Consider the following 43035-nt stretch of genomic DNA (forward strand, 5'->3'; position numbering starts at 1 on the left):
CTCGCCGCGTCGTGCCCGGTCATGGTCGGAGCAGGAGACCGCGTACGTGGCCAGCCGCCACCACGAAGGGGCTGACGCCGAGACGATCGCCCGCGACCTGGGGAGGACGGGTAACAGCATCCGGTACAAGCTGCATGCTCTGGGCCTGGCCCCATTCCCTGGCCCGACTACCAGCCGGCCGCCGACGCCGCCGCGAACGCCGGCCTACAGAATGGAAGACCTCCGCGCCGTCCATCCCAACTCACACATGCCGTGGACGCCCGAGGAGGATAAGCGGCTCGCCCAACGCGCCGCGGAGGGCGCGGACACCTCGGAGCTGATGAAAGAGCACGGCCGCAACCAGGCAGCGATCACCAGCCGCCTGGCACGACTGGCGGCCACCGGGCAACCCAGCTCCCCGGCTAACTGAGACTGCGTCCGCCACTCGCCCGGGAGTGCCGGCGGCGGGCACTTGATCGGGTTGAACGCTGGCAAAGGTCTGTTCGGGAAGCAGCTGTCCGGCGGTTGGCTCACGGAGGACGGCCGTCTGTTTACAGTTGACGCGGCGTCGGCCTAGGTGCCAGATGGCGCAACGATCGCCTGAACATCGACAAATCCACAACGCCTTCGAAAAGACGTAGTTCCAGCGCGTCAAGGTCGTGGTTCACTAACGGGAACCAGCGTCCCCGGCATAATGGGGCCCTCGCGACCGCCGGCCGGCGGCGGGCACGTTCTAGGGCCAGGTCCGGTGACCTTCTACGCGTTGCTCGACGACGGGACCAAATCGACGCTACTCGCGACCTGGCCCACCGGACGCGGCCACCAAGCCACGACGGTCTGCCCGATCGCTGCCGGCCTTGGTGAGCTCGCCACCCAACTGTGTGATGCACTGACCCAGCTGTCGCAGGCGATGTGGCACACATACACCGACCAAGAGTCGACCGGCGACCCCAACCAGCAGATGCGACAGCAGGAACGCGGCGACGGCATGTCCCATGTCGTGGAGGCGCTGACCAACCCCAACCTTCCCGACGACGAGGGTGCCCTGCTCATCTCTTACGACCCCGTCATGGAGTGGGCCCACACCAGCGGACGTGTCCTGCACACCATCGCCGACCCCGCCGTCACCGCGGCCGTCACCACCGACGTGACCCACGAAATCACTGCCGTACAGCGCGCAGGACTAGGAGACATCACCGGCCGAGCCATTCAAGCCGTCGCGCTCAACCACATCGACCCCTCCCCCGTCCAGGTCGCTGCCGCCGACCGTCTCCTACACGAGCAACCCCTCGGCACGCCCCAACTGTGGACGGCCATCGACCCGGCGGCCTCCTGCGTCGCCGCCGCGCACTGGCTCACCGCTGCCGCCGAGGTCACCGCCGACAAGGCCGACCTCGATGCCACCAGCGTGTTCAGCTACGCCGACGACATCGAGGCCGTCTCCGTCGAGGTGCCCACCATGATCGTGCGCGCCATCCTTGAGCAGGACACACCACGCGACATCGTGACCGAGCTACTCGCCGACGCGAACATCGTCGCCGCCGGCCGGCACCCCGACCCGGTAGGCCTGCCCGCACTCGTCGATGCCGCCCGTGACCAGGTTCAACGGCTTAAGCCACGCGACCGCGACATCGCCCTCGCCGGCCTACTAGAGCCGCTCACTCCGCTGGACCCTCGCCGCCCCAGCCGCGATCTACTCGAACACCTCCTTGACGGCATCCGCGCCTGCCTCGTGGTCTACACCAACGAGATTGACGAACACGGCCCGCCCGCCGAGCCGTCCGGCTTAGTGCTGAAGCAGTTCCGAGACGCGGTACGCCAGCGGGCTGCCCTCACCCACCATCGCGTGCACGCCTGAGCCTCGCCGCCGGGATGAACATAGTCGGCCTGCCAAACGGCACTGCGGCGCCGGCCGCCGATCCGACCCTTGCCTGCGGGTCGCCGCGTGGATGACGTCGTTGAGGCGCCTCCCACCGACCTCGCCTCAGCGTTCGCGTCGACGCGCGAGGCGGAGCTGGCGAATCGCGCCTCTGGCCCGCGTACCGCACCAATCCCGCTCGAACACCTACCGCCCACCGACCGTCGCGACGGTCGGTGCCACCAACAGTTCGGCGCGGCCGTCAGCGACCACGGGTAGCCAACTGCGCGGGTGCGCCGGGCGACGAACTAGCGATTCAACACCGGAGCACAGCGCCCTCCGGCGGTGCTTTCGTGGACCCTAGGTCCATCGCCTGACGCCGGCTCCGACGCCGCCGACATCAGCTGATCCACCTCGGAGTTACTGGGCAAACATTGCCAGCGACCGAGACCCCATTTCGTCAAAGCCGCAGGGGAGGTTACTGTTTTAGTACACATGCTGCAGAATTAGGAAGGACGAGGCGGTGGCTAAGCGAGTCATTCACCAGCTGGTCGACGACCTGGACGGCGGAAGCGCCGACGAAACCGTCAAGTTCGCCCTCGACGGCGTTCAGTACGAGATCGACCTGTCGGCCGCAAATGCCGCGAAGCTGCGCGACGTGTTCTCGCCGTACACGGCCAACGGCCTCAAGGTGGGACGAGGCGGCGTCGCGCGGTCCGCACGAGGCAGCCACAGCGCGGCGGGTGTGGGCAGGTTACGTGGTGGCCGTACGGGCGGAGTCACGAATCGGGATCAGAACAAGGCGATCAGAGACTGGGCCAAGAGGGTCGGCAAGGAAATTTCGGATCGAGGCCGGATCCCCCGAGAAATTGTCGCCGAGTATGACGCGACGGCCGGACGCTGATCACCTATTCGACGCTGCATTTACGTCGGGATAGAAGGCACCGGCACGTCCACCGGTGGGGCGCGGCGGTGCCTAACCTCGCTGCCCGCCCGCCTCACCTTGCTGCACAACGTGCCGCTTGATTCGCGGCCACATCGGCTTCTAAGGCGGCGTGCCACCTTGCTGTTCGCGCCACCGCCCTGCGGAGTCGGCGCGCAAGAGACGATCGATCATCGCCGCCGCCTCCTCCTTTGAATCGTACGTCCAGCGCAGCACTTGCCCGGTCTCGCTGTCTCCAGTACGAGCCACCACCTTCCATCGCGTCTGACGGATCAGCCACACATCGCGCCGGGTCAGGCGTCCCCAGACGCCGTTCCACCACCGCCTCACTACCTCCTCCGTCACCACCGGATCGTACATGCGTTCGATGAGCAGGTTGCGACTGCAGCGGTCGGCGGGAGAGTACGGGACGCTTGACCGGCACCGAACGTAGGCTCAGCGCCCGAGCCGGGTACGAACACACACGCGATTGCGGTGTGCGAGCACCTACCGCCGGGTCGGTAGCCGCCGGGCGCGTGTCTGCCGACAGCGGCCAAAACGCTCGGCTTCCGACAGGCGCTGTCTAAGGGTCTGCCAGGCCAAGCCGGAGTGCACGGAGCGCAGCGCCGCCAAGCCGGCTCGCGCGAGTCCGCGCCGTTGGTAACGGGGCAGCGTAAGGGCTGTTCGGACCATCCGAGGCGGCAGCGCCGGCAGATCCGGACTGCGACCGCCATGGCGGCTCAGGGTCGATTGGCGCCGATGCTACCCAGGAGTTGCGTGGCGTGCCGTCGGCTGGTGAGGGTCACGTACTGGGCGTGCTGCCCGTGCTCGCGGATGACGGCGGCGATGCGCGGCCTCATCTTCTTGCGGTAGCCAATGATGTATCGGATGAACGAGAGTGTGATGCGGTCGTAGACGCCGTCAGGGTGCTGGCCGCCGCAGTAGCGCCAGCGGCGCTGGACGATGCCCCAGAGACAAGTCCAGGCGGGCGCGTCGAGGAAGATGACCGTGTCTGCTCGATTCACCCGGATGTACAGGGTGGAGGCATGATTGCCGTCGATGATCCATCGGTCGGCCGCGGCCAGCCGGCGCTGAATGGCGGCGAATTCGTCCTTGGTTTTTCCATTCCAGTTTTCGTCGTAGTAGATGGCGTCGAGGTTGATGACCGGGAGATCGAGCAGGGCAGCGAGGCGGTGAGTCAGGACAGTTTTCCCGGCCCCACCACAGCCGATGATGGCAATGCGGTTCATAGCCGGCGACGGTAGCGGCGGCGGGAGGGCCGCAGGCGGAGACAGGCCGTCATGCGCGCGCTCTGGTTTCTCGCGCGGCGAGGACGCCACCAACCAGCAGTTCCCCGCCGGCTTGGGCAGATGAGACCGCAATCGGCTGACGCCCATGGGGCGGCGCTGCTCGCACGGGGGAACGAGCAGCGCCGTCCCATCGACGATACGTCACCTCCCGAACCATCGCTGCCCCCAATGAAGCGACCAGGCCTGCATGAAGACCCCGACGACCCCCAGGACCCCGGCTTCTGCGGCAGGCGGCTAGGCCTGTCGGCAGACCACCACCAGCATGCGTCACGCCCGCCGGGCTCCGACAGATTGGGCCTTTCCCGGATGGCTCTGGCCATCCGCTCCCTGAGCTGCGTCCTGCGCCGGTGGTCCGTTCCCGTGACGGTCGTCGACGGACTGCTACCATCGGAACCTCTTCGGCCCCACACCGCATTCGCGGCGTGGTGTTGGGAGCGTTGGTTGTTTCACGCGGCCGGGGGGTTGCCACTTCGTTCGTTCGCGGACGTTGTTCCCCCGGTCGTTCCAGCCGCTGGCCACTCGCGGGCAGGAACAGACATGGAGATCCGCTACATCGGTGGCCGCCCACACACCGACATTGCTGGCGCAGCCGAGCTGACCCGGCGGTCCGAGGCGACCGTCCGACTCAAGACATCACCGAAGCAGCGAGAGCAGGGTTCCGGCTGGCCAGCGCCGGTTAAGCAGGACAAGAAGTCATGGTTTCCCGTCGACGAGCTGGAAAACGTCCGGGACATCCTCCTGCCGCGAATCGTCGAGGCGGGTCAAGCACGCGTTCACTGCGTCGACCTCGTCGGCGATCCAGAGGCACTGATCTCCGCGACCGAGTTTCGGAAGATTCTCGGCATCAGCCAAGGGACATGGGACTACTACGTCGGCCTCAGCAGAGCGGCGTGGGACCGCGGCGAGGATGGCTACCTTCCCCGGTTTGACGTCGAAGAGCCGGCCCCTGCACAGGGAATGATCCGATACTGGAAACGCCACCGAGTGCAGGCGTGGATCAACAGTAGGACGGGGAAGGTTCAGCGCCCCGAGGGGTACGGAGCAAGCCAGTCCCCAGGGCCGGGCGCAACGGCGTCCGCCCCTACTTCCGGCTACTAGCCCCGGACGCAGCCCTCGTCGTCTCTGCGTCTCGAATCGGCCTCCGGCCGATGGCCTCCCGCCGGGTCAGCGTCCCGCCGCTGAACCGCGGCGCCTCGCCGGCGAGGCAGGCTCCGGGATGAGTCAGGGCAGCGTCGATTCTTCCCGGCGGCCTGCCCCAAGGGACAACCATGTTCGGGGGTGAGTCGCAAACCCACACCCCGGGCTTGCGACTCACCCCCGAACATGGTGGATCGAAGATCAGGCCGCCGGGAAGAATCTTCAACCTCGCGCACGGATGCGCGAAACGCGCCCCAAGAGACCGACCCGAATAGCACGGACTCCGGTAATCATGTATCATTAAATACATTGGTTGTGGAAACCCACACCACCGAATTTAGCCAACAACAAGGTGACCCATGCAGCTCGTGCACGTCCAGTTTCCACGCCGCCAACCCGAGGTGCATCGCAACGACTGCACAAAGCCCCGCACTCAGCGTTATCGGCGACCGACCATCATTCAGAACACCTACGACGTCGCCACTCGCCGCGACCTCATCCTTGCCCTCCACCCGGAGACGGAGCCCACAAACTGGCACCAACACCTCGACTCCCTTGACCTCACCTGCTGGTGCATGTGCGTCATACGAAGCGAGCCCTACACGAAAGCACAGTTGATGACGCTGGGTCGCCACAGCCTCCATAACGGCGTGTCTGAGGCGTTACGCGATCTCACGCTCAGTCAAATCCGTAACAGCGAACTGGCGGACCTCGCCGCAGAGGCCAACGACACCGCGCTCATCGGTGTTCTTGAGACCATCCAGGCGGCAACCGCCACTCTGCGATACGCGCAGCTGCAACTCATTCCGGATCACCCGCGCCCCCTCCCGCCATCCGCCACCACCGGGCCAACCGGGCACAACGACCCCGCCACCCAGAATCCCATTCGAGAGAACGGCCCCAACTAGACACAAAGGACCGCGTCATGTATCATTAAATACATGAGGGAGGGGCGGCAACCCCCGACCGAATACCAACGATTCCCGACCGAAGGAAATCACCGTGAGTGGAACGCTCCACACCATTCCCCTGACCGCCCGACACGCCAGCCTGGCAGATCTGACCGCCATCCTCAACGCCCAGCACAGCCACAAGCTCGACATCGTAGCCGGCACCGGAATGCTGCGCGCCGAAGCCGGCCATCTTCGCATCACGGGCGCAGAGCCGATCCTCACCGACACCGGCGTCACTCCCGCCGATGGGCGGTACCTGCCTACCGAAATCGGCGACGCTGGAATCGGCGAAAAGCTCGGCATCCCGACCGCCTACCTGCGCAAGACTCGCGCCCAGGCCCTGCACCTCTACGACGCCAACGTCAACGGCTGGCTTGATCTCCAGCACGGGAAGCGATACCTCGCCCGCTGCCTTTCAGACGGCAACGGCGGCGGAATCCTGCGCGCCTTCCTCAGCGACGGGTACAAGATCATTGACCACCTCGACGTGCTGATGTCGGTGTTGTCCGGCATCCGCGAGTCCGGGTTGCGGGTGGAACTCGCGTGCGACCTGAGCGAGCGACGCATGGTCGTCCGGGTCCACTCCGAGGCCATCAAGTCCCTCGCCCCCACCCTGCTGCGCAACTACCGCAGTCCCTTCACCGGAGCAACCGGCGCAGACAACCCGACCGTTTTCGCGGGAATCGTCTTTGCCAACAGCGAAACCGGCTCCGGTGCCATGAGTGTTACCCCTCGCATGGTCGTGGAGGTCTGCGACAACGGCGTCACCATCACCAAGGACGCGCTGCGCTCCGTGCACCTGGGCGCGAAGATGGACGAGGGCACGATCCGGTGGAGCAACGACACCCACGAGGCAAACCTCAGTCTCATCGGCAAGCAGGCCCGCGACGCGGTACGCCGCTTTCTCGACGTCCGTTACGTCCGTCGCAAGATCGAGGAGCTTGAAGAGAAGGCGGGTCGGCGGATTCCCGACCCCGACACCACCATTCGGGTTGTTGGGCAGCGGCTGCGGTTCACCGAGGATGAGCAGCGGCTGATTCTGAACCACTTCATCGACGGCGGGGATCGCACCGCCGGAGGAATGCTGCACGCGGTCACCAGCGCGGCGCAGACGCTCAGCGACCCCGACGCCGCGTTCGACATGGAAAGCGTCGGCGTACGCGCCATGGAGATCGCGGCCACGGTCTGACCGGCCTCGCCGGGTGCCGCTCCGCCGGCACCCGGCCCCCCGGCCGAGCCAGCTCATCGCCGGCTCGTCCGTCACCTCGGGTCCGCACCCGTACGCGAGTGCTCCGCGTGCCGCCTCGCGATGTCCTTCCACCCTTGATGGAGCAACCATGCCTATGTTCATCGGGCTACCTCACGGTGTGTCGCTACCCCGCAACCTGCGCGAGCCCGACGCTCGGCACCTCGTATCCGTTCTCGCCCGCACCTTCCATTGGACCGGCCCCCTGTTCGGCCGCATCGAGGTTGAGGAATACCTGAAAGCCCAGGCCGACGACCCGGCCAGCCTCCCTAGCCCGGCGCTGAGCGAGGACGACTGGCAGCGCGTACAGGCGACTGCCGCGTGGAGGAGCCTTCCCGCCGCTGCCCACCGTGCGATCGCCACGGCGGACATCATCGGTCGCGCCCTTCGGCAAGCGGGCCGGTGCTGCGCTGACTGCGACATCCTCATCTCCGGTCCGCCGACCGCCAACTGGGGCCTATGCCCGATCTGCTTGAACCGCGCGGAGATCACCGATCTGCAGTGTCGCCCCTGCCCGGCAGGCGACGGCGCGAGCCCGCACCGCTGGGATGACGGCACATGCGCTGGATGCACGATGCCGTCCCCGCCCAGCCGCCCGCACCTCACAGCCCTGCCTACAGCGGCCTGACGGATCGAACACCGTTCCTTGACAACTCCACAGCGCACGGCGCGCAGCCCGCCACCGCCGCTACCGACAACAACCCCGCAAGCCCCGGCGCGCTCTGGACGGCAACCCCAGACGCGACCGGACAACCAACACACCCACAGCCCGAAGGGAGCACGAACCGTGCTTACGGAAACCGCACCCGCACAGCAGCTCGACCCGCCGGTTGAGACCGAGGCCCCGAACAGCCCCCAAGACGCCGTATCCCTGACCGAAGCCGACGGAGCAACCGCTACCGACGCAGGCGTCGAGGACACCGACGAGGCCCAGGAAGCCCCCGCCCTACCCGGCCGGCACCGCATGGTCCGGGTCAAGAACATCCAGCCGAACCCCGGCAACGCCCGCGACGATGCGCAGGCCCTGCCCGGCATCGTGCAGAACCTGCACCAGGACGGCGTTCGCGGCCTCCTCTCACCTCTCATCGTCGTCCCGCTCGGACCGGACGAGAACGGCCCGTATCTGATCATCGACGGCGAGCAGCGTTACCGGTCCGCCGTCGAGGCCGACCAGGAGTGGATCCAGGTCATTGTTCGCGAGGACCTGGCCGCCAACCGCGAGCAGATCATCAGCATGCTTCGGCAGGTTCACCGTACGGAACTCACCGCAACTCAGCAGGCGAGAGCCATCGAACAACTCGCCCTCGACGGCATGAGCGACAAGGACATCGCCGAGCGCACCGGCTACCAACCGGAGCACATCAAGGCCGGTCGGCAACTCGCCACCCTGGACAAGCGCACCGCCGAGCGCACGCAGACCCTCGGCCTGGACCTCACTCAGGTCGCCGCACTCGCGGAGTTCGCCGACGAACCCAACCGCGTCGAAAGACTGCTAGAGGAGGCCGAAGAAGGCCCATTCGCGTTCGCCCGTGCGGTAGAGCACTATCGCGGCGCCCGCGCCGCCATCGCCGCAGAGGCGGCCCGCCGCGCCGAACTCGCCACCGCCGGGGTGACGCTGCTGTCCGAACACCCTCGGTACAACGACCCCAAGATCAAGGAGGTTACCGACCTGCGCGACGCCGAGGGCAACCGCGTCGACGCCGAGGCGCACAGCGACTGCCCGGGGCACGCTGTTCGGCTGTTCCTCGCCTACGGCGACCGGCTGTCGGAGACGAGCTACTGCACCGACTGGCGCAAGTACGGCCATGCTCTTCCCGCCCACGCTGTCACCTCCACTCGCAGCGGTCCCATGACCGAGGAGGAGAAGGCGGAACGGCGGCTGGTCATCGGGAACAACAAGGCCATGGAGATCGCCAACAAGGTCCGCCGCGAATGGCTGGCCACGTTCCTGACCGCCAAGACCCCTCCCAAGGGCACGGCGAAGCTGATCGCGGACATGCTGGCCGACTCCGGTTACATCCTTTCCACCTGGGTCAACGGCGGCCGGAAAATGCTCGACGACCTTCTGTCGCCGGGCAAGGCCAAGCGTCCCGGCACCAAGCGCGTTCCCGCCCGGGGCGTCAGCGACGGCCGCTACTCCGTCATCTCTCTCGCGGCCATCGCCGCCGCCAATGAAAGCGGCATCACCCGATCCTCGTGGCGGGCACCCGACCCGGCGGTCGCCAAGTGGTTGCAGTGGTGCGTCGCGAACGGCTTCCAGGTCGGCGAGGTCGAACAGCTCATCATCGACGGCGTCGCTAACCGCACGAAGCAGCGCGCCGGCCTCAGTGTGGTCGCCGCCCCAGAGCCCGACGAACTGCTGATCGGAGGCGACGCCGACACCATCGACACCACCACCAGCGCGGACGGACCGGACGAAGGGCCGACCCGCGCCCTCCGAGACGACAGCGACCAGCCCTCGGGGTCCGAGCTGGAAAGCTCGCTCGCCGCATAAGCCTGCCGGTCGGGGGTCATACCAGGCCCCCGACCGGCACGGCCACCACCACCGCAACGGCCGCGCCGACACCCCTGGTCGTTCGTCGCGTCACCGAGCACCGCCAAACCTGACGCGCGGTGACGGAGCCGGGGCGCATCGAGCGCCCCGGCTCCGACGAGGGGCGCTCACGCGCCGCCCCCTCGCCTCCCCCGGCTCGGCGCTCACCCGCCGTCCGACCGGCACGCAATGACCGCGTCACCACAGGCCACGCTCCGAACGGACCACCATGCCCTCAAGAACTCCACCCTCCCTCCCTGGATCGGGCAGCTCTGCCGACCGCCTGCACGTTGTCCAATACTCCGGAGGCATCGCAAGCTGGGCCGCCGCGCAACGTGTCGCCGCCAAACACGGCACCGACCGACTGGTCTTACTCTTCGCTGACGTCCTCACCGAAGACCCTGACCTGTATCGCTGGCTGGACGACAGCAGCGCTCAACTCGGTGTTCCCATCACGCGCGTTGCTGACGGCCGCACCCCCTGGCAGCTCTTCCGCGATGTGCGTTACCTCGGCAACAGCCGCGTCGCGCCCTGCACTCTCGCCCTCAAAATCCGCCCGTGCCGGCAGTGGCTCGACACTCACGCAGACCCCGACTCCACCACCCTGCACATCGGACTCGACGCCTCACCCCGCGACCGGCGCCGCTCACCCGCCATCGCCGCCGGCTGGAAACCCTGGTCGACCCACTTCCCCTTGCTGGATCCGCCGCACCTCAACAAAGACGACCTGCTCGCCTGGGCCCGGCGACTCGGGCTACGCCCACCGCGGCTGTACGACCTCGGGCTACCGCACAACAACTGCGGCGGAGCCTGCGTCCGGGCCGGCAAAAGCCACTGGGCGCGGCTACTGCAGGTCCTCCCCGCCCACTACGCCGCCGCCGAAGCGGCCGAGGCCCAACTACGCGAACAGCTCGGCGATGTCGCCATCCTCACCGAGCAGCACCAACGGCAACGCCACCGACTCCCCCTCTCCGAGCTGCGCCACCGCCTCACCGCCAACCAACCGTCACGACCGACCCAGACACCGCCAGATTCAGAGCTCAAAGCGGCAGTTATTGACGCTTCGGGCCCTGAAACAAGTACGCTGGTGAGCGTCCCGGCGATTGGAGCTTGACCGCGCCATGCTCTTGCGTTTCCGCACGACCAACTTCGCCTCCCTGCGCGACGAGGCGGAAATCAGTCTGATCTCCGCCAACGAGCACCCGGACGTCGCCACCCGGCCGGTACCGCGCGAACAACTGCGCGCGCTTCCAGCCGCCGGAATCTTCGGCCCCAACGCTTCCGGAAAATCCAACGTGATCAACGCCCTGGGATTCGCCCAAGACGCTGTCCGGCTCTCTCACCAACGCTGGCTGCCGGACGAGCCGATCCCAGGCCGTCAGCCGTTCCGACTCGACCGCGACAGCGCGGCCCGACCCAGTGAGTTCGTCTTCGACCTTGTACTCGACGACGTGCGATACGAGTACGGCTTCTCGCTCGACGATGTGGCCGTCAGGCGAGAGTGGCTTTACGCGTTTCCCAAGGGACGGCGTCAGGTGTACGCAGAACGCGACGCGGACCAGATGCGCTTCGGCAACAACCTCAGCGGCCCGAGGGAATCGATCGCGCGCGCGACGCGACCTAACAGCCTCTTCATCTCTGCCGCTGCAGCCAGCCATCCGCAACTGGGAAGAATCTACCGCTGGTTTACCCACGGTCAGACGGCCACGGCCGGGCTACGGCACGACCCGCCGGCACCGAAGGCCCTTCCCGACAAATGGATGATCGCCCTGCTCCGCTTCGCCGATCTAGGCATCATCGGAGCCGACATCCCTGCGGCAAACTCGGTGAACGACGCACCGACTGAGACCCCACCCAGCGACGGCTTCCGGACGACAGCACCCGGTCCTACGGTGGAACTACTCCACGCGGCTGCGACGGACACGGGACAGGTCAGCCTTCCCTGGCGGTCCGAGTCCAGTGGCACCAAGAGCCTTTACAGCCTGCTGCAGCTCATCGGCCAAGCCCTCGCCACCGGCGGGCTACTGGCCGTCGACAACCTCGGTCGCGAACTGCACCCCCTGCTCACCGCTGAAATAGTCGGCCTCTTCCATAGCGCCGACACCAATCCTCATGGTGCGCAGATCATCTTCACCACACACGACATCGGGCTACTCGGCCGACACCAGAACATACGACTCGCCAGGGATCAGGTCTGGCTGACCGAGAAAGACCAGGCAGGCGCAACCCGGCTCTACCCGCTGACGGAGTTCAGAGTGCGCAACGCCTTGGACGATGTCGCAGGCAGGTACCTCAAAGGCCGGTACGGAGCGGTCCCCTTCTTTGACAAGGAACGCCTACTCGGGCCAAACCCCGCCGGGCGGTCGGATTGATGCGCAACGTACCCACCCAAGCGGGGAACCCCCCACGCACCAGGACCAGCCTGCCATAACGACGACAACCCCTCCGACGCCCCGCAGCTACTTCCGATCGCCGCCAAACCAGCCCTGGGCTCCGGTCCGCGCCGGTACAGACCGTTGCTCCCGCAGACACCGGCCGACCCGGCCACTCGCTCCGCTCGCAACCAGCCGCATCGGCCTGCCAGCTCCGCCGTCCGCCCCATCGGTCGCTGACCATCGGGCAAAGCCACCGCACCCCAACCGCCGCCCGCACGTAGACAACACCCCAGAAAGCGGGTATAGTAATGGTTGTTCCGGTGGGAAGGCGAACCCCTCCCGGAACCCACACACCTGCCTCAAGGAGTCAGACATGCCGCCCACTCCCCTCACCGACCGCCTACGCACGGCGGGACGCCACCTGCCGCTGTGTGGTCACTGGCAGTGCGCCGCAACGCCGCCCCAGCCACTCGACGCACGGGCAGACGTGGTGTTGATCCGCGACTGCGCCGGCCGACAGCACCTGTTCCGCGACGGCACCGACCACGGCCTCGTCCTCAACGCCGATGGCGACCAATGGTCGCTGACCCGCGAGCGGTACGCCCACGTCACGTCGGCCGACGGCGAGCGCTGGGAACTGGTGGCCGAGCCGATGCCCGTGTGCGTCGGGGGCTGGAACGCGCTGCAACGCGAGTATGCGGCGCGGCACCTGCCGAGCGGGCGGACCATCGCGCGCTGGGACACCCAGTACGGGCTACTCGCCCGGACCGCCCGCCGCTACCTTCGCCTCGCCGCCCGTAGGCCGTCGCGCCAGTAACGCCCGCCGGTCGGCCACCACCGGACCGCGCGACACCACCACTCGCACCGCCGTACGTCAGCGGGCATGGCAACGGCCGGGGGGTTAGTTTGGCGAACTCCCCCCGGCCGCCTGGTGCCGACGCCACACAGGCCCCCAAAGGCCCATACGCCGAGCACGTGCCGCCCATCCTACGACACCCGCCACCGCCCACCGGAGCAGAAAAGTGATCAAAGTTCGTGTCGGGCGGCTCGCGCAGCCCCTGCGGCCACCCAACGAACCGATACGGCATCATCGGCGCATGGCCACCCGCAATCCCGACGACAGCAGCCGCGTAGGCCGCGCCGAGGCCGCAGCGATGCTCGGCATCTCCCTCAGCCACCTGGACAAGCTCTACGGCGAGCGGGCCACCAACGGCTTTCCCGAACGCGTCGACGGCACCAAATGGCTCGCCGAGAACATCACCTCCTACCAGCTGCCCCGAGATAGGGCCCGACGCGCCGCGAGCGCCGCCGTAGACCGCAGCGGCGATCCCGACGAGCTCGTGAACAGCACCACCGTCGCTCACATGCTGGGCTACCAAAGCGCCGATTCACTGCAAGGACAAAACCGAATCTGGCCGCTCCTGCTTGAGCGCGTCGACGACGAATCCCTCACCCCAACCGGCCGTAAGCGCCGGCGTTGGAAGCGCCGCACGGTGTGGGACATCGCCGACAGCCGCACCGGGCAAGGCGCACCCCACACCGGACGGCCCCGCGCCACACCCCAGGGCCACCCAGACCGCTCCGGCGACCCCAACGAACTCGTCGGCGCCCCCGAGGCCGCACGCGTCCTGGGATACAACAGCCCGAACGCCCTGCCCAACGACGTGCTTCGCCAAGCCGACGAAGACAACGTCGGGCCCAGGGGCCGGCACCGCCGCAGGTGGAAGCGCGCGACGCTGTGGGCGATCCTCGATCAAGCAGAGCAGCGCCGGTAGCTCTCCCCGGAACTCGAATCCGGCAACACCCACGCCACTCGTGCGGTGCTGCCGGGTTTCAGGCCCGGTCCTAGCGGACCGGAAACCGGAAGCGGCCTACGGCCGCACTGCCCAAACCCCTTCTCCTTCGGTGGGGGCCGAACAGGCTAGCGACGTGCTCGCTCCGGTCAAGTCCGGCCGCGGCTCACAAAACATCATGCACACCCCGCATGATCTTTTCCTCGAAACCCCGCGCCCGAACTTGACCTCCACTGCGCGCGCCACGGGTCGAGTGAACTCGCCCCCACCGCCGGAAGAAGTGGGGGGGACGCGCCACGACCGCACCTCGCGCGCTGGTCGGCGTACCCGCCGGCAACCACCCCGCAAGATCATCAAAATCTGATGTCCGAACAGGCCAAACAGGGTAGTCACGGCACCCAAGACCGGGTAGAGTAATAGTTGTTCGGAGGGGACGGCGAACCCCCACCGCACACCACACAAACCCCCAACCCAAGGAGACGCATGGGTATCCATGACCGCCCCCAGCCGATGGCCAACAAGTACGGTTGCAGAATCTGCGGCCGATCCCTGACGGCTGTTACCACCAGGGACGAGGTGTTTTTCCTCCACCCCGGCCGCAGCTTCGAGGACCACGATCCGGACCCCGTCCCGCTGGCGCAACTTGCCAACTGGCAGCCCGTGTGTGACTTCTGCTCGGCACCCCATCCTGTAGCAACCTTCGCCTTCGAAAACGTCGACCTAGCGGTCTCAACCGACCGCGCCGACGCGCAGTTGCACAACTTCGGCAACAAGTGGGACGCGTGCGAGACGTGCGCGCGGCTAGTTGAGAAGCGGAACCCCGAAGGTCTCACCCAACGCGCCTACAAGCGCTTTAGCCGCCGAGACGGAACCATTTCGGTGCAAGTCCTGCGCACCATGCACCGGGCGTTGTTCACCGCCACGCCCATCACGCCCGCCCGGCAGCCGATAACAGCGGCCAACAGCACCACCCATCGCGGCAGCGTCGGCACTGCCGACAGCGCCGACGCGGTCCCCACTCCCGAAGTTCGATCACTCCGCCCGCAGATGCTGCCGAAGGTGCGAGACAGGCTCGTACGCTTTTGGCGCAACACTGGCCCGAAGCACCTACTTGACGCGCTTGCCAGAGGCGAGACGTACAAGGTCCCCGGACACATGCTGCCTGGCGCTCCCCTGGACGCGCCAGCCGTCATCGTCGACCGCCACAATCCGGAGCTGCTGCGGCAGCATTGCGCCCTCATGGCCAACCACGTCGAAAACGCGCGCATCTTCTGGATCGACCCCGACTTCACCGCCCTGGCCGCGCACGCTGCGCGCGACCTACCCGACGTTCGCATTGAGCAGGTCGAGATGCCTGCCCCTGACGGACTGCTTATCTGGCACACGCCCGTATACCAGCCGATTGAGCCGATCAGCGGCATGGTGGTGCCGGTCGTCGCCGCGCAATGGGGTCCGGTTCCCGGTGGTGTCTGGGTTTCGTTCTACGGCCCAGCCGATCTCGTCATGCAACGCCAGCGGCTCACGGAGCCCGAGTTGCAGAAGTTCCGCGAGGATATCGGCTGGCTAGTGCCCGCGAGTACCGGCGTAGGGCTGCGTTTTGGCCAGCCCTACACGCCTGCCAGCGAACAGACCCGCGTCATGCTGTGCTCCCTGATCGCTACGTGGATCCTCATCACGCAGCCGGACGCGGAGGTCACCGACGAGCCAGCCGACAAGGCGACCCGCAAGGCGTACCAACGCGCGAACCGGCCCGCCCCACTCGTACGACTCGTGCGGCTGCGCCGCAAGCAGCAGGCACGACGCGAGGCCACTGACGACACGTCGACGCGCGTCTACACCCGCCGATGGTGGGTCAAAGGGTTCTACCGAGAACAGCCCTACGGACCCGGTCGCACGCTGCGCCGCCGCACCTACGTACGCCCGCACATCAAGGGGCCGGACGACGCGCCGCTGATCCTGAACCAACAGGTTCACGTGCTCGGCAACCCCAGGAGCCAGAACGAGCAGTGACAGCGCCCGGGGGAGTCGCCGCACGCGACTCCCCCGCTCGCCCCGCTCTTGTCCGGCTTCCCAGCTAGACACCCGACATAGAACCGGGTATAGTAATAGTTGTTCGGGTGGGACGGCGAACCCCACCAGGACGACCACCAAACCCCAAGGAGATTTCTCGTGAGTAGACGCCGGCTCGACGCCCTCCCCGACCGGGGCGGCTACATCGTGGTCGTGGGGTGGGACCGCCCGCTACACACCTACTTCGCCCAGGTGATCAACGAGGGCGAGCTGAACGAGGACAACCCCCACTACATGCCGCTTTGGCTCGGAGTAGAAACGCGCATCACCGACCCGGACACGATCATCGAGGCAGTGCGTCCGTACGCCGTCGTCCCCGACAGCCTGCGCGCCGACCTTGAGGCGGATCGAGCCTGGGAGGGCACCCGCGACCAGCCCGGATTCGCGCACACGGTCCCGGTCATTCCCGGCCCCGCTCCCCTCGAAACGTCGGGAAAGCTGTTCTACGCGACCGGCAGCGGAACCCTGGCCACCTGCGCCCTACGGGTGTACCGCACCGGCATCTTCTCCGTCGCGGTGATTGTCACCGACGTACCCTCCCGCGCTCCGTCACGGACGCAGCGACTCCTCCGCGCACTGGCCCGCAGGGCCAACCCGCAGCAGACACCGCTCGGGGAGCACGCCGCCACCATCCATGCCATGTTGCGCGTCATCTTCGACGCGTGGGAGGTCGAGCACATCGAGTACACGCCGCATCAGCCCGGCGAGGTCTTCCACGCGTTCAGCGTCGCCGACGACGGCAGCACGACCCGCGCAGCGATTCCGCTTGACGACATGGTCCACCGCTTCGGCGCGGACATCGCTCGATAGGCCGGGCGACGCCCACCCCAGCTCTCCGACCGCCAGGATGCCGGGCGGACGACCCGGCCGGCACCATCCAGCCCGAAAGACTCCTCATGCCCGAGATCCCCATTCCCGTTCCGCTGCGACACCGCCCCACCGTCGGCGGCTTGGTCGTACCGTGGATCACCGCGCAGATGCCCGACGGCCGGTACCGCTTCGGAGCGATCGACGCCGACCGGCTGCGAACGGCCTTCATTGACCAGGTCTGCCAGATCTGCGGCGAACCGATGGACCGGCTGTTCATCTTCGCGATGCGCACCGTCGACTTTGAACGGCTGATCAGCACCGAGCCGGCCATGCACCCCGAGTGCGCCCGCTACAGCGTGACCGCGTGCCCCATGATCGCGGGCCGCATGAGCCATTACCGCGCCCAGGCGTCGGACACCCCTGGATCTGTCGGCGACCCGCACGGGGCTCGTCCCGGACACGCGGCCCACTCGTGGCGCCTATTGTGGACGACCGGCTATCACAGGATCATCGACCCCCGGACCCGGACCCCAGCGGCCGAGATCCCCATTGAACTCTTGCAGCGGGTACAGCGGATCAAGCCGCCCACCCCAGACCGTTAGCCAACGCCACCTGACGGCGGTCCGCACTGGGCCGCCGTGGGGTGGTGCCGGGTTTCGGGCCCGGTCCTAGCGGACCGGAAACCGGAAGCGGCCTACGGCCGCACTGCCCAAACCCCTTCTCCTTCGGTGGGGGCCGAACAGGCTAGCGACGTGCTCGCTCCGGTCAAGTCCGGCCGCGGCTCACAAAACATCATGCACACCCCGCATGATCTTTTCCTCGAAACCCCGCGCCCGAACTTGACCTCCACTGCGCGCGCCACGGGTCGAGTGAACTCGCCCCCACCGCCGGAAGAAGTGGGGGGGACGCGCCACGACCGCACCTCGCGCGCTGGTCGGCGTACCCGCCGGCAACCACCCGGCAAGATCATCAAAATCTGATGTCCGAACAGGCCAAACAGGGTAGTCACGGCACCCAAGACCGGGTAGAGTAATAGTTGTTCGGAGGGGACGGCGAACCCCCACCGCACACCACACAAACCCCCAACCCAAGGAGAGCGCACATGCTCACCGCCTCCACGATCCTGCTCGCGGGCACCACCGCGTCGTGCGTCGCACTCCTCGCACGCAACAGGAAGCTTCATGGCGATCTCATCACCGCTCGTTTCGAGGCCCACCACGACGCCCTGACCGGGCTGCCGAACCGCCGCGCGCTGCTCCTGCACCTTGACTATCTACTTGCCGACCGGACCCGCCCTGTAGCCGTTGCCCTTGTCGACCTCAACCGCTTCAAGGAAATCAACGACGAGCACGGCCACACCGCAGGTGACCTCGTGCTCTGCCGGGTGGCGGACACCCTGAGAGCACTGCGCCTTCCGCGCACGATGGTCGGCCGGATGGGAGGTGACGAGTTCATGATCATCGTCGATGGCGGCATGCACACTGCCCGCAACAACGCCGAAGCCGCTGCCCAGGCGCTCGACTCAACGACGGTCACTCTCGGGGCAACGAACTTTGGCTGTTACGCCAGCTTTGGGCTCGCTCTCGCGGACCACAATGACGTGACCGCCGTTGACCTGATCCGCCGAGCAGACGCCGCCATGTACGCGGCCAAGCGACGCGGCGGAGGCATCAAGGAGTGGCACCAGAGCATCGGCGCGACCGTCATCGCAACGCTCCCGATGCAGCGCCGCCGCTACCGCTTCTAGCCGACCCCGGGTGGCCCGAACCCCCGAATGGTTCGGGCCACCCGAATAGACACAGCACGAAGGAACGGGTATAGTAATAGTTGTTCGAAAGGGACAGCGAACCCCTGTCGGACACCCACCAAACCCCATGCGAGGAGTCCCACGATGCCCACGCTGACTGCTCCCACCGTCGCGCTCCCGGCCCTTCCGTCCGACCCTCACACCCGATATGTCCTGCACCTGCTCGACGTGGCTCGCCGCCGCATGGCGGAGGTCATCACCTTTCTGCACCTGTGTGAGCACGCCCCCGCATGGCCTGCGACACCCACCCGCAGCACCGCCGCCGCCATCGAACTACGCGCGGCCACCGTTGCCCTGATCAAATACGCCCGGCGGCACTGCTGCGACGCCTGCAACCCGGGCCGGATGCGCGCCACGCTGCGACTGGCCGCCTTGCTGCTCGACCTGTGGCAGAACGGCAAGCACCACGTACAGCGCCCCGACGTGTACCCCGCCGCGCTCGCCCATCGCGCTGGACGGCTGTTCGGAGACGCCGCCGGATGGGTCACCACCGGCGACCCCGGCCGCCTGCTCGGCCAACACGTCTGACCTGCGCGCATCGCCCGGCCGCCGATGAGGCGGCCGGGCACGGCACCGCAGACGTCACCGACGCGCATCGAGCGCGCCGCCGCCGGCTACCGCCCGTCTCTCACCCCGCGTCGCATCGCCATTGGAAGGCAGAACCTTGAGTTCCCTCAGCCGCACCGATCGGGTCACCATCGCCCACGTCTGCCAGGACTGGGCCGCCGCCTACTCCGCCGCGCCAGTGAACATGCCCAGGAACATGACCGTTCGCTACCTGACGGACCACCACCTAGAAGCGCTCACCGCGCGCCACGGCCGAGAACCGATCGCGCGGGCCGTCGCCGCGCACCTCGACGCCCACCCCGAAGACCTCACCGCGCCCCGCATCAGCCACCGGGAACGCCGTACCCGTCAGGCCGAACGTGACGCTAACGCCGTCCATTACCTGAAATGCGCATACCGCCACTACACCGCCTCGGAGCCCTACGAGGCGCTTGCGCTCATCGACAGGGCAGAGATGGCCTCACCCACCTATAAGGACTTCAGCCAGTACCGGCGAGCCGTCGAGAGGAAGACGCCGGCCTTCTCCCGTGCTCACCTCACCGACGCGAACCTGCGCCTCCGCGTCACCCTGCCACTGGCCAACCCGCATCCAGGGCCGCCCGTCATGCACCACGGCGGCCACCTTCAGGAATGGGTCTACCCCGGACGTCCCGTAATCGAGGGCAATTGGCTCGCCGCCATCCCCGAACACTGCACCGCCGCCGACGGACTTACCGCCTGGATCGCCGACAGAACGGTACTCGTCTGCACCGGGTGCGGGCTCGACTGCACCTAAGCACCGCACCCCGTAACGCTGGCCGGTCCGAGGGGAACCCGGACCGGCCAACGTCACTCAGTCACGACGCAACATCGCCAAAACGTCTGCACACGCAACGCCCGGCCGCCGCTGAAGCGACCAGGCCAGCGCACCCCCCAGACGTCACCGACGCGCATCGAGCGCGCCGCCGCCGGCTTCCGCGCCCGTCGCCCGCTGCCGTATCCCGCAGCGCAAACCCTCGCGCCATACGAGAGGCACCCGCATGAGACTGACCCGCCCCGAACTCGTCATGATCGCCCACGTCTGCGACGACTGGGCACCCAACTACTACAGCAGCCCAATGGGCGGAGGAAAAAACGAAGCCGTCCGCCACATCGCAGACGGCCACCTTCAAACGCTGACCGACAAGTACGGCCGCCCCACAATCTGGAACGCCGTAGCCGCTCACCTCGACGCCAACCCCGACACGCTTACCGCGCCTCGCGTCACCTTCGCTGAGCGCATCAACCGCGAGGCCGCCCGCATAACCCGGGCTGACGCCTACCTACGCGCCGCATTTCACCATCACCAGGCCGCCGAGCCCTACGAGGCGCTCGCGCTCATCGATCGTGCGGAACTGGCCGCGCCCACCTTCAAAGACTTCACCCAGTACCGCCGCGCCGTGCACATGAAGCGACCGCCCGCAGCCCCGACCGACCTCACCGGCACCGCCCTGCGCCACCGCGCCACGCTCCCGCTAATCGACCCGCACCCCGGGCCACCCGTCAGGTTCCACGGCAGCCAAACCCGAGGATCGGTCTACCCCGGCCACCTGGTCATCCAAGGAAACTGGCCCGCCGCCATCCCCGAGCACTGCGCCGCCACTGACGACGAACTCATGCAGTGGGTAGGCGAAGGAACGGTTCTAGTCTGCACCGGATGCGGACTCGACTGGACCTAACCACGCACCCGCAACGCTGGCCGGTTCGGGCTTTCGCCCGAACCGGCCAGCGTCACCACTTCAGGACAGAGCGCCGCGCGCGACATCACCAGCCGAAGCCGGCCCCGCATTCCCGGGCACCGGGACAGCCGTACGCCGACGACGAGGCACCACCTCGCCCAACTCACCGAGCCGAGCCCGCACCGCAGCCCCATCCGCGCCACGCCGATACGCCCGCACCCGCGCCACGTCCACCCCGGTCAGTTCCGCCGCCAAGCGGTCATCGCGCAACACGGTCGCCAGGACCGCCACGGCCAACCCATGCACCGCCGCAGCCGCGCCGACCTCCTGATCCAGCCGCGCGACAGCCTCACTCCGACGCCGCTGAGCGTCCTGGACCGTCCCGGCGGCCTTCTCGACCGCCCGCACCGCGCGCAGCTCCAATTCCTGCCGCCGCCGCAGCGCCAACGTTGCATCATTCCCCGTTTTACTGGCCATTCCCCGACCGTAGCGACCACCCGCGCCACCTCACCAGATCACGCAGCACGTCAATTCGTCTATTCGTTCGATACTGGCCGCAATTCGTCATCTTCCCCGCCCGGTCGTTCATCCTTAGCTACGCGCTCTGTGGCCTGCCTAAACGGCTCCCGCTTCGTTTCTTGCTCGCTTACGGGGGACACACCCCCTTGCATTCTCCACCGCCACTCGAATAGTTGATCTTCTACGGTCGAGTCATGTTGTCCGTCACGCGCATCTCGCCCGGCGACGGCTACCGCTACGTCATGGAGCAGGTCGCCGCCGGCCGCCATGACCTGCGCGTACTGGGCGGTGGAGGGCCGACGCCCTACTACATCGACCACACAGCGCGGGGGGAGAGCCCTGGTTGGTGGGCCGGTGACGGCGCCGCCGTCCTTGGCGTTGCCGGCTGGGTCAACGAGCGGCAAATGCGGTATCTCATTGGCCAAGGACGACACCCGCGCGCCGGTTATCGACTCGGGCAGAAATGGCGGATCTACACGCCGATGACCGACGAGTACCGCGAGAAGGCCGTCCAGCGGGCCCTGGCCCACTTGCCCGCCGATGCCAGGGTGGAGCAGCGCGACAAGGTATGGCACGACATCATGAACGCGCCCGAGCGGCGGGCCGTATCCGCATACGACGTCACTGTCTCCCCGGTTAAGTCCGTATCGCTCTTGTGGGCGTTCGGCGACGACGCGGTCAAGCAGGACGTCGTGGCTGCCCATCACGCCGGGGTGCGGTCGTTGCTCGATCACCTTCAGCGCCATGGTGCGTTCGCCCGCGCTGGCGCGGGCGGCGTCCGTCAGCTCGACACCGCGGGTTTGGCGGCGCTGGTCTTCGACCACCGGATGAGCCGCGAGCGCGACCCGCAGCTGCATTCGCACGTCGTCGTCTCCAGCAAGGTCAAGACGGTGACTGCGGACGGCGATCCGCAGTGGCTCGCCCTCGACGGCAAGGCCTTCTACCGCGCTTCGATCGGCGCCCGGGTCGCCTACGAACGCGCCGTGGAAGTCGAACTTCACCGCCGCCTCGGGGTGGCCTTCGCCGCCCGGGATGACTCCGGGATCCGCGAGATCGCAGGTCTCAGCGAGGCGTCACTACGCCACTACGGCAAGCGGCGGGGCGCCATCACCGAGGAGATGAACCGCCGCGTCGACCGGCAGGGCCCGGCAACGCGATCAGTGGCCGCGCAGTGGCGGCGCCGCGCGCAGGACGCCACGTTGCGGACCCGCCGGCCGCACAAGGGCGCCGAGTCCACCCACCAGGCCGTGCAACGCTGGCAGGCCGAGGACCGCGCCGCACGACTCGACACCGCCGCGCAAGTACGCGCCATCCTCACCGGCGCCGCCCGTGACGCCACCACCGCCACCGCACGACAGATCGTTCGCCGCGCATACCGGCTACACCCGGACGGCGTCGACGAAGAAGCGCTCCGCGCGGTCGCCGCGCAGCTCGGTGTCCCTGCCGCAGACCACGACCGCCTCGTCGACGCGGCCGTGCGTGCCGACGTGCGCCTCGCGCTCGCTCGCGCCGTGCGCACCCTCGGCCAGGAGCGGGCCGTGTTCGGCCGCGAGCACCTCGAGCTGGCCATCGGTCGTGTCCTCGACATCACGCCCGGCCAGTCACCACAGGCTGACTGGCAACGGGTGCAGAATCTTGCCGGGAAAGCCATCGCCGAAGGTATGGCTGGACTGCGGGTTCTCACACCGCCAGCGCTCGTGCAGTGGGGGCCGAGCCTGTTGCGCGGCAGCGACCGGCACAGCGAATACACCCGGCACCGTGGCCTGCACATGACAACTCACACGGTCCTCGCCGCCGAGAAGGAAGTCCTCACCTACGCCGGCCGCCGCGGAGCCATCCCCGCCCCAGCGGCAGCGATCACCACCGCATCGGCGGCGCTGCGGTTGTCTCCCGAGCAGAAGTCCGCGCTGCGCTGGCTGGTCAGCGACGACCGGCGGGTCACCGGTGTTGTCGGGCCCGCCGGAACCGGCAAAACCTACCTGCAACGGGCCGTCGTCACCGCCGCCCGCGAGACCGGTGTGCCGGTGCTCGGCCTCACCGTCGGACAGTCCGCAGCCCAGCTGCTCGCCGACGCCACCGCCGCGCCCGGACAGGCGCTGCGGACCGAGAACATCGCCCGGTGGCTACACGCCCAACACCGGCCGCCACCCGGCACCAACGCCGCAGACTGGCAGTTTCGACCCGGGCAGTGGGTCATCATCGACGAGGCATCGCAGGTGTCCAGCCACGACCTCGCCCGCCTCGTCACCCACCTCGACAAGGTCAACGGCAAACTCATCCTCGTCGGTGACCCCGAGCAGATCTCCGCGATCGGACCCGGCGGGCTGTTCCGCTACCTCGACAGCCTCGGCGCCACCACCCACCTTTCCCAGGTCCACCGGTTCACCCAACCGTGGGAAGGAGCGGCGTCGCTGCGGCTGCGCGGCGGCGACCTCACTGTCCTCGCCGAATACGACCGCCGAGGCCGGCTCGTCGGCGGTCACCGGGCGCAGCTCGTCGGCCAGATGCTCGACCGGTGGGCCGCCGACATGACCACCGAGCACCGCAGCATGATCCTCGTCGAAACCGCCGACGAAGCCGCCGACATCGCCCGTCGCGCCCGCGACATCCTCATCCACGCCGGCCTCGTCCGAGCCGGCCCCGCCGTGCGGCTGCACGACGGCAACTCAGCCGGCGTTGGCGACATCATCGTCACCCGCCGCAACGACCGACGCATCAGCGCCGGCAGCACCTACGTCGCGAACCGCGACCAATGGCGCATCCAGGCCATCACCGCCACCGGACAGGTACAGGTCACCAACCTGCGCACCACCGCGACCGCCATGCTGCCCGCCGCGTACGCCGCACAGCACGTCCAACTCGCCTACGCCCTCACCGTCGACTCCGTCCAAGGCCAGACCGTGCACACCGCCCGAGCGCTCGTCGACGACAACACCTCCCTGGCCCGCCTCTACGTCATGCTCACCCGCGGAACCACCCTCAACGAGGCATACGTCGTCACCGACGACCACCCCCGGGAAGGAACGCCACCCCAGACGCCCACCGCCCGCATCGCGGTCCTCGCCGACATCATGCGTCGCGCCACACCCGACCGCTCCGCCACCGAAACCGAACAACACCTCTGGGCCGACGTCGACGCGCTGCACGCCTGGACGCCGATCTACGACGACCTGTCCGCCCGCGCCCGCATCCCCGAATACCTCGCCATCGTCCGGCAGATCAGCGGCCCGCAGCTGGCAGACCGGCTCGCCCAGGACCTCGCGCTGCCCGCGCTCATCGCCCGCCTCACCACCCTGCGCGAAGCCGGCCACGACCCCACCGACGTGCTGCGCCGCGCCATCCGACCCCGCGAAATCGACTCCGCCGACGACATCGCCGCGGTCCTGTCCTGGCGCATCGACCGCATCATCGGCCGCGCCACCGCCGACCCCACCATCGCCACCACACCAGACCTCGCCGCGACCTACACCGACCGCATGCCCGCCAACCTCACCGGCGACATTGGAGACGCCCTGCGCCAGGTCGCCGGCATCTGCGACCGCCGCGTCCGCGCCCTAGCCGACCTCGCCGCCGCACAGCAGCCCGCCTGGGCCCGCGCCCTGGGCGACGTCCCCGACGATCCAGCGGGCCGCGACCAATGGCTAGCCCGCGCCGAGGTCCTTGCCACCTACCGCGACCGGTACCAACTCACCAGCGACCACCCCATCGGGCCGGAACCCTCCAGCGGTGACATCGCCCGCTGGAACGCCTGGCACCGCGCCCGCATCGTCGTCGGCGCCGCTACCCTCGCCGGCCGCCTCACCACCACCGACGATGGCGAACTCGCACGACTCATCACCGCGCAACGCACCGCCGACGCCGCCGCGCCGCCGTACGTCGCTGACCAACTGCGCGACGCGCACCTCACCCTCACCGACGTCGAGCAGCGCCACCACGACCTCGCGCTCCTCCTCGCCGCCGTCGACGGCGCCGGCCAGCGCGCTACCGCCCACGCCCAACAACTGCGCCCTCGCTGGTGGCAACGCGGGCCGTCGCGCACCCGGATCCTCGCTGCCCAGCGCGAAAATCAACAGCGGGTCGACGCTGCCACCGGGCGGGCCGCCAGTCTTCGGGAGAGCATGACCCGCCTGCGCGAGGTCATCGACCAGCGCCAAACGCGGGTCACCGACCTCGAATCCCGGCACCGCACCTGGAGCCGCTGGTACACCAGCGCCCTGCCCACGCGCTACGCCGGACTCGCCGCCGCAGCCGAACAAGCCCGCCGCACCACCACCCGTCGGACCACCTTGACCGACGCCGTCGCCACCACCACCGCGCGAGTCCGGGCCATCGACGAAACCCGCCCGCAACCACACACCACACCCATCCCCGAGCACCTGCCCCAGCACGCGGCCGCCGCCCGGGACCGCACCACCGCCCCTGACCTCAGGACCTCAGAGGAAGCGGAGATTGACTGATGGCCACTCACCCAAGCGCGTTCGTCGACGAGTCCTGGTTTCAGCAACGCACCTCACCGGGCGCCTACCTGATGGCCGCCGTCATCATCGACCACGACGCCGTCCCCGACGCTGAGGCCGCCGCGAAAGAAGCCGCCGGCATCCATGACGGCTACCACTCCACAGTGCTGTACCACCGCGGGCACGTCGGCGTGATCGAAGCGATGCTCGACGTTGTAGCCGAACACGCGGGCTGGTCCGTCGTCTCCGCCCAAGTCCCCATCAACCCCGGCAACGTGGCCGCCGTACCGAACAACCCACGCCACATACACGCACACCTGGAAAGACAACGCGAGCACGCCCGACAACTCAGCATCGAGCGGCTCCTGCGCTACCTCAACGGGCAGCGAGTCCGCGACGTGTATCTGGAAACGCGGGGCAGTCCCGCAGAGTGGCGCGGCGCCCGGGAAACCGGCAGCCGGCTGCCGAGCATCGACCGCAACGACATCCGGGCGTACCGCCGGCTCCTCGACCAGGGGGCAATCAGCCACCGCATGCGGCTCATCCACGTCGAAGGCCGAAACGACCCCGGACTCTGGATGGCTGACGCCGTCGCATGGTCCGCAGGCCGCGCCATCCGCACCGACGAACCGCAATGGTGGAACCGGATAGCCGACGTCGCCACCATCCTCGAAGCCAGCACGGGCACCGAACTTCGCCTAAACGCGAGTGGGGCCGCTCCACCAGATGGCGAACGCGACCCCCACAACCTGAGCCAAAGAGCCCAGACCATGTCCTCACCCGTATTGTACTCCGCTACGCCAACCGATCACCAGGTCGGCGCCATCCTCACAAGCCTCGTCGCGCAGGCCGAACACGCGCGGACGCCGTCCACGAATCAGCTCACCCGCGAAGTCCTCGGCTACGTGCAACGGATCGCCGAACACGTCGAGAAGTTGACCGACACGGTCAATAACATCCTCCCGCTGCCGGCGGATGAGGCGGCCCCACGCGGCGGCGCACCTCAACCCCGTAGCACTGAGCACGAGGACCCCTTCCCGCAGCAGTCTCGCGAGATCGATAATTGACGTCCGCGGCACGGCTGGCCGCCGCCCATGACAAGCTGCGCGAGCCGCGCTTCGCGGTCGCCGAGATCAGTGGAGCATGCCCGGCCAAGAGGTCGTTGACTTCGTGACAGCCCGTCACCGCAGCTGCGGCGGCCTTCGCAGCCATCCGGGGCGGTCTTCCACTTTGGGGCAGACGTAGAGACGAGAGCGCGAAGTAGATCCACAGGCACCGTCAAACGGCACGAGGCAGCCAGCGATACTCTGGCCACCGGCTTCATGATTGGGGAAACCATGACGGCACGAGAGCCCGTGCTACCTGACGCAGTGATGGCACCCATGCGGGCCGCCGCAGCCACCGCCGCCCGGGACGCGGAAGACCTTACATCCGACGAGCTGGCAGACCGAGTCCTTGACGCGGTCGTGAAGGCACTGTTTGCATCCACCGAAGTCAAGCAGCAGATTCGCGACCTTCCACCGTTGGACAGCCTGCCTTCCGGAACCACCATGGCAAACGTCCGCACCGAACGGCGATTGGCGATTTTCACCCCACCAGAGCCCTGTGCCGGCTACGGCTCACCGATCACTAAGGAAGCTTGGCTGAACGTGGGTTACGCCGAGCCATCGAGACGAACGGGAAGAGACAAGAGCGACTAGACATGAGTTGTCCCGCCACCACTGAGCCGGATCCGCCAACCGAGCCCCCCTCACAGTCGCTGCGACGTAACGGCAGCGCCTGTCCGCCACATCGTGGACGCCGAGGGAGTCGCGCATCCCTGCACCCCGTGTAGCTGCTGTGGCGCCTGTGGTTGCGGCGGCAGTTTCGGCGGACGGGCAGCGTGCGTTCGCTGCAAGCAGTACGCCCGGTGGGCTGCCGAGACGCGATCGCTGCTAGAGCGATACCTAGAGGTAGTCGGCCGCGAAGACGCCTTCGTTGAGACGAACGGCCGGACCCACAGCGTGGGCTGCAGCTCCTTGGAGAACAGCATCGACACCGCAGCAAGGGCTCTGGATGCGGGCTGCCCCCACCGTCAGGAGTGGAACGCCCGAGTCCCATAGGTCGTCGGCCCGAACGCACCGCGACGCAGGCGCTGCGCGGTGTGCTGCCCTGACGTCATCGTGCCGACCGGTGCAGGCCCGGTGCGTGGAGCAATGGGGCAGTTTGTAGCACAGCGAACGCCCCCAGTCGGCTGACTGCCCGCGTGGAGTCCGAGCGCCTCGCCAGCCAGGGGAGAACGGCGCTGAGGCTATATCAACGGGAGCGCCGCGTCTTTCCACGCGAGGTTGGCGACTCAGATACCGGCCGGCTCGCTTCGGAGCTGGCGGAGGTCGCAGCCTTCAGCGACAGCGATACCCGCTCCCGCGCGATGTCGACACCGAGGATCTGCACGGTGACCGTCTCACCCACGTTGACGACCTCGGACGGGTGCTCGACACGGTGATGTGCCATCTGCGAGATGTGAATCAGGCCGTCGATCTCGCCCAGGGTGACGAAGGCACCGAAGGACGTCAGGCGCTTCACCGGTCCTGTGACGGTCTGGCCTGCCTCGAGCTTGCTGAGTGCTTCCCGGCGTCGTTCTGCCCTCGATGGCGCCGTCGGCCGGCCGGGCTTACGTTCATTGCCGCTGCTGGGTGGGATGTGGTGGTTCGTCGGGGTGGCATCAGAGTATGGCCTGGTCTCGCCGCGGTATTTGGAGGGGAGGGTGCCGACCACCTCGACCGCGTTGGCGCATGCCTCAGTTAGGTAGGTGTCGTAGGCGCGGTCGGTTAGTGCCTGGTCCTGGACGAGTTCGCCGTCGTCTGGACGGTAGATGCGTGACGGCTCGCCACGGAATGACAGCCAGTTGAAGTTGGTAATGATGTAGTAGCCGTCGCTGATGAGCACTTTCTGCGGGGTGGTTGCGACCTGTACGACGGCGAGGCGGTTGGCGCGGCCCGCGGCTGCGTGCAAGGCGTCGAGGGCTTCCCGGTCGGTTCCGTCGTTGTCACCGGAGCCCCACACGATCGTCACGTCGACGGTGTGGGACAGCTTCTCCAGGGCGCGGATCCACGGCCTAGACGCGACGGCCGTGCGGATCTGTGGGCTGCTGATGAGCAGCCGCCGCCGTGAAGTGGCGAGGGCGGCATCGAGCCAGGCCGGGTGTTCGTACACGCCCAGCCAGCGGATCGCCGCCCGGTTCAACGCGGCATTCGCACCGTCGCCGTCCGGATCGTCTCCGGCGGCTTGGAGGGCGAGGACGTCTGCTCTGCTCAGCCGCTCGCCGGGGTCGGTGACGGGTGCGTGGGGGTGTTCGACCGGTGCGGCCGACAGCCGCAGGCGTTCGACGGCGCCGATGCTCTCCAGCGCGGCGGTGTGCGGTTCGCTCCACTTGCCGTCGACGTCGACGCCGAGGCGTATCTGGCGGGTCTCATCGTCGCTGAACACGAGCAGGATGGCGTCGTGGTAGAAGTTGCGGTTTTCGGTGACACCGCTGATCCCGAGCAGGCGTGCACCGTCGCGGCTGCGCCGGTCCAGGGTGCTGGTGAGCGCGGCGATGCTGAGGTCGACGGTGCGGACCGGCATGCTGCTCGCCGGTGGCAGCAGGAGCCGCCCGGGATCGCCTTTCGCCTGGTTCGAGCGGCGCAGGGAGTTGCGTCGCCAGTCGGTCACGGTGCCGGTGAGGCGGTCGTAGACGACCGGGATGGTGGTGGGCATCGGGCGGCGTAGCTGGGCGTCGCGGGCGGCTTCCTGCCCGGCGGGCAGCAGCTGTAGGCGCCGCAGGCCGCCGTCGGCGCGTGGCTGATAGGTGATGTACTCGGCGAGGAGGAGGCCGGCGACGGCACGGCCGGTGTCGCCGTCGTCGAGGCCGAGAAACAGTTGCAGGTCTTCGACGGTGTCGATGCCCCCAAGCAGGGCGCGCAGGGTGTACTTCTGGCCGGCTTCGAGGTCTTCGGACTGCTCGACCAGAACGTCGACGGTCAGCACGGAAGCGGGGATGGCGCACGGCTCCGCGGCGAGCAAAGTGTGTCCCGGCAGCGCGTGGGCGTGGCGCCGGGCGGCGTCGGCGAAAATATCGCGGCTCACAGGTACTGCACCCTTCCGCCGGTGGTCGTGATGTGGCTAAGTACCCGGTTGAGGGGCCCTTGTTTGCTGCTGCAGAACTCGGAATCACCGACGATCCAGAGCAGTTCCCGGGCGCGGGACAGGGCGACGTTGACACGGCCCTGGTATCGGTCGGCGAGGAAGCCGAGCTCGCCAGTGAGGTTGCTGCGCGTGACGGAGAAGATGACCACGTCGGCTTCGCGCCCTTGGACTGCGTCGACGGTTTTGACCTGGACGGCGACGTGCCGCAGGGTGAGGCGCCGCAGCGCGCGTTCGATCTCGGTGCATTGCCGTCGGTACCCGGTAAGGATCAGCAGTTCCAGCTTAGCGCCGTCGGTGCGGGCGTACTTGCCGGCTTGGACATCGGTGTCGAGGCGTGCGACAAGGTCGGCGACCTTCGCCGCCTCGTGCTTGTTCGAGGAACTCGCGCTGCCGGCGCGGCGGGCGTCCTCGCGGCGGTTGGTGCGTCTGCTGGTGGAGAACCACACCAGCCGGTCGCTGTCGTCAACAGTTTCGGGCGCCAGGACGGGTACGGGGTCATGTACGAGGGTGCCGGCGTAGAAGACCTGCGAGATCAGCTCGCCGATCGGTTCGGCCATGCGGTGCTGGGTGACGAGACTGGCCGTGCAGGCCGGAGGTGCCTCGCCGAGCAGGATGTCGAACAGCGACGAGGTAAGGAACACCTTGTCCAAGTCGAACGTGTCGACCAGGTCTCGATACTCGAACACCTCCTCGACCATCGGTGGAAGTTGCTTGGTGTCGCCCACCATCACCCACCGCTTGGCCCGGGTCATCGGCACCAGCAGTTCAGGGGCGGTGGCCCGGGACGCCTCGTCGATGATGCACAGATCGAATTGCATGTTCTGGATGTGCGGGTTGGCCAAGAAGCCCATGCAGGTCCCGGCGACCACGCTCTGAGTGGGCAGGAACATTGGTTCAGCGGTCTGCGGGTCGTTGAGGCTGGCCAGCCAGTCACCTTGTGTCCGCAGCAGTTCCCGAAGCCGCGGCCCGGCGCCGGGTCCGTCCAGCAGGCCGGCGACGAGCTTCTCCAGCTCCGGTTCCCCGAGCTCGTCCGCGATGGCGACCTCAAGGGCCCTGGCTGCGGTGCGGACCCCAGCGGCCGCGGTGTCGGCGCGCTCGACGGCGCGTCGATAGTCCGCCAGCAGCTCGGCGCGTTCCTCGGGCAGGTCTTCGTTGTCGAGCCGGTCGCCGTCATCGAGTGGGCCAAGCAACTCGGCGGTCTCGGTCTTCTGCCGCAGGGTTGCCAGGGCTTCCTCAGCACGAAGTGCCAGGGACAGATGGTCAATGTGCACACCCTCGCGATCGGCCAATGCGGCCATGCCGGTGCGGGCGCGATCGCGGATCTCATCTGCCCACGCGCGCAGCTTGTTCGACAGCAGCAGGTGCGCGGCGTCCGGGTCGACGTTGTCGTCGCGGCTCGATAGACGCACGACGGAGGTGACGCCGGAGCGGTACAGCCGGGTGATCGCGTTGTCGATTGCGACGTGCATCTGACTGACCAGCAGAATCTTGTCACCGGGCCGTGCGGCAAGGTGCTGGTGGACGAGTTCGGCGATGAACGAGGTTTTGCCCGTGCCGGGTGGGCCCTGGACGAGGAACAGGTCCGGCGAGCCGAGCGCGTGCGAGACGGCCAATTTCTTGTCGTCGTCGAAATCCGGGCGTAGCGGCTCGAATGCCACCGGCTCCGGCGCGCTCGCCACTGACGGGTCCAGCACCAGCTCACGCAGGTGCGGGCGGGCGGAGCTGCCGTCGCGCAGGGCGGCGAGAGCGGTCTTCTGCCGGCGGATCGCGGCCTGCGACGGCGTGCGGTCGCGCACCAGCACACCGTGGACAGGCAGCTCGTCGCCGGGCCGGGTCGCCCGCACCGTGATGTCCGTGCCGTCGACCTCGGCGATCGTCACTGCGGCGCCCCGGACCGCGGGCTCGTCGACGGGGCGGGCCATGCGCTCCTGGTCCAGGAAGGCGCCCGTCAGCGGGGTCGTTGTCTGCAGGTCGAACTGGGCGCCGTCGCGGCTGACCCGCGTGTAGTTAATGGGTTCTTCGAGGCGTTTCTCCAGCGCTTCCTTGGCCTCGATCAGCTGTGACCAGTTGGTCATCCGTGCCTGCTTGAAGGTGTCGCTATTGCGATCACCGGCGTCCTGGACAGCCTTTTCCAGCAGCAGGTGCAGCTCGTCGGCGGCTGCGGCGGCTCTCTGCGGGTTATTTGGCCGCTGTGCCGTCCAGGTGTAGTCGCGGCTGTCCAGGACGATCGTGTCGTCGTTTTGGCGCCAGCGTTCCAGCTCGTCGAAGTCCTTGATCGCCGCCCGGGTACAGAGCAGCTGATGACGGTTCTTGAAGACCAGCACCAGCTCGACCTGGTCACCGACAAGACGGAACTCGTCGGCGTTGAGCACCATGCGCCCGCCGCCGAGGCTCTTCAACCGGGGCAGTACGTAGGTGGCCGCGCCGAGCAGCCCCGCGATGACGGTTTCGGCCGAGCGGCCGTCACCGGCCTCCTCCAATGATCGGCGCGCCGCGCCGGACAGCTCGAACGACAGCACCTTCTGGTCATGCCAGTTTTCGCTCCGCGCCGCCTGAATGGCCTGCAGCTCAAGGTAAAACTGCTGTCCATCGGCCGGCCGCTTGGCCGCATCGACATCCAAGCAGCGTTGCAGCAGCGCCAGTACACCGGGCGGCAGGTCGGCCTCGTCGAGCGCTCGGCTGATGTCTGGCAAATCACGTAGCTCCCAGCCGGTGACGCATTGCAGCAGTGTCGCGGCCAGGCTGTAGACGTCGAACCTGGTCGAGCCGCGCGAGGCCAGGTCCGGTGGCGCCCACGGGGCGCTGGTCATCCCGGCAACCGTTGCGTCGGTCGCGCCCGCGAGTTGGTCCTTGATCTTGCTCAAGGCAAAGTCGGCGAGCAACGGCTTCTCGCCGTCCCACAGCACGTTGCCGGGCTTGATGTCGCGGTGCAGCACTGCCATCGAGTGTGCGTGCGCCAACGCCGACGCCAACGGCAGAGCGATAACCTCAGCAACATCGTCCCAGCCGGGAGTCTCGGGCGCGATTGCCAGCCAGTCCTTGAGCGACACCGGCACCCAGCTGAGCACCACGTAGTACACGCCCGCGCCGTGGTCGGTGCCGCTGTCCCGCAGCGACACGATGTTCGGGTGGTCCAGCTTGTGGTGCGCCGCAGTCTCCCGCTCAAAGTAGATGCGGTAGATCTCATCGGAAGTGGCGGGAACCAGCTTCACGGCCACGTGCCTGCCGCCCTGATGCAAGTCGGAGGCTTGAAAGACCTCCGCCTGACCACCAACACGACGGGTGTTCGCGATCTCGGCATACCGGCCGGCAATCACACGCACCGCCCACGCTCCTTCCAGGAACGACCTGCTCGTGCGGACCGGCCGCTCACGATACTGGACTTCAACCCAGACGGCCGCCGAGCGATCGCCCTGGCCTTCGGGAACAGCGGGCAACGTTCCGCCGCCAACCGCCTGCCCGACGCTGGCTGTGTTCGGCGGCGGTCGGCACCGATCATCGGCTCCGGGTGACAGGGGCACGGCTGTTCGGCCGACGTCCCGAGCGCGCTGTCACGCCGCTCATCCGGAGCGAGGCTTTGGTTCACCCGAACACACCTCTCCCTAACGGTCTGCCAACAGTGAAACAGCAGGGGGTGACACTTCCTGTGGATCACAGTCAGGCAGGTAAGCGCGCGACGCTTAGCGGGGCGGACGCGCGGCGAACGCGCCACAGGCGGCGGCGACCGCCAGCGCCGTCTCGATGCCGGTGGCCCACGACGAGCTGTGAGCGGCGAGCAGACCGGCCAGGACCGCCCCAAGGGCAAGACCACCGATGACCGTGGTTCGGCGGCCTGCGGCTCGGCGCATGCTCGGGGTAGCAGAAGGCAGACGCCGACGGAGCGGCTTCCTGCGGGTTGGCGTTCCGCGGCGAGACATGGTTCGGGCTCTCCTTCGTCCGGGATCACCGCCACCCTGGTGGCCGCGGCACGATCAGGAGAACACCGCCACCGGTCCCGAAACCGGACGAGTTTGCGGGGCTGTGGGCACTCAGCCGCGTATCTTCGACGGCGTGCCCCGGAAGCCACCAAGCCCTGCAGACCAGGCGCTGATCGACTACGCCCGGAAACAGGAAGTCGTCGTGACCAATACGCAGCTCGAGCACTGGCGACGCGTGGGTCTGCTTCCCGCCAACACGCCCATGAGGCAGGGCTTCGGCGGGAGTTCCTCGCAGCCCGCGCACGGAGCGGCCGACTTGGTCACCTGGCTCGGCCGCCACGCTCGCCGAGGCCAGCGCACTCACGACGTAGCCCTGCGCGCGTTCGCCGACGGGCACACGGTGCCTGAGCCGACCGTCCGAGCCGCCTTCCTCTCCGCTGTCGCCCTCGCCTTGCCGGATCCCGTCGCGGGCGGTGAGGACGTCGGCGACCTAGCGCAGAACGCGGCGACGCGGCTTCCGGGCCAGGGCGCCACCGCGCTGATCCCCCGGCGGATACGCCGCATCGACGCTCGAATCAAAGCCGCCGGGATCTCATTCGCCCCCGCTGAGCTGCTTTCCTTCGACAAAGGACCCGCGCTCGCAGAGCCCTTCACCCCGGCCGACTTCCAGCTGATGGCCACGACCGTGGCACTCGACGGCTCCGAACTGAACGGAACCGGCATGGCCGCGCTCGTGCGGTCGATGAGCCCTGCCGGCGCGGCTGTGCCCGGCGCCTCGATGCTCGAGTTTCCCGACGGGCTACAGGCCACCGAGCTGGCCGACGAAGCAGGGAACACACTCTTGCCGACCGGAGACGTCCGAGCCGAGCTACGCCGTGTCGTTGAGGAGTCGACGCTGGAGCGGCTGCGTGCCGGTTGGATGGCAGCCGTCGAACGCCGCAGTTGGGCGCTCAACCTCTGCGATACGGTGGAGGTCGAACTCGCGACCGGCACGCTGGGCGACGCTGTCCTGCAATGGATGATCGCGACTGCGTTCGGCGCCATGCGCATGGAGATCCAGAGCGCCGTTCACGGAAAACCCACACCGCACGGCACGGCCTGCACCGCAGTGATGTTGCTCTGGCAAGCACGGCAGTTGACGTGGTTGCAGGAAGTCGAACCCGACGGGCTTTACCACCTGTTTTTCGCCCTTCTCCCGCCCTATGTGTTGCGGCTGCTCGGGCTGAACCCGATCGCACTCGCGGACGCACTTGACGCCATCACCACTGCCGACCCGGCGTAGCGCTCGTGCCAGCTGCACCGAGTCCTCGTCGGCCTAGGTTCTGTCTCGTAGATCTTGGTGGTCGGGGACGGCGCGTAGCCAGTCGAGGGTTTCGACCAGGTCGATGGTGGCCTGGTAGTGAGAGCCGAGTTTGTCGTAGCGGGTGGCGAGGCCGCGCCAGTGTTTGCGTCGGTTGAAGCCGCGTTCGACCTGGTTGCGGCGCTTGTAGGCGGTGGGGTCGAAGGTGGGTGGTCGGCCGCCGCGTTGTCCTCGCCGCTTCCGGTTGGCGATCTGATCGTTGGGTTCGGGGATGACGGTGGTGATGCCTTTGTCTCGCAGGGCCTTGCGGTTCGCTCGTGAGGAGTACGCCTTGTCGCCGGTGACGGAGTCAGGTCGTTTGCGTGGTCTGCCGACCTGGCCGGGTCTGGGTACCCGGACCTGGTCGAGCAGGGGGATCAATTGCTGGGTGTCGGCTGCCTGACCTGGGGTGATGCGGCTAGCTAGAGACCGGCCTCGTCCGTCGGCCAGGGTGTGGATTTTCGTGGTCAGTCCGCCGCGGGACCGGCCGATGGCTTGCGCTGCCCGCGCGTCGGTACTGCTCAGCCCCCTTTTCGGGCACCCGCCGCGTGCTGGTGGGTCCGCACGATGGTGGCGTCGACCTGGGCGTCCCAGTCGATGTCGTCATCGAGTTCGGCCAACGCGATGACGTGCGTCTTGAGGCTGGCCCAGGTGCCGTCGGCCGCCCAGCGGCGAAACCGTTGGTACGCGGTCTTCCACGGCCCATACCGTTCGGGCAGGTCACGCCACGGCGAACCGGTCCGCTTGACCCAGCAGATCGCGTTGATGACCTGCCGATGATCACGCCACTGGTTACCGCGAACGGGCTGCGTCGGCAGCAGCGGCGCCAGCACAGCCCACTCGTGGTTCGTCAGATCTCCTCGTGCCACACAGGGCCTAACGAGCGAGATTCATGATCCGCGAGACACAACCTAGACCGAGCGGCGACAACCGGCACGCTGTGCCGCCCGCCCAACCCAGTACGATCATCGCCCGACGCAGCCGGATCGTCGAACCGGCACGCGACGGGCCAGACGGTGCTAGCTTCTCGCCTTCTTGATCACTCGCTCGGTGCAATCGAACAGGTTCCACCACCCCGACAGCCATTGACGAAATCAACTAGAGTGCACACGTGCTGGCGATGAACGGGATGGTGGCGTCGTTACAACTGGCGTACCCGCCGGTTTCCAACCAGGAAGCCGAGTGGGTTATCTCAGAGCAGGGGGTCGTCGACCGGCTGCGCAACAGCGATTTCTACATGATCGCCATGCGCGCCGAGGCGAAGTTTTCCGAGTTTCACCACGATAGCGATGGTCTGCTGCATCTAAAGATCAGCACCGGGACGGGGATCAGCGACTCGGTAACCCTCCATCCGTCGCACCTCGCCTCCAACATCGACGGCATCGACCCAGAGAATGGTGAAATCACCATTTTATGGAACGAGAAGGCGCTGCTGTTCTATGACAGCACGCCCGAGGATGTAGACGCGGGCACGGCCGAGTTGTTCGAGTGGTTCAGCACTGAGAAGCTCATTTACAATCGGAGTCATCGCCTCCCCGGCATCCTCGGCTTCCATGGCTGGCGCGACTTTGCCACCTACGAACTGCTATACGTCGGCATCGCCTCGAAGGCCGACACCTACCAGCGACTCTTCCAGCGCGCGCACCGCAAGCGCCAACAGATCCTGTCCAACGAGTGGCCGCGCACTCCCGGTTCCAGAGTCACTGACGAGATGCACCTCTTCCCCTTGCGCGTCCAACCAATGACGGTGCGGATGCTGGAACCGGGCGATACGTTCAGCCATCCCTCGAACGAGGAATGGAAGACCTACTGCAAACGTGTCACCAAGGACGCCGAAAAGGCGTTCGTGCACCTGCTAGACCCGCAATACAACGAGGTCGATTTCGACAGCTACCCGCAAAGCAGCGACGGGTTGTGGGAACAGGGCCACGAACGTTATATATTCTATCTGGCCGAGAACCTAACCTTCACCACGCCGACGGTCACCCTACACGGAGCCTGGGACCCGATTGCCAGCGGCGGAAATGACGCCGACCTGATCACAATAGAGGGCGAAAGCGTGCACATCCGGCCGGGCGGCCACCGGCAAGGCTTGATCGGACCTGACCTCAGACGCGAGGCGGCGACCGACGACAGGGGAAAGTAGGTCAGCGGTGGTCGGGAGCACGGCGAGCTGCACCCGCGTTCGCACCTGACAAGTCACGTGCGCTGATATCGGGTCACAGACATTCTGGAAGAGATAGCACTTATCGGCTCTGGGTTTCTCAGGCGGGGTTGCTGCGGACGTGGCGCATGATCCACAACCCGTCATCGCCAGGCGTGGGAGCGGCTTCGTAGAGATGGTCAACGTCTACGCCAGTAGCAGTCACCTCGTTGCGTTGCTGAAGTTGCCAGACGTGCGGAGGGCTTCCATCGGCTTGTGCGGGGATGTCTCGGATGGCTCCGTCAGCAACGCCGCCAACGAACAGGACAGACACGGTAGCCATGGGCCACTCCTTCGAGGACAGACGCAGCGGCACCGGCTGACGCCGCCACCGTCAGCAAATCACGGCTGCCGCCTCTTCGACGGACCACGCCTAGCCCGGTGAGGCGACGCGGTTTGGCGTTAGATGACAGCACCGGACAACCTGTGACCGCATCCCGCTCCGGGTCGGAGCTGGCGCCGAGGACGACACCAGCATGCACAGCACTGGATAGGCCGGTCACCTGCCAGGAGGAGTGCGGGCGCCAAGGGATCCCGAACGGTCAATGCCCAGGCCGGCATCCTTTACGAGCATGACCATCGATTGTCATGATCGTCAGAGACGGTTGCCGTCCATCCAACGACGAAAGGTCGCCGCTCATGCCGATCACGTCCCCTGGCACTTCCTTCCCGCGTGTCATGCACCGCGCTGCGGTCCTCGCGGTCACCGCCCTCGCGGGGACTTGCCTGGCCGCCGTGACCGCGCAACCGGCCTCGGCTACGCCTCCCGGCATCCCGTCGAAAGCAACAGCGCAGTCACAGCTCAACGCCCTGACCGTGGCGACACAAGGCTCGACCAGCGGCTACTCCCGTGACCTGTTCCCGCACTGGATCACGATCAGTGGTAGCTGCAACACCCGTGAGCAGGTCCTCAAACGCGACGGCACCTCCGTCGTCGTCGACAGTTCCTGCGCCGCCACCTCCGGCCGCTGGTACAGCCCGTACGACGGCGCCACCTGGACCGCGGCCTCCGACGTCGACATCGACCACGTCGTGCCGCTGGCGGAGGCCTGGCGCTCCGGCGCCAACTCCTGGACAACCAGCCGCCGGCAGAGCTTCGCCAACGACCTGACCCGCCCACAACTGATCGCGGTCACGGACAACGTCAACCAGGCCAAGGGCGACCAGGACCCCTCCACCTGGCAGCCGCCCCTGTCGTCCTACTGATGCACCTACAGCAAGATGTGGATCACCGTGAAGTACAACTGGAGCCTCACCCTGCAGTCCTCGGAAAAGTCCGCGCTACAGAGCATGCTTAACACCTGCGCCTCCTAACCAGCAGGTGCCACCCGGCCGGCAATCGCGCCGACGACGCAGACCGGCCGGGTCACCCGCTACAGAGCTTGGCAAAGGGACGAGCTGCGGCCGTGCCGGTTACGTGCCCGATCCCGCGGGCGCTGACGGGCAACCGCGGTCAAGGTCCGACGACAGGTGACGTGCTTAGTACCCTGGGGCTCTACAGCTCAGAGACGGTCACTCGATTCCGGGGATCTTGATCAGCAGTTGGCCATCCGGCGGCCCGCTGTTGGCGGGTTGGATCGGCGTCTGGTTCCGGCAGCCCCGCCCCGTAGGGGCGACTAGCGTTGCCCTCGCCCGCCGCGAGGGGGAACAAGCCAATCGGCAGGCCAGTATGATCGCCGCTGACCTGCGCCTCCTCCAGGCGGACCGCCGACGGTCGGGAGCGCACGGCGACGTGTCGCAAGCTCCAGCCGGATCCGGTGTGACTAGAATCAGCGCTCGAACACGTGTGCTATCCCTGGGGGTGTTGGTGTCCGGTCATCCTGTGAGCCTGGTTTGGGTCTTCCGGCCAGACAGCGCCGAGCACAACCACGATCGGGCGGATCAGCATGCCGGCAAGCCGGTACACGCCGTGGGCAGGCAGCCCGACAGCATTGGTCGGGTTGAGGTCGTGCTGGCCGACGGCGCTCGGGTGCAGGCATACCGCCACGAGGTCGTCCTCGGCTGACCCGGCAAACGCCTCCCGGCGGTCCTCACGACGAAGCCGCAGGCGCTCGTCCAGGTGGCAACTTGATCCAGGTGTAGACCCACGGCGGACCATCCCCGGCGACCGGCTCCAGCTCGTACTTCCCGTTCATATCGAGGTCGAGCAACTCGCCTCCGTACTCCACCCAGAGCCAGCTTTGATCAATCTGCGACGGGGGAACGCCATCGTCGTCGAGCGGTACGCGAAGAGACCGGCCGTCCACCGGACCACCGACGCACGGCACCTCGATCCTCTCCCACATCTTGCAATCGTCGGCTTCACCGGTGGTAGACAGAGGAGGTTTGAGGAATCAGGGCGACCACCGCAGGTGCGTCGGCCGGAGGCAGCACCGCAAACGGTCTGGGGCGCCTGAGCAACCCACTTTCGGTCGTAGCGCCGCCAACGCCTGTGTGATGGCAACGTGCCGCTGCTGCGACTGGCTTGCATTTGAGGCACCGATGAACAGTTCGCACATGCGGGGCGGGCGACGGCCCTGGTCAGGAGCCACCGGCGGAAACGGGCACGATCATGATCAACGCGACGCCGATCAGGCAGATGCCGGCGCCGATGACTTCCCACCGGTCGGGCCGGAACTTGTCGACGATCATGCCCCAGGCGAGTGATCCGGCGACGAACACACCGCCTGCCGCTTCGACCTACTGGACCTGGCCTCAGCGCGCCTCCATCGGCGCGACTTGCAGTCTGGACGCCCCACTTGGAGCCGGGCCACCCAAGGTGCCGACGCTAGCTTCCTCGATCACAGCATCATGCGGCGGCGTGGCATCGACGATGTCGTGGACGAACTGATCGATCTGGGTTCGGCTGACCCCTGGCATGCAGATCACATGGCTCCACCCACCACTGGTCGGAAGCGGCCACCGCTTCAGGACCGCTGGCGGAGGAGTACGCAGGACGACTGTCATGGCCTCGGGGTTGCGCCAGCTCGGCCAGCCGATCTCCCGCAGGCGGCGGCAGGCGTAGGCAGCCAATTCGCGACCCTCGTACGTTCGTTCTCGCAGACCGTCGCGGCCATAGCGACGTATGGCGCTCCACATCATGACGGCGGCGTGGCCATTGCGGGAGCCGGTGATGGTCCCGTCGGCGCACCCGGTGTAGGAGACGAGTTGGTCCAGATAAGCGGTGTGGCGTCGCGGGGCTATGACTGCGCTGCAGGGCAGCGGTGTGCCGAGGAATTTGTGGCCGCTGACGCAGATGCTGTCGGCGCCGTCGGCGAAGTCGAATCCGGGTGGGTCGTCGGCGACTGCTAGTGGGATCCCTGCCAACGCAGCATCGCTGTGGATGTAGCGGTGGGTCATCCCGATGCGGTCGAGCGCAGCGCGGATCTGTCCGACGTCATCGATCGCTTCGGTCATGGTGGTGCCGATGTTGGCTACGACGATGGCGGGCCGGTCGCCGTGCCATCGCACGAGCCGAGCGAACTGGTCATAGTCGATCTCCCCGCTGGGCTGGCTGTCGACGACGATCGTGGTCATACCCAGCAAATGGGCGGCTTTGGGGACGCTGTAGTGGGCGGCGGTCGAGTGGTAGACGACCCCGTCGGGGTAACGGCTGCGGGCCAGGTACAGGGCGTAGAGGTTGCTTTCGCTGCCGCCGCTGGTGATGTAACCCCACCAGCGCTCGGGTGCGCGGAACAGGCCGGCGAGGAAGGCGAGCACTTCGCGTTCGAGGTGTTTGGCGTGGTTGGGGTGGGTGGCGTCGGCGTCGGGGTCGGGGTCGTTGTTGAGCAGGTGCGTGAGCAGTGGCGCCATGTTGCGGTAGTCGATGTCGACGGCTGCGGGGAAGCCGATGTTCGTGGCTTGCGCGGCGTTGAGCTGGCGTAGGAGGGCGTCGAGCTGAGGGTCTTGGGCAGGTTCGTTGAGGGGGTTTGCTGTCATTGTTCGCTCCTGTTGAGGCCAAGGATGGGAGGTGCGCGGCTATCACGTAGGGGTGCTGGGTGATGTCCTGGGGCGTCTGTCAGAGGTGGCATCTCCAGGCCATCGCAGTGGCTATCGCCGGCAGTACGGCGGTGGCGGCGAGCGCGGTGGGTAGCCCGAGCGGGTGCCATAGAGTGGCGCAGCCTGCTGACCCGAGCGCTCCTCCGGTGAAGAAGATGAGGTTGAGCAGGCCCACGGCGCCGGCCTGCGCCGGAGGGCCTGTGCGCGCTGAGATCGCTGCGGTCAGGGTCACTTGGGCGATGGCGAAGGCGGCGAAGCCGGCCGTGGCCGCGCAGGCGAGCACCGCTGGCCGTTGGGTGACAGCGGCGAGCAGCATGGTGGCGCTGAACAGTGCGGCTGCGCCGGCCAGTACGCGCTGCGGCGGCAGGGTGCGTATGGCGGTGGCGGCGAGGCGGGCCATCAGCGCCGCGGCGATTGCGCCGGGTAGGAGCAGCAGGCCGACGCCCTGGCTGTTGTAGCCGAGGCGGGTCAGCATCTGCGGTACCGCGTAGACGGCCGCGAACAGCCCGCCGTACACGCCGGCTCCGACTAGCCCGGCGAGGCAGAACCGTCGACTCCCGATGACGGCTGCCGGTAGGAACCCCGCTTGGTGACGCCTGCTGTGGATGACCAGCAGGACTCCGAGCGCGCAGGTGCCGGCCAGCAGGGCAATGACGGCGGGTTGTGGGATGTGCAGGGTGGCGGATTGGATCGTCAGTAGCAGCCCGGCTGCAGCGAGTACCAGCAGCCCGGCGCCCAGTCCGTCGACGCGCCCTGGGATGCGCGGCCGGTGGGTCAGCGGCCAGCACAAGGGCAGCGTCACCAGCGACAGCGCGGGCAGCACCAGCGTTGCTCGCCACGACGCGGCGGTGACGAGTGCTCCGGCCAGCGGCGCGGTGGCCGAGAACAGGGCCATCATCGTGCCGAGCCGCGCCAACACCATCGGCCGCTGCCGCCCGGGTTGGCCGGCGGCGAGCGTGAGCGCGGTGGCGGTCATCGTCCCGGACCCGCCGGCGATCATTGCGCGACCGGCGACGGCGACGATGAGGGTGGGCGCGGTCGCACAGACAATCGTGCCGGCGGCGAGGAGGGCAGCCCCGAGGGCGAGTACGCAGCGGGCTCCCCAGATGTCGATGGCTCGTCCGGCCACGGCGGTGCCGATGCCGAGTCCGAGAGCGTGGATGGTCAGGATCCACACCGCCGCCGATCCAGTGGTGTGCAGTCCGGCGGCGGCCGCCGGGAGCGCTACGGCAGCGGCGCTGATCCCGTAGATGGCGGGCCCGTACAGGGCGCCCAGGCGCCAGCCCAGTCCTGCTAGAGCGGGCGTGGTTGGCGCAGCGGTCACAGTCACGAGGCGGCTCCTTTGCCGGTCGTCTTGGCAGCAGGAGGCGGCGGTCGCCGGCCAGGGAAGTGCCGGCG

Annotated in this window: 34 protein-coding genes and 3 pseudogenes (1 of these 37 running past the window's edge); 26 read left to right on the forward strand and 11 right to left on the reverse strand. The window is 67.5% G+C overall.

All coding sequences use genetic code 11. The annotated features are described in order from the left end of the window. From QCZ28_RS12585 to QCZ28_RS12595, 3 genes are all read left to right on the forward strand, one after another. Positions 1-409, forward strand: the end of a protein-coding gene (locus QCZ28_RS12585) for a hypothetical protein (protein WP_279516827.1). The gene continues 587 nt to the left of window position 1, outside the view; only the last 409 of its 996 coding nucleotides appear in the window; its start codon lies beyond the left edge, outside the window; the stop codon is at positions 407-409. Between the two features lie 318 nt (positions 410-727). Next, complete coding sequence (locus QCZ28_RS12590; protein ID WP_279516828.1) at positions 728-1837, forward strand: hypothetical protein; 1110 nt, start codon at positions 728-730, stop codon at positions 1835-1837. Between the two features lie 523 nt (positions 1838-2360). Next, complete coding sequence (locus QCZ28_RS12595; RefSeq protein ID WP_279516829.1) at positions 2361-2741, forward strand: Lsr2 family protein; 381 nt, start codon at positions 2361-2363, stop codon at positions 2739-2741. A 141-nt stretch (positions 2742-2882) separates the two neighbouring features. Here the strand turns inward: QCZ28_RS12595 and QCZ28_RS12600 are convergent, their stop codons facing one another. After that, positions 2883-3125, reverse strand: coding sequence for a hypothetical protein (locus tag QCZ28_RS12600; protein WP_279516830.1), 243 nt, complete (start codon positions 3123-3125; stop codon positions 2883-2885). A 374-nt stretch (positions 3126-3499) separates the two neighbouring features. Beyond that, positions 3500-4009 carry a topology modulation protein gene (locus tag QCZ28_RS12605; protein WP_279516831.1) on the reverse strand — a complete coding sequence of 170 codons (510 nt, stop codon included), beginning with the start codon at positions 4007-4009 and terminating at the stop codon, positions 3500-3502. A gap of 597 nt (positions 4010-4606) precedes the next feature. Here QCZ28_RS12605 and QCZ28_RS12610 point away from each other — a divergent pair. From QCZ28_RS12610 to QCZ28_RS12685, 16 genes are all read left to right on the forward strand, one after another. Beyond that, positions 4607-5167, forward strand: coding sequence for a hypothetical protein (locus QCZ28_RS12610; protein WP_279516832.1), 561 nt, complete (start codon positions 4607-4609; stop codon positions 5165-5167). A 398-nt stretch (positions 5168-5565) separates the two neighbouring features. Then, positions 5566-6114 carry a hypothetical protein gene (locus QCZ28_RS12615; protein WP_279516833.1) on the forward strand — a complete coding sequence of 183 codons (549 nt, stop codon included), beginning with the start codon at positions 5566-5568 and terminating at the stop codon, positions 6112-6114. Between the two features lie 94 nt (positions 6115-6208). After that, entirely contained in the window at positions 6209-7348 is a 1140-nt protein-coding gene (locus QCZ28_RS12620; protein ID WP_279516834.1) for a DUF932 domain-containing protein, read from the forward strand. A gap of 148 nt (positions 7349-7496) precedes the next feature. Continuing rightward, positions 7497-8033, forward strand: coding sequence for a hypothetical protein (locus tag QCZ28_RS12625; protein WP_279516835.1), 537 nt, complete (start codon positions 7497-7499; stop codon positions 8031-8033). A 159-nt stretch (positions 8034-8192) separates the two neighbouring features. Beyond that, positions 8193-9899: a ParB N-terminal domain-containing protein gene (locus QCZ28_RS12630; protein ID WP_279516836.1), complete on the forward strand. Its 1707-nt coding sequence runs from the start codon at positions 8193-8195 to the stop codon at positions 9897-9899. 268 nt (positions 9900-10167) lie between these two features. Next, a complete protein-coding gene (locus QCZ28_RS12635) occupies positions 10168-11052 on the forward strand; it encodes a hypothetical protein (RefSeq protein ID WP_279516837.1) in 885 nt (294 codons plus the stop codon). Further along, a complete protein-coding gene (locus tag QCZ28_RS12640) occupies positions 11042-12310 on the forward strand; it encodes an ATP-binding protein (protein ID WP_279516838.1) in 1269 nt (422 codons plus the stop codon). The genes QCZ28_RS12635 and QCZ28_RS12640 overlap by 11 nt, the downstream gene beginning before the upstream one ends. A 376-nt stretch (positions 12311-12686) precedes the next feature. Beyond that, positions 12687-13130 (forward strand): hypothetical protein, encoded by a 444-nt coding sequence (locus tag QCZ28_RS12645; protein ID WP_279516839.1) that lies wholly within the window; start codon positions 12687-12689, stop codon positions 13128-13130. A gap of 280 nt (positions 13131-13410) precedes the next feature. After that, positions 13411-14088, forward strand: coding sequence for a hypothetical protein (locus QCZ28_RS12650; protein WP_279516840.1), 678 nt, complete (start codon positions 13411-13413; stop codon positions 14086-14088). A gap of 501 nt (positions 14089-14589) precedes the next feature. After that, positions 14590-16116, forward strand: a complete 1527-nt coding sequence (locus QCZ28_RS12655) for a hypothetical protein (protein ID WP_279516841.1) — start codon at positions 14590-14592, stop codon at positions 16114-16116. A gap of 159 nt (positions 16117-16275) precedes the next feature. Next, complete coding sequence (locus QCZ28_RS12660) at positions 16276-16986, forward strand: hypothetical protein (protein ID WP_279516842.1); 711 nt, start codon at positions 16276-16278, stop codon at positions 16984-16986. An 86-nt stretch (positions 16987-17072) separates the two neighbouring features. Beyond that, positions 17073-17588, forward strand: a complete 516-nt coding sequence (locus QCZ28_RS12665) for a hypothetical protein (protein WP_279516843.1) — start codon at positions 17073-17075, stop codon at positions 17586-17588. Positions 17589-18088: 500 nt separating this feature from the next. Further along, positions 18089-18733: a GGDEF domain-containing protein gene (locus QCZ28_RS12670; RefSeq protein WP_279516844.1), complete on the forward strand. Its 645-nt coding sequence runs from the start codon at positions 18089-18091 to the stop codon at positions 18731-18733. Positions 18734-18877: 144 nt separating this feature from the next. Then, a complete protein-coding gene (locus tag QCZ28_RS12675) occupies positions 18878-19321 on the forward strand; it encodes a hypothetical protein (RefSeq protein ID WP_279516845.1) in 444 nt (147 codons plus the stop codon). A 136-nt stretch (positions 19322-19457) separates the two neighbouring features. Then, positions 19458-20135 carry a hypothetical protein gene (locus QCZ28_RS12680; protein ID WP_279516846.1) on the forward strand — a complete coding sequence of 226 codons (678 nt, stop codon included), beginning with the start codon at positions 19458-19460 and terminating at the stop codon, positions 20133-20135. Positions 20136-20379: 244 nt separating this feature from the next. Next, positions 20380-21057 (forward strand): hypothetical protein, encoded by a 678-nt coding sequence (locus tag QCZ28_RS12685; RefSeq protein WP_279516847.1) that lies wholly within the window; start codon positions 20380-20382, stop codon positions 21055-21057. A 60-nt stretch (positions 21058-21117) separates the two neighbouring features. Here QCZ28_RS12685 and QCZ28_RS12690 read toward each other — a convergent pair whose 3' ends face one another. Continuing rightward, positions 21118-21504: a hypothetical protein gene (locus QCZ28_RS12690; protein WP_279516848.1), complete on the reverse strand. Its 387-nt coding sequence runs from the start codon at positions 21502-21504 to the stop codon at positions 21118-21120. 266 nt (positions 21505-21770) lie between these two features. On the opposite strand from QCZ28_RS12690, the gene mobF reads away from it, so the two are divergent. The 3 genes from mobF (at position 21771) to QCZ28_RS12705 (ending at position 27733) form a co-directional block, all read left to right on the forward strand. Then, positions 21771-26033, forward strand: a complete 4263-nt coding sequence (gene mobF, locus QCZ28_RS12695; RefSeq protein WP_279516849.1) for a MobF family relaxase — start codon at positions 21771-21773, stop codon at positions 26031-26033. After that, entirely contained in the window at positions 26033-27100 is a 1068-nt protein-coding gene (locus QCZ28_RS12700; RefSeq protein WP_279516850.1) for a hypothetical protein, read from the forward strand. The genes mobF and QCZ28_RS12700 overlap by 1 nt, the downstream gene beginning before the upstream one ends. A gap of 315 nt (positions 27101-27415) precedes the next feature. Beyond that, positions 27416-27733 carry a hypothetical protein gene (locus QCZ28_RS12705; RefSeq protein WP_279516851.1) on the forward strand — a complete coding sequence of 106 codons (318 nt, stop codon included), beginning with the start codon at positions 27416-27418 and terminating at the stop codon, positions 27731-27733. Between the two features lie 595 nt (positions 27734-28328). On the opposite strand, the gene QCZ28_RS12710 is transcribed toward QCZ28_RS12705, so the two are convergent. The 3 genes from QCZ28_RS12710 to QCZ28_RS12720 form a co-directional block, all read right to left on the reverse strand. Beyond that, the gene (locus QCZ28_RS12710; protein ID WP_279516852.1) at positions 28329-30140 is read right to left on the reverse strand and encodes a S1 RNA-binding domain-containing protein; all 1812 of its coding nucleotides are present in this window, start codon (positions 30138-30140) and stop codon (positions 28329-28331) included. Continuing rightward, positions 30137-33523, reverse strand: coding sequence for a serine/threonine-protein kinase (locus QCZ28_RS12715; RefSeq protein ID WP_279516853.1), 3387 nt, complete (start codon positions 33521-33523; stop codon positions 30137-30139). The genes QCZ28_RS12710 and QCZ28_RS12715 overlap by 4 nt, the downstream gene beginning before the upstream one ends. 357 nt (positions 33524-33880) lie before the next feature. Then, on the reverse strand, positions 33881-34048 hold the full coding sequence (locus tag QCZ28_RS12720; protein ID WP_279516854.1) for a hypothetical protein: 168 nt from the start codon (positions 34046-34048) through the stop codon (positions 33881-33883). Between the two features lie 202 nt (positions 34049-34250). Here QCZ28_RS12720 and QCZ28_RS12725 point away from each other — a divergent pair, with 202 nt between their 5' ends. Next, positions 34251-35399, forward strand: a complete 1149-nt coding sequence (locus QCZ28_RS12725) for a hypothetical protein (protein ID WP_279516855.1) — start codon at positions 34251-34253, stop codon at positions 35397-35399. Between the two features lie 33 nt (positions 35400-35432). Here the strand turns inward: QCZ28_RS12725 and QCZ28_RS12730 are convergent. Then, positions 35433-36325: pseudogene (locus QCZ28_RS12730) on the reverse strand (IS5 family transposase). A 242-nt stretch (positions 36326-36567) separates the two neighbouring features. Here QCZ28_RS12730 and QCZ28_RS12735 point away from each other — a divergent pair. The 3 genes and pseudogenes from QCZ28_RS12735 (at position 36568) to QCZ28_RS12745 (ending at position 39664) form a co-directional block, all read left to right on the forward strand. Further along, positions 36568-37602: a hypothetical protein gene (locus tag QCZ28_RS12735; RefSeq protein WP_279516856.1), complete on the forward strand. Its 1035-nt coding sequence runs from the start codon at positions 36568-36570 to the stop codon at positions 37600-37602. Between the two features lie 696 nt (positions 37603-38298). Next, positions 38299-38973, forward strand: a pseudogene (locus tag QCZ28_RS12740) (HNH endonuclease family protein). 487 nt (positions 38974-39460) lie between these two features. Further along, on the forward strand, positions 39461-39664 hold the full coding sequence (locus QCZ28_RS12745) for a hypothetical protein (RefSeq protein WP_279516865.1): 204 nt from the start codon (positions 39461-39463) through the stop codon (positions 39662-39664). A 25-nt stretch (positions 39665-39689) separates the two neighbouring features. Here QCZ28_RS12745 and QCZ28_RS12750 read toward each other — a convergent pair whose 3' ends face one another. The 4 genes and pseudogenes from QCZ28_RS12750 to QCZ28_RS12765 all read right to left on the reverse strand — a co-directional run bounded on the left by QCZ28_RS12750 (position 39690) and on the right by QCZ28_RS12765 (position 42967). After that, positions 39690-39944, reverse strand: a complete 255-nt coding sequence (locus QCZ28_RS12750; protein WP_279516857.1) for a hypothetical protein — start codon at positions 39942-39944, stop codon at positions 39690-39692. 235 nt (positions 39945-40179) lie between these two features. Continuing rightward, positions 40180-40338 (reverse strand): annotated as a pseudogene (locus QCZ28_RS12755) (hypothetical protein); the annotation flags it as partial. A gap of 15 nt (positions 40339-40353) precedes the next feature. Further along, complete coding sequence (locus tag QCZ28_RS12760) at positions 40354-41577, reverse strand: histidine decarboxylase (RefSeq protein ID WP_279516858.1); 1224 nt, start codon at positions 41575-41577, stop codon at positions 40354-40356. Between the two features lie 79 nt (positions 41578-41656). Further along, positions 41657-42967 (reverse strand): MFS transporter, encoded by a 1311-nt coding sequence (locus tag QCZ28_RS12765; protein WP_279516859.1) that lies wholly within the window; start codon positions 42965-42967, stop codon positions 41657-41659. Positions 42968-43035: the final 68 nt, after the last annotated feature.

Source organism: Micromonospora sp. DH14 (assembly GCF_029809455.1).
GTDB classification, from domain to species: domain Bacteria; phylum Actinomycetota; class Actinomycetes; order Mycobacteriales; family Micromonosporaceae; genus Micromonospora; species Micromonospora parva.

Bases quoted from the DNA above. Each gene is read 5' to 3' on its own strand.
- QCZ28_RS12605 (WP_279516831.1), bottom strand. From the start codon at position 4,009: ATGAACCGCATTGCCATCATCGGCTGTGGTGGGGCCGGGAAAACTGTC.
- QCZ28_RS12610 (WP_279516832.1), top strand. From the start codon at position 4,607: ATGGAGATCCGCTACATCGGTGGCCGCCCACACACCGACATTGCTGGC.
- QCZ28_RS12615 (WP_279516833.1), top strand. From the start codon at position 5,566: ATGCAGCTCGTGCACGTCCAGTTTCCACGCCGCCAACCCGAGGTGCAT.
- QCZ28_RS12625 (WP_279516835.1), top strand. From the start codon at position 7,497: ATGCCTATGTTCATCGGGCTACCTCACGGTGTGTCGCTACCCCGCAAC.
- QCZ28_RS12635 (WP_279516837.1), top strand. From the start codon at position 10,168: ATGCCCTCAAGAACTCCACCCTCCCTCCCTGGATCGGGCAGCTCTGCC.
- QCZ28_RS12645 (WP_279516839.1), top strand. From the start codon at position 12,687: ATGCCGCCCACTCCCCTCACCGACCGCCTACGCACGGCGGGACGCCAC.
- QCZ28_RS12650 (WP_279516840.1), top strand. From the start codon at position 13,411: ATGGCCACCCGCAATCCCGACGACAGCAGCCGCGTAGGCCGCGCCGAG.
- QCZ28_RS12655 (WP_279516841.1), top strand. From the start codon at position 14,590: ATGGGTATCCATGACCGCCCCCAGCCGATGGCCAACAAGTACGGTTGC.
- QCZ28_RS12665 (WP_279516843.1), top strand. From the start codon at position 17,073: ATGCCCGAGATCCCCATTCCCGTTCCGCTGCGACACCGCCCCACCGTC.
- QCZ28_RS12670 (WP_279516844.1), top strand. From the start codon at position 18,089: ATGCTCACCGCCTCCACGATCCTGCTCGCGGGCACCACCGCGTCGTGC.
- QCZ28_RS12675 (WP_279516845.1), top strand. From the start codon at position 18,878: ATGCCCACGCTGACTGCTCCCACCGTCGCGCTCCCGGCCCTTCCGTCC.
- QCZ28_RS12685 (WP_279516847.1), top strand. From the start codon at position 20,380: ATGAGACTGACCCGCCCCGAACTCGTCATGATCGCCCACGTCTGCGAC.
- mobF (WP_279516849.1), top strand. From the start codon at position 21,771: ATGTTGTCCGTCACGCGCATCTCGCCCGGCGACGGCTACCGCTACGTC.
- QCZ28_RS12700 (WP_279516850.1), top strand. From the start codon at position 26,033: ATGGCCACTCACCCAAGCGCGTTCGTCGACGAGTCCTGGTTTCAGCAA.
- QCZ28_RS12705 (WP_279516851.1), top strand. From the start codon at position 27,416: ATGCGGGCCGCCGCAGCCACCGCCGCCCGGGACGCGGAAGACCTTACA.
- QCZ28_RS12720 (WP_279516854.1), bottom strand. From the start codon at position 34,048: ATGCGCCGAGCCGCAGGCCGCCGAACCACGGTCATCGGTGGTCTTGCC.
- QCZ28_RS12750 (WP_279516857.1), bottom strand. From the start codon at position 39,944: ATGTGGGAGAGGATCGAGGTGCCGTGCGTCGGTGGTCCGGTGGACGGC.
- QCZ28_RS12760 (WP_279516858.1), bottom strand. From the start codon at position 41,577: ATGACAGCAAACCCCCTCAACGAACCTGCCCAAGACCCTCAGCTCGAC.